The 53,713-nt window shown below is 66.3% G+C and carries 61 protein-coding genes and 2 tRNA genes (1 of these 63 only partly in view); 30 read left to right on the top strand and 33 right to left on the bottom strand.

Annotated features, from left to right (window positions below; genetic code table 11):
* The first annotated feature begins 12 nt into the window (after positions 1-12).
* A tRNA-Ile gene (locus B0I00_RS01380) sits at positions 13-89 on the top strand.
* Between the two features lie 20 nt (positions 90-109).
* Positions 110-186: transfer RNA gene (locus B0I00_RS01375), tRNA-Pro, on the top strand.
* A gap of 10 nt (positions 187-196) precedes the next feature.
* On the opposite strand, the gene B0I00_RS01370 is transcribed toward B0I00_RS01375, so the two are convergent.
* Positions 197-1,555, bottom strand: a complete 1,359-nt coding sequence (locus B0I00_RS01370) for a M28 family peptidase (protein WP_100865573.1) — start codon at positions 1,553-1,555, stop codon at positions 197-199.
* Positions 1,556-1,716: 161 nt separating this feature from the next.
* On the opposite strand from B0I00_RS01370, the gene ettA reads away from it, so the two are divergent.
* Together ettA and B0I00_RS01360 are read left to right on the top strand one after the other, a co-directional pair.
* On the top strand, positions 1,717-3,396 hold the full coding sequence (gene ettA / locus B0I00_RS01365; RefSeq protein ID WP_100865572.1) for an energy-dependent translational throttle protein EttA: 1,680 nt from the start codon (positions 1,717-1,719) through the stop codon (positions 3,394-3,396).
* A gap of 145 nt (positions 3,397-3,541) precedes the next feature.
* Positions 3,542-4,567: an RcnB family protein gene (locus tag B0I00_RS01360; RefSeq protein ID WP_100865571.1), complete on the top strand. Its 1,026-nt coding sequence runs from the start codon at positions 3,542-3,544 to the stop codon at positions 4,565-4,567.
* 75 nt (positions 4,568-4,642) lie between these two features.
* Here B0I00_RS01360 and B0I00_RS01355 read toward each other — a convergent pair whose 3' ends face one another.
* Positions 4,643-5,200 carry a cytochrome b gene (locus B0I00_RS01355; protein ID WP_100865570.1) on the bottom strand — a complete coding sequence of 186 codons (558 nt, stop codon included), beginning with the start codon at positions 5,198-5,200 and terminating at the stop codon, positions 4,643-4,645.
* A 101-nt stretch (positions 5,201-5,301) separates the two neighbouring features.
* Between B0I00_RS01355 and B0I00_RS01350 the strand changes: the two genes are divergently transcribed.
* The 5 genes from B0I00_RS01350 to B0I00_RS01330 all read left to right on the top strand — a co-directional run bounded on the left by B0I00_RS01350 (position 5,302) and on the right by B0I00_RS01330 (position 9,883).
* Positions 5,302-6,009 carry a prolyl hydroxylase family protein gene (locus B0I00_RS01350; protein ID WP_232730067.1) on the top strand — a complete coding sequence of 236 codons (708 nt, stop codon included), beginning with the start codon at positions 5,302-5,304 and terminating at the stop codon, positions 6,007-6,009.
* A gap of 17 nt (positions 6,010-6,026) precedes the next feature.
* Positions 6,027-7,829: a DUF885 domain-containing protein gene (locus B0I00_RS01345; RefSeq protein ID WP_232730066.1), complete on the top strand. Its 1,803-nt coding sequence runs from the start codon at positions 6,027-6,029 to the stop codon at positions 7,827-7,829.
* Between the two features lie 99 nt (positions 7,830-7,928).
* Positions 7,929-8,336: a DUF350 domain-containing protein gene (locus B0I00_RS01340; RefSeq protein ID WP_100865568.1), complete on the top strand. Its 408-nt coding sequence runs from the start codon at positions 7,929-7,931 to the stop codon at positions 8,334-8,336.
* On the top strand, positions 8,333-8,737 hold the full coding sequence (locus tag B0I00_RS01335; RefSeq protein WP_100865567.1) for a hypothetical protein: 405 nt from the start codon (positions 8,333-8,335) through the stop codon (positions 8,735-8,737). Before B0I00_RS01340 ends, B0I00_RS01335 begins: the two co-directional genes overlap by 4 nt.
* Before the next feature lie 3 nt (positions 8,738-8,740).
* Positions 8,741-9,883: a glutathionylspermidine synthase family protein gene (locus B0I00_RS01330; protein WP_100865566.1), complete on the top strand. Its 1,143-nt coding sequence runs from the start codon at positions 8,741-8,743 to the stop codon at positions 9,881-9,883.
* 9 nt (positions 9,884-9,892) lie between these two features.
* Here B0I00_RS01330 and B0I00_RS01325 read toward each other — a convergent pair whose 3' ends face one another.
* The 4 genes from B0I00_RS01325 to B0I00_RS01310 form a co-directional block, all read right to left on the bottom strand.
* Positions 9,893-11,485, bottom strand: coding sequence for a lysine--tRNA ligase (locus B0I00_RS01325; protein WP_100865565.1), 1,593 nt, complete (start codon positions 11,483-11,485; stop codon positions 9,893-9,895).
* A gap of 47 nt (positions 11,486-11,532) precedes the next feature.
* Positions 11,533-12,093 carry a phosphoribosyltransferase gene (locus B0I00_RS01320; protein WP_100865564.1) on the bottom strand — a complete coding sequence of 187 codons (561 nt, stop codon included), beginning with the start codon at positions 12,091-12,093 and terminating at the stop codon, positions 11,533-11,535.
* Positions 12,090-13,103: an adenosine deaminase gene (locus B0I00_RS01315; RefSeq protein ID WP_100865563.1), complete on the bottom strand. Its 1,014-nt coding sequence runs from the start codon at positions 13,101-13,103 to the stop codon at positions 12,090-12,092. The genes B0I00_RS01320 and B0I00_RS01315 overlap by 4 nt, the downstream gene beginning before the upstream one ends.
* A 97-nt stretch (positions 13,104-13,200) precedes the next feature.
* Complete coding sequence (locus tag B0I00_RS01310; RefSeq protein WP_100865562.1) at positions 13,201-13,668, bottom strand: hypothetical protein; 468 nt, start codon at positions 13,666-13,668, stop codon at positions 13,201-13,203.
* Positions 13,669-13,976: 308 nt separating this feature from the next.
* Here B0I00_RS01310 and B0I00_RS16965 point away from each other — a divergent pair, with 308 nt between their 5' ends.
* From B0I00_RS16965 to B0I00_RS01300, 3 genes are read left to right on the top strand one after another with little or no spacing between them, the layout of a single operon-like run.
* On the top strand, positions 13,977-14,126 hold the full coding sequence (locus B0I00_RS16965; protein WP_157812446.1) for a hypothetical protein: 150 nt from the start codon (positions 13,977-13,979) through the stop codon (positions 14,124-14,126).
* A gap of 41 nt (positions 14,127-14,167) precedes the next feature.
* Positions 14,168-16,912: an ATP-dependent DNA helicase gene (locus B0I00_RS01305; protein WP_100865561.1), complete on the top strand. Its 2,745-nt coding sequence runs from the start codon at positions 14,168-14,170 to the stop codon at positions 16,910-16,912.
* A complete protein-coding gene (locus B0I00_RS01300) occupies positions 16,909-17,451 on the top strand; it encodes a SixA phosphatase family protein (protein WP_100865560.1) in 543 nt (180 codons plus the stop codon). The genes B0I00_RS01305 and B0I00_RS01300 overlap by 4 nt, the downstream gene beginning before the upstream one ends.
* A gap of 4 nt (positions 17,452-17,455) precedes the next feature.
* Here B0I00_RS01300 and B0I00_RS01295 read toward each other — a convergent pair whose 3' ends face one another.
* The 6 genes from B0I00_RS01295 to rpmF all read right to left on the bottom strand — a co-directional run bounded on the left by B0I00_RS01295 (position 17,456) and on the right by rpmF (position 21,989).
* A complete protein-coding gene (locus tag B0I00_RS01295; RefSeq protein WP_100865559.1) occupies positions 17,456-18,889 on the bottom strand; it encodes an NAD-dependent succinate-semialdehyde dehydrogenase in 1,434 nt (477 codons plus the stop codon).
* 68 nt (positions 18,890-18,957) lie between these two features.
* The gene (locus B0I00_RS01290; protein WP_100865558.1) at positions 18,958-19,365 is read right to left on the bottom strand and encodes a MerR family transcriptional regulator; all 408 of its coding nucleotides are present in this window, start codon (positions 19,363-19,365) and stop codon (positions 18,958-18,960) included.
* On the bottom strand, positions 19,362-19,649 hold the full coding sequence (locus B0I00_RS01285) for an integration host factor subunit alpha (RefSeq protein WP_198519115.1): 288 nt from the start codon (positions 19,647-19,649) through the stop codon (positions 19,362-19,364). Before B0I00_RS01285 ends, B0I00_RS01290 begins: the two co-directional genes overlap by 4 nt.
* A gap of 114 nt (positions 19,650-19,763) precedes the next feature.
* A complete protein-coding gene (locus B0I00_RS01280) occupies positions 19,764-20,732 on the bottom strand; it encodes a beta-ketoacyl-ACP synthase III (protein WP_100865557.1) in 969 nt (322 codons plus the stop codon).
* Positions 20,729-21,784: a phosphate acyltransferase PlsX gene (plsX, locus tag B0I00_RS01275; protein WP_100865556.1), complete on the bottom strand. Its 1,056-nt coding sequence runs from the start codon at positions 21,782-21,784 to the stop codon at positions 20,729-20,731. Before plsX ends, B0I00_RS01280 begins: the two co-directional genes overlap by 4 nt.
* Positions 21,785-21,809: 25 nt before the next feature.
* Positions 21,810-21,989, bottom strand: a complete 180-nt coding sequence (gene rpmF / locus B0I00_RS01270; protein WP_100865555.1) for a 50S ribosomal protein L32 — start codon at positions 21,987-21,989, stop codon at positions 21,810-21,812.
* Between the two features lie 159 nt (positions 21,990-22,148).
* Between rpmF and B0I00_RS01265 the strand changes: the two genes are divergently transcribed.
* On the top strand, positions 22,149-22,541 hold the full coding sequence (locus B0I00_RS01265; RefSeq protein WP_100865554.1) for an MAPEG family protein: 393 nt from the start codon (positions 22,149-22,151) through the stop codon (positions 22,539-22,541).
* On the opposite strand, the gene B0I00_RS01260 is transcribed toward B0I00_RS01265, so the two are convergent.
* Positions 22,538-23,203: an MBL fold metallo-hydrolase gene (locus tag B0I00_RS01260; protein ID WP_100865553.1), complete on the bottom strand. Its 666-nt coding sequence runs from the start codon at positions 23,201-23,203 to the stop codon at positions 22,538-22,540. The two genes, B0I00_RS01265 and B0I00_RS01260, sit on opposite strands and share 4 nt — an antisense overlap.
* Before the next feature lie 47 nt (positions 23,204-23,250).
* Positions 23,251-23,871, bottom strand: coding sequence for a YdeI/OmpD-associated family protein (locus B0I00_RS01255; protein WP_100865552.1), 621 nt, complete (start codon positions 23,869-23,871; stop codon positions 23,251-23,253).
* An 88-nt stretch (positions 23,872-23,959) separates the two neighbouring features.
* On the opposite strand from B0I00_RS01255, the gene B0I00_RS01250 reads away from it, so the two are divergent.
* The gene (locus tag B0I00_RS01250) at positions 23,960-24,682 is read left to right on the top strand and encodes a hypothetical protein (protein WP_157812445.1); all 723 of its coding nucleotides are present in this window, start codon (positions 23,960-23,962) and stop codon (positions 24,680-24,682) included.
* On the opposite strand, the gene B0I00_RS01245 is transcribed toward B0I00_RS01250, so the two are convergent.
* On the bottom strand, positions 24,679-25,329 hold the full coding sequence (locus B0I00_RS01245) for a S24 family peptidase (RefSeq protein WP_100865550.1): 651 nt from the start codon (positions 25,327-25,329) through the stop codon (positions 24,679-24,681). The two genes, B0I00_RS01250 and B0I00_RS01245, sit on opposite strands and share 4 nt — an antisense overlap.
* Positions 25,330-25,433: 104 nt before the next feature.
* On the opposite strand from B0I00_RS01245, the gene B0I00_RS01240 reads away from it, so the two are divergent.
* Both B0I00_RS01240 and B0I00_RS01235 read left to right on the top strand, forming a co-directional pair.
* The gene (locus B0I00_RS01240; protein ID WP_100865549.1) at positions 25,434-25,622 is read left to right on the top strand and encodes a hypothetical protein; all 189 of its coding nucleotides are present in this window, start codon (positions 25,434-25,436) and stop codon (positions 25,620-25,622) included.
* Positions 25,612-25,983, top strand: coding sequence for a hypothetical protein (locus B0I00_RS01235; protein ID WP_232730065.1), 372 nt, complete (start codon positions 25,612-25,614; stop codon positions 25,981-25,983). Before B0I00_RS01240 ends, B0I00_RS01235 begins: the two co-directional genes overlap by 11 nt.
* Here the strand turns inward: B0I00_RS01235 and B0I00_RS01230 are convergent.
* The 7 genes from B0I00_RS01230 to B0I00_RS01200 form a co-directional block, all read right to left on the bottom strand.
* Positions 25,980-26,918, bottom strand: coding sequence for a D-2-hydroxyacid dehydrogenase (locus B0I00_RS01230; protein ID WP_100865548.1), 939 nt, complete (start codon positions 26,916-26,918; stop codon positions 25,980-25,982). The two genes, B0I00_RS01235 and B0I00_RS01230, sit on opposite strands and share 4 nt — an antisense overlap.
* A complete protein-coding gene (locus B0I00_RS01225) occupies positions 26,915-27,373 on the bottom strand; it encodes an RES family NAD+ phosphorylase (protein WP_100865547.1) in 459 nt (152 codons plus the stop codon). The genes B0I00_RS01230 and B0I00_RS01225 overlap by 4 nt, the downstream gene beginning before the upstream one ends.
* Complete coding sequence (gene cysS, locus B0I00_RS01220; RefSeq protein WP_100865546.1) at positions 27,370-28,845, bottom strand: cysteine--tRNA ligase; 1,476 nt, start codon at positions 28,843-28,845, stop codon at positions 27,370-27,372. Before cysS ends, B0I00_RS01225 begins: the two co-directional genes overlap by 4 nt.
* Before the next feature lie 33 nt (positions 28,846-28,878).
* The gene (locus tag B0I00_RS01215; RefSeq protein WP_100865545.1) at positions 28,879-29,562 is read right to left on the bottom strand and encodes a nitroreductase; all 684 of its coding nucleotides are present in this window, start codon (positions 29,560-29,562) and stop codon (positions 28,879-28,881) included.
* 38 nt (positions 29,563-29,600) lie between these two features.
* Complete coding sequence (gene cobT / locus B0I00_RS01210; protein WP_100865544.1) at positions 29,601-31,415, bottom strand: cobaltochelatase subunit CobT; 1,815 nt, start codon at positions 31,413-31,415, stop codon at positions 29,601-29,603.
* 11 nt (positions 31,416-31,426) lie between these two features.
* Positions 31,427-32,077, bottom strand: a complete 651-nt coding sequence (gene fsa, locus B0I00_RS01205; protein ID WP_100865543.1) for a fructose-6-phosphate aldolase — start codon at positions 32,075-32,077, stop codon at positions 31,427-31,429.
* A gap of 96 nt (positions 32,078-32,173) precedes the next feature.
* On the bottom strand, positions 32,174-32,854 hold the full coding sequence (locus B0I00_RS01200; RefSeq protein WP_232730064.1) for a DUF4197 domain-containing protein: 681 nt from the start codon (positions 32,852-32,854) through the stop codon (positions 32,174-32,176).
* Between the two features lie 85 nt (positions 32,855-32,939).
* On the opposite strand from B0I00_RS01200, the gene B0I00_RS01195 reads away from it, so the two are divergent.
* Genes B0I00_RS01195 through B0I00_RS01185 form a run of 3 tightly spaced genes read left to right on the top strand, consistent with a single transcriptional unit; the run spans position 32,940 to position 36,007 of the window.
* Entirely contained in the window at positions 32,940-35,105 is a 2,166-nt protein-coding gene (locus B0I00_RS01195) for a primosomal protein N' (protein ID WP_100865542.1), read from the top strand.
* A gap of 53 nt (positions 35,106-35,158) precedes the next feature.
* Positions 35,159-35,341, top strand: coding sequence for a hypothetical protein (locus B0I00_RS01190; protein WP_100865541.1), 183 nt, complete (start codon positions 35,159-35,161; stop codon positions 35,339-35,341).
* Positions 35,342-35,374: 33 nt separating this feature from the next.
* Positions 35,375-36,007: a glutathione S-transferase family protein gene (locus tag B0I00_RS01185; protein WP_100865540.1), complete on the top strand. Its 633-nt coding sequence runs from the start codon at positions 35,375-35,377 to the stop codon at positions 36,005-36,007.
* Positions 36,008-36,010: 3 nt separating this feature from the next.
* On the opposite strand, the gene B0I00_RS01180 is transcribed toward B0I00_RS01185, so the two are convergent.
* The 4 genes from B0I00_RS01180 to B0I00_RS01165 all read right to left on the bottom strand — a co-directional run bounded on the left by B0I00_RS01180 (position 36,011) and on the right by B0I00_RS01165 (position 39,030).
* On the bottom strand, positions 36,011-36,775 hold the full coding sequence (locus tag B0I00_RS01180) for an isocitrate lyase/PEP mutase family protein (RefSeq protein WP_100865539.1): 765 nt from the start codon (positions 36,773-36,775) through the stop codon (positions 36,011-36,013).
* On the bottom strand, positions 36,772-37,794 hold the full coding sequence (locus B0I00_RS01175; RefSeq protein ID WP_269800234.1) for a bifunctional transcriptional activator/DNA repair enzyme AdaA: 1,023 nt from the start codon (positions 37,792-37,794) through the stop codon (positions 36,772-36,774). Before B0I00_RS01175 ends, B0I00_RS01180 begins: the two co-directional genes overlap by 4 nt.
* A complete protein-coding gene (locus B0I00_RS01170) occupies positions 37,791-38,267 on the bottom strand; it encodes a DUF1203 domain-containing protein (RefSeq protein ID WP_100865538.1) in 477 nt (158 codons plus the stop codon). The genes B0I00_RS01175 and B0I00_RS01170 overlap by 4 nt, the downstream gene beginning before the upstream one ends.
* Positions 38,268-38,349: 82 nt before the next feature.
* Positions 38,350-39,030: a dienelactone hydrolase family protein gene (locus B0I00_RS01165; RefSeq protein WP_232730063.1), complete on the bottom strand. Its 681-nt coding sequence runs from the start codon at positions 39,028-39,030 to the stop codon at positions 38,350-38,352.
* A gap of 157 nt (positions 39,031-39,187) precedes the next feature.
* Between B0I00_RS01165 and B0I00_RS01160 the strand changes: the two genes are divergently transcribed.
* From B0I00_RS01160 to B0I00_RS01125, 8 genes are all read left to right on the top strand, one after another.
* Positions 39,188-39,742 carry a F0F1 ATP synthase subunit delta gene (locus tag B0I00_RS01160; protein ID WP_100865536.1) on the top strand — a complete coding sequence of 185 codons (555 nt, stop codon included), beginning with the start codon at positions 39,188-39,190 and terminating at the stop codon, positions 39,740-39,742.
* Positions 39,743-39,744: 2 nt separating this feature from the next.
* Positions 39,745-41,274 carry a F0F1 ATP synthase subunit alpha gene (atpA, locus tag B0I00_RS01155; RefSeq protein WP_100865535.1) on the top strand — a complete coding sequence of 510 codons (1,530 nt, stop codon included), beginning with the start codon at positions 39,745-39,747 and terminating at the stop codon, positions 41,272-41,274.
* A 23-nt stretch (positions 41,275-41,297) separates the two neighbouring features.
* Positions 41,298-42,176 (top strand): F0F1 ATP synthase subunit gamma, encoded by an 879-nt coding sequence (locus B0I00_RS01150; RefSeq protein ID WP_100865534.1) that lies wholly within the window; start codon positions 41,298-41,300, stop codon positions 42,174-42,176.
* 157 nt (positions 42,177-42,333) lie between these two features.
* The gene (locus B0I00_RS01145; protein ID WP_100865533.1) at positions 42,334-42,912 is read left to right on the top strand and encodes an LbetaH domain-containing protein; all 579 of its coding nucleotides are present in this window, start codon (positions 42,334-42,336) and stop codon (positions 42,910-42,912) included.
* Positions 42,905-43,666, top strand: a complete 762-nt coding sequence (locus B0I00_RS01140) for a phytanoyl-CoA dioxygenase family protein (protein ID WP_100865532.1) — start codon at positions 42,905-42,907, stop codon at positions 43,664-43,666. The genes B0I00_RS01145 and B0I00_RS01140 overlap by 8 nt, the downstream gene beginning before the upstream one ends.
* Positions 43,653-44,585 carry an aldo/keto reductase gene (locus B0I00_RS01135; protein WP_100865531.1) on the top strand — a complete coding sequence of 311 codons (933 nt, stop codon included), beginning with the start codon at positions 43,653-43,655 and terminating at the stop codon, positions 44,583-44,585. Before B0I00_RS01140 ends, B0I00_RS01135 begins: the two co-directional genes overlap by 14 nt.
* A 161-nt stretch (positions 44,586-44,746) precedes the next feature.
* Positions 44,747-46,237, top strand: a complete 1,491-nt coding sequence (gene atpD / locus B0I00_RS01130; protein WP_198519114.1) for a F0F1 ATP synthase subunit beta — start codon at positions 44,747-44,749, stop codon at positions 46,235-46,237.
* A gap of 4 nt (positions 46,238-46,241) precedes the next feature.
* The gene (locus tag B0I00_RS01125) at positions 46,242-46,496 is read left to right on the top strand and encodes an ATP synthase F1 subunit epsilon (protein ID WP_100865530.1); all 255 of its coding nucleotides are present in this window, start codon (positions 46,242-46,244) and stop codon (positions 46,494-46,496) included.
* A gap of 72 nt (positions 46,497-46,568) precedes the next feature.
* On the opposite strand, the gene B0I00_RS16960 is transcribed toward B0I00_RS01125, so the two are convergent.
* From B0I00_RS16960 to B0I00_RS01110, 4 genes are all read right to left on the bottom strand, one after another.
* A complete protein-coding gene (locus tag B0I00_RS16960; RefSeq protein ID WP_157812444.1) occupies positions 46,569-46,706 on the bottom strand; it encodes a hypothetical protein in 138 nt (45 codons plus the stop codon).
* A gap of 210 nt (positions 46,707-46,916) precedes the next feature.
* Positions 46,917-47,759, bottom strand: coding sequence for a PhzF family phenazine biosynthesis protein (locus B0I00_RS01120; RefSeq protein ID WP_100865529.1), 843 nt, complete (start codon positions 47,757-47,759; stop codon positions 46,917-46,919).
* 23 nt (positions 47,760-47,782) lie between these two features.
* Positions 47,783-48,259 carry a DUF6265 family protein gene (locus B0I00_RS01115; RefSeq protein ID WP_232730062.1) on the bottom strand — a complete coding sequence of 159 codons (477 nt, stop codon included), beginning with the start codon at positions 48,257-48,259 and terminating at the stop codon, positions 47,783-47,785.
* Between the two features lie 73 nt (positions 48,260-48,332).
* Entirely contained in the window at positions 48,333-49,811 is a 1,479-nt protein-coding gene (locus tag B0I00_RS01110) for a glycosyltransferase family 39 protein (RefSeq protein WP_100865528.1), read from the bottom strand.
* A 272-nt stretch (positions 49,812-50,083) separates the two neighbouring features.
* On the opposite strand from B0I00_RS01110, the gene B0I00_RS01105 reads away from it, so the two are divergent.
* A complete protein-coding gene (locus B0I00_RS01105) occupies positions 50,084-51,616 on the top strand; it encodes a CpaF family protein (RefSeq protein WP_100865527.1) in 1,533 nt (510 codons plus the stop codon).
* On the opposite strand, the gene B0I00_RS01100 is transcribed toward B0I00_RS01105, so the two are convergent.
* Entirely contained in the window at positions 51,613-51,849 is a 237-nt protein-coding gene (locus B0I00_RS01100) for a hypothetical protein (RefSeq protein WP_232730061.1), read from the bottom strand. The genes B0I00_RS01105 and B0I00_RS01100 overlap by 4 nt on opposite strands.
* 22 nt (positions 51,850-51,871) lie before the next feature.
* Here B0I00_RS01100 and B0I00_RS01095 point away from each other — a divergent pair, with 22 nt between their 5' ends.
* Together B0I00_RS01095 and B0I00_RS01090 are read left to right on the top strand one after the other, a co-directional pair.
* Positions 51,872-52,777: a DMT family transporter gene (locus B0I00_RS01095; protein ID WP_100865526.1), complete on the top strand. Its 906-nt coding sequence runs from the start codon at positions 51,872-51,874 to the stop codon at positions 52,775-52,777.
* Positions 52,778-52,899: 122 nt separating this feature from the next.
* A complete protein-coding gene (locus B0I00_RS01090; RefSeq protein ID WP_100865525.1) occupies positions 52,900-53,031 on the top strand; it encodes an entericidin A/B family lipoprotein in 132 nt (43 codons plus the stop codon).
* A 4-nt stretch (positions 53,032-53,035) separates the two neighbouring features.
* On the opposite strand, the gene B0I00_RS01085 is transcribed toward B0I00_RS01090, so the two are convergent.
* Together B0I00_RS01085 and gcvPB are read right to left on the bottom strand one after the other, a co-directional pair.
* On the bottom strand, positions 53,036-53,485 hold the full coding sequence (locus B0I00_RS01085) for an ABA4-like family protein (protein ID WP_100865524.1): 450 nt from the start codon (positions 53,483-53,485) through the stop codon (positions 53,036-53,038).
* Positions 53,486-53,501: 16 nt separating this feature from the next.
* Positions 53,502-53,713, bottom strand: the 3' portion of a protein-coding gene (gcvPB, locus tag B0I00_RS01080) for an aminomethyl-transferring glycine dehydrogenase subunit GcvPB (RefSeq protein ID WP_100865523.1). It continues 1,360 nt past the right edge of the window; the window shows 212 of its 1,572 coding nt (coding positions 1,361-1,572); the start codon falls outside the window, past its right edge; it ends in the stop codon at positions 53,502-53,504.

Genomic DNA, 53,713 nt, shown 5'->3' with positions numbered 1-53,713 from the left:
GGCATCCGGCATGGGCCTGTAGCTCAGTTGGTTAGAGCTGGCCGCTCATAACGGCTAGGTCGCGGGTTCGAGTCCTGCCGGGCCCACCACGGACACATCGACTCCCGGTCGGGGAGTAGCGCAGCCTGGTAGCGCATCTGGTTTGGGACCAGAGGGTCGCAGGTTCGAATCCTGTCTCCCCGACCAAGACTCTCGTTCAATCCTGTTTGGCGCCGGCCAGCGGTCGCGCCTCGTTGGCGACGATCTTGAGCGTCGCCGCCCATACCGCCACGTTCTGTTCGAATTGCGCGCGATCGACCTTGTCGAGCGTGTCGTCGGGCGTGTGGTGCAGGTCGAAATAGCGCGTGCCGTCCTGCATCAGATCGATCACCGGCAGCTTCTGCGCTTCCACGATAGCGCCGATGTCAGCTCCGCCTCGCGCGTCGGCGCCGTAGTCGACGACGCCCATCGGGGCGAGCGCGGCAACCAGGCGATCGCGAAGCGCCGGATTGGTCCTCGCGAAGCTGGTGCGCAGGCCATAGACCCGGTCGGCGCCGAAATCGCTTTCCATCGCCAGCGCGTGCGGCTCACCGGCATGGGCCTGGCCATAGGCCGCGCCGCCGAAGACGCCGATTTCCTCCGACCCCGCCCACAGCACGCGGATCGTGCGCAAGGGCTTGCCGCCCTGCTGCGCGCGCAGCGCCGCGGCGGTCACGATTGCGCAGCCGGCGGCATCGTCGAAGGCCCCGGTGCCGAGATCCCAGCTGTCGAGATGGCAGGCGACCAGCACCGGCGGCAGACCGGGATCTCGACCCGGCAGCTCGGCCAGGACGTTGCCCGAGGGCATGTTGTCCTGCGGATAGCCGGTCAGCGTCAAGGCGAGCCGCACGGGTTGCCCTTTGGCCGCGATACGGGCGATCTGCTCCGCGTCAGGGAGCGAAACTGCGCCGGCGGGGATCGGCGTGGCATCGCCGAAAGCGGTGTTGCCCGTGTGAGGGTTTCGGTGGCTGTCGGTCCCGACCGAGCGGATCACCACGGCAAGCGCGCCCTTCTGCGAGGCGATGCGCGGCCCCTGGCGTCTGACCGCGCCCGACGGTCCATAGGCGGAGCCATCCTGGTTGGCCTTCATGGCATGATCGATGAACGCGATCTTGCCTTTGAGCGACCTCTCGGGCGCTGCCTTCAAGGCGTCGAGCGAAGCGAAATAGACCAGTTCGGCCTCGATCCCGCCTGCCGGCGTCGGGACCGAGTAGCCCAGCGCCGTGATCGCCAGCGGCTGTGGGTATGGCGCGAGGATCCGTGCCGTTTCCGCGCCGCGCACAAAGCCGCGCAGGGTAAACGGTTCGATCCGCGGGTTGCTGAAGCCGAGCGCCTTTAGGCGCGCCACCGCCCAGTCGCGCGCTGCCGCCTCGCGATCGGACCCGGCGATGCGCGGGCCGATCTCGGTGGTCAGGTCCTCGAGGATCCGCCAGGCCGTGTCGGCCGGCGGGACCGGGTCGGGCTTGGCCGGCTTGGCCGCCACGGGATTGACGAAAGCAAGGGCGGAAGCGGCCAGGGCCAGGGCAGGAAAACGCATCGCCGCCAGCGCTAGGGCCGCTGCGGCATCATGCCAAGCGGCGTTCGTCGACCTCGCTTTGCCGTCCGCCGATTGCCTGCGCCCTTGCCCGTCTCCACGCGGGCCTGTAGAGGGCGCGGCAACTTGCCCCCTTTGCCGATTTACCAATAGGATTCCCCCGAATGGCCGCCCAATACGCCTTCGTCATGAAGGACATGACCAAGACCTTCCCCGGTGCCCAGAAGCCGGTGCTCGCCAACATCAACCTGCAATTCTACCAGGGCGCCAAGATCGGCATCGTGGGCCCCAACGGCGCCGGCAAGTCGACGCTGATGAAGATCATGGGCGGGATCGACAAGGACTTCACCGGCGAAGCCTGGCCGGGCGAGAACATCACCGTCGGCTACCTTCCGCAGGAGCCGGAGCTCGACAAGACCAAGACGGTGCTTGAGAACGTCAAGGACGGCGCGCGCGAGACGGCCGACCTGGTCGACCGGTTCAACGCGATCAGTGCCGAAATGGGCGATCCCCAGGACGACACCGATTTCGACGCGCTGATGGAGGAAATGGGCGAGCTTCAGGCCAAGATTGACGCGGTCGACGGCTGGACGCTCGACAACCAGCTCGAGGTGGCGATGGAAGCGCTGCGTTGCCCGCCGGGCGACTGGTCGGTCGAAAGCCTTTCTGGCGGTGAAAAGCGCCGCATCGCGCTGACCCGCCTGCTGATCCAGAAGCCGGACATCCTGCTGCTCGACGAACCGACCAACCACCTCGACGCCGAAAGCGTCGAATGGCTGGAAAACCACCTCAAGGAATATGCCGGCGCAGTGCTGATGATCACCCACGACCGCTACTTCCTGGACAACGTGGTCGGCTGGATCCTCGAGCTCGATCGCGGAAAGTACTTCCCCTACGAAGGCAATTACTCGACCTACCTCGAAAAGAAGGCCAAGCGCCTCGACCAGGAAGACCGCGAGGAATCGGGCAAGCAGAAGGCGCTGCAGCGCGAGCTGGAATGGATCAGGCAGACGCCGGCCGCGCGCCAGACCAAGTCCAAGGCCCGCATCCGCAAGTTCGAGGAACTGCAGAATGCGCAGGACAACCGTCCCGTCGGCAAGGCCCAGATCGTCATCCAGGTGCCCGAGCGCCTGGGCGGCAAGGTGATCGAGGTGAAGAACATCTCCAAGGCCTATGGCGACAAGCTGCTGTTCGAAGACCTGTCGTTCATGCTGCCGCCGGGCGGCATCGTCGGCGTGATCGGGCCGAACGGTGCGGGCAAGTCAACCCTGTTCAAGATCATTACCGGCAAGGAAAAGCCCGACACCGGCACTATCGAGATCGGCCAGACGGTGCATCTCGGCTATGTCGACCAGAGCCGCGACCACCTCGACCCCAAGCACAACGTCTGGGAGGAAATCTCCGACGGGCTCGACTACATGAAGGTCAACGGCCAGGACATGAGCACGCGGGCCTATGTCGGCGCGTTCAACTTCAAGGGCGCAGACCAGCAGAAGAACGTCGGCAAGCTGTCGGGCGGTGAACGCAACCGCGTCCACATGGCCAAGATGCTCAAGGAGGGTGGCAACGTCCTCCTGCTCGACGAACCGACCAACGACCTCGACGTCGAGACGCTCGCCGCGCTCGAGGACGCGATCGAGAACTTCGCCGGCTGCGCCGTGGTCATCAGCCACGACCGCTTCTTCCTCGACCGGCTCGCCACGCACATCCTCGCCTTCGAAGGCAACAGCCACGTCGAATGGTTCGAAGGCAACTTCGCGGCCTATGAAGAGGACAAGCGCCGCCGCCTGGGTGATGCGGCCGATCGTCCGACGCGCCTGGCCTACAAGAAGCTTTCGCGCTGAACCGAGCGGGGCCGCCTTGCCGCGGCCCCCTTGATTCTGAACGAAATCCCTAACGCTCCGTTCACGCTGGTGACAGCGCGAATCGGGTAGGCCCTGTCCCATAGGTCGCCGCGACGGCGCGGCGCATTGGGATGGAGACACGGCCATGGCCGTCAAATCGACTACATTGTGGGGCAGCGCGACGCTGGCCCTCGCCGCGGCGGCGCTGGCCCTCCCCGCAACGGCATCGGCTCAGGAGCGCGGCTGGGGTCGCGGCCAGGATCGCGGCCAGCAGACCGAAACCCGCCAGAACGGCGGCGAACAGCGCCAGGAAGGTCGCGCCTGGGGTTCGCGCAGCAACGAAGCCCGCAGCGGCGGTGGCGGTGAACGCCCGGCCTGGGGCGCCCGCAACGAACAGTCGCGCGGCAACGGCGGCGAGGCGCGGGCCTGGGGTCGCAACGGCGGAAATCCGGCCAACCAGGGCCAGGGCGAAGCGCGCGGCTGGGCCAATCGCTCGGCTCCGGTCGCCAATCCTGCGCCCGCACCGCAGGCCAACCCGCGCTGGGGCCGGCAGGCCGCTCCGGAGGTCCGCGACAGCGACCGCCGCGACCAGTCGCGCGTGCGCGAATGGGCCGGCCGCATGGGCGATGCCCGCCGCGACAACCAGACCTACACCGACCGCAACCGCGACGGACGCCGCGATGGCCAGTGGTCTGGTTCCAGCCGCGACAACAACTGGACCGATCGCACCCGCGATGGTCGCCGCGACGGGTCGTGGAACGACCGCACCCGCGACGGCAACTGGACCAACCGCAACGGCACCTGGACCCGCGACGGCGACCGCTATCGCAGCGGCTCGACCTATCGCCATGGCGACTACCGCAACTGGGACCGCCGCTGGCGGGACAACACCCGGTACAATTGGTCCAGCTATCGCCGGACCAACCCGTCGATCTACCGCTGGGGCACCTATTATTCGCCCTACCGGAACTACAGCTACCGGCGCCTGAGCATCGGGTTCTATCTCGACTCGCTGTTCTATGGCTCGCGCTACTGGATCAACGATCCGTGGCAGTACCGCCTGCCCGACGTCTACGGCCCCTATCGCTGGGTGCGCTACTACGACGACGCGCTGCTGGTGAACGTCTACGATGGCGAAGTGGTCGACGTGATCTACGACTTCTTCTGGTAAGCCCAAGGGCTCACCGGAAAGGCGAAGGGCCTCTGCGGCATGCCGCAGAGGCCCTTTCGTTTTGGCCTGGTCCGGTCAGGCTCCGATCGAGATGCGTCGCAGCGTATCGGGGTTGCGGTCCACGATACGGTGCTTGAGCGCGCCGGCGATGTGCAGCACCACCAGCGCCGCCATCGAAAAGGCCCCGACCTCGTGCATCTCCCCGAAGGTTTCGCCCAGGGTCTTGCTCGCGGCAAAGGGAAGGCCCGGCCAGTCGATCAAGCCGAACAGGTTGACCGGTTGCCCGCCCGACCAGGCCGAATGGGTCGCCCAGCCGCCCAGCGGCACGGCCAGCATGAACAGGTAGAGCAGGAAATGCACCACCCGCGACAGTGCCAGCTCCCACGGCTTCAGATCGGCCAGCGGCGCAGGAGGCCGGTGGGTTAGCCGCCAAACGACGCGCAGCACCGTGAACAGCAGGATCAGGATGCCGATCGCCTTGTGGTTGGCCATGATCGCCAGCGCTTCCTCGCGCGGCTTGTCCTCGGCCATGAAGGCGAAGACGAAGTTGAGGACGATCAGCACGGCGATCAGCCAGTGCAGGATGACGGCTCCGCGCGAATAGCGCGCGGACGGTGCGGCTTGCGTGTTCATGTGTACTGTCTGCCGCAAGCCAAGGGCCTGAACAAGTGGAATTGCCAGGTGCCGACCCGCGCGGGGCTTGTGCCGCGCCGCGGCTATGGCATGGGTGCGGCGTGACCAAGGACAGCCCGCCCCTTCCGCTAAGGCACTATCCGCCCTGCCCCAACCCCGACAGGGCGGCGATGAAGTTGGTGGGCGACCGTGTCCGCGCGCGGCTGGAAGCCGATCCGCTGGTCCAACGACTGCCTGCCGAACATGCCGAGGTCTGGGCCGTCGGCGATTTCCTCTCGGGCGAGGAGTGCGACCGCCTGATCGCCCTGATCGACGGCACGGCCGTGCCCTCGCAGATCCTCGACCACGGCTACAACGAAGTCTGGCGCACCTCCTATTCGGGCGACGTCGACCGCAACGACAGTTTCGTGCGCATGGTGGAACGGCGCATCGACGACCTGATCGGCTTGCCCCACGAATGGGGCGAGACCATGCAGGGCCAGCGTTATGCGCCGGGGCAGGAATTCCGTGAACACATGGACTGGTTCTGGACCAAGGCGCCCTATTTCAAGACCGAGGCGAAACGCGGCGGCCAGCGCACCTACACCGCGATGATCTACCTCAACGATGTCGAGGAAGGCGGCGAGACGGCGTTCCTCAACCTTGGCCTGTCGATCCCGCCGCAGCGCGGCGTGTTGCTGGCCTGGAACAATGCGGGCCTTGACGGGTCTTTGAATCAATTCACCCTTCACGCCGGCACGCCCGTCGTTAAGGGGACCAAGTACATCGTCACGAAGTGGTATCGAACGCGCACATGGGGGAATGCTTGAAAAGGGCCGTCTGGGCGATGCTGGGGGCAGCATCGCTGATCGCGGGGGCAGCACCAGGAGCCGCGCAATCGCCGATCGTCAGCGCCGCAGCGATCTCGCGCGGGACCGAGGACGAACGTCTGATGGCCCTGTTCCGCGACGATGCCCGGCGCGAGGACGCGCTCGATCCCATGGCGGTCATCTACCGCGGCGGCACGCCCTCGCCAGAAGCCTTCCGTGACCTCCTGACCGACAACCTGGTCCGCGCCGAGCGCCTGTCGGTAGAGGAGAGCCTGTCCGCCATGCGGCGCATAGATCGCCGCAAGCTGAGCGCGGAGCGGCAGATTTCCTATGACGTGTTCCTCGTCGACAAGCGCCAGGAACGCGACCGGCTGCGGCCCGACATGGTTGCGCTGACCGCAGTCCGGCCCTTCAACCATTTCGGCGGCCTGCATGTCGAGTTTCCCTCGCTCGTCGCGCGCGACGGGGCGCTGCCCTATGACGATATCGACGATTACCGCGCCAACCTTGCCTTGATCCGAAGCTTCCCCCGCGTGCTCGACAACGCCATCGCGCGCTTTCGCGAAGGGCTGTCATCGGGCGTGGTCGAGACGCAGCTGACCACCATCAACATGGTCGGACAGATCGACGCCCTGCTGGCCCAGCCGCTCGACAAGTCGCCCTTTACCTCGCCGGTGCGGAACTTTCCCGCCGGGCTGAGCGCGGCAGAGCGGGCAGAACTTCGCACGGCCTACACCGCCGCGCTGCGCGACGAGGTCTATCCCGCCTACCGCCGCCTGCGCGCCTTCCTCAACGACGAGTATCAGCCCGCCGCGCGCGCCAAGGTCGGGATTTCGGCGATGAAGGGCGGCATGACGCTCTACCGCAGGGCGATCCTGCAGCACACGACGCTGTCGCTCGATCCGCAGAAGGTCCACCAGACCGGGCTTGGCGAGGTGGCCCGCATTCAGCGCGAAATGGACGCGGTGCGGCTCGAACTGGGCTATGGAGGGGACCTGCGGACCTTCTTCAACACGATCCGCACCGATCCTCGTTTCCATCCCAAAACCCGCGAGCAACTGGCCGAAGGCTTTGCGGCAGTGGCGCGCAAGGTCGATGCGCTGGTCCCGCAGTATTTCAACCGCACCCCGCGCACCAAGCTGCTGATCGAACCCTATCCCGCCTACCGCGAGAAATACGAGGCGGGCGGCAGCTACAACCAGGGTTCGCCCGATGGCAGCCGCCCGGGGGTGTTCTACTACAACGCCTACGACGTGGAGAGCCGCTTCCTCAGCGGGATCACCACGCTTTACCTCCACGAAGGCGCGCCAGGGCATCATTTCCAGATCAGCCTTGCCCAGGAAGACCGCACCCTGCCGGACTTCCAGCGCTTCGGCGGCAACAACGCCTATGTCGAAGGCTGGGCTCTCTACGCCGAGACGCTTGGTTATCCGATGGGCTTCTACCAGGACCCGCTGCAGCACTGGGGCACACTCGACGACGAGATGCTGCGGGCGATGCGGCTGGTGGTCGATACCGGCATCCATGCCAAGGGCTGGACCCGCGAACAGGCAATCGCCTACATGCTGGCCAATTCCGGCATGGGCGAAAGCGACGCCACGGCCGAGGTTGAACGCTACATCGCCTGGCCGGGCCAGGCGCTGAGCTACAAGGTCGGGGCCATGACCATCCAGCGCCTGCGCCGCAAGGCCGAAGGCGCGTTGGGCAGCCGGTTCGACGTGCGCGCCTTCCACGACCAGGTGCTGTCGTCGGGCGCCCTGCCGCTGCCTATCCTCGAGGCCAAGATCGATCGCTGGATTGCCCGTTCGCGGCGGTCGTAAACTCGCCGCGCCGCCGACCCGAATTGCCCTGTCGGTCCAGGAGGCAACCTGCTTGCCAGGACCCCGGCCGCGCCATATTGAGGGCCGAGGGAGGATTTCATGTTTGCCTATTTCCTGGCGGCACTGCCGCATTTCCTCGCCTATTTCGCCAGCGCCGCGGCCCTGGCCGCGCTGTTCCTGTTCCTCTATTCGATGGCTACCCCGCACCGCGAGTTTGCGCTGATCCGCGAAGGCAACACGGCGGCGGCCTGCCAGCTGACCGGCACCTTCATCGGCTTCTGCATTCCGGTCGCCATGGTCATCGGCCATTCGGTCAACCTGGCCGACATGCTGTTGTGGGGGCTGGTCGCCGGGCTGGTACAGCTGGCAGTCTTCGTCGTGATTGCCCGCTTCCTGTTCAAGGCGATCTCCGACCGGATCACCGAAGGCTGCGTCGCCTCGGGCGTGTTCGTGGGCGGCATGGGCCTTGGCATGGGTATTCTCCAGGCCGCGTGCATGGTGCCATGAGCCGGCGCCTGCTGCTGACCCCGGCCATGGCGGCGACCCTCGCGTCACTGTCGGGCTGCTCGTCCGGCGGGGACGACTGGGACGACGGTGTCGTCGCCGATCGCAACACCCGCATCTGCGTCAACGAGGCGGGCGAGCGGATCGAGGATTTCCAGTGCGATACCACCTCGGGCCGCTACATCGGCGGCACCAGCAGCCGTTGGTACTATCTCAACCGCCGGTCACGCGTTCCCTACTATGGCGATGCCATCTCCCGCAGCGGCGTCAGCGGTTCGCCCGTAGCGGCCCCCGGCGAAAGCTATGCCGCCGCACCCGAACGTGCCAACGTCACCCGGTCGGCCGCGGTCAAGCGCGGCGGCTTCGGATCGCTTGGGCGCTCCTTCGGCGGCGGCCGGTCCTGAGCGGTGCGGCGGCTGACGCTCCAGCCCCGCAGCAATTGGCAGGCCAGGGTCGAGGAACACGGCCTTGTCTGGCACAGCGACGCCGACGGCCCCTACTGGGACGAAAGCGCCTGCTACGAGTTCACCCTGCCCGAGATCGCGACGATCGAGGACGCGACCGAAGAGGTCCAGCGGCTCTACTGTGACGCGGCGGAGCGCATCGCCTCGAACCCCGAACTGATGGCGCTGTGCGGCATCCCCGGCTCATGGCACGAAGCGGTCAGCACCAGCTGGAAATCGGCTGTTCCCGCGCTCGACTACGGGCGCTTCGATTTCGGCTACAACGGCAGCGGCCCGCCCAAGCTGTTCGAATACAACTGCGACACGCCGACCGCGATGCTGGAAACCGCGATCGTCCAGTGGTTCTGGAAGGAAGAGGTCTTCCCCGAGGCCGACCAGCTCAACAGCCTGCATGAAAAGTTGCTGGCGCGCTGGCAGACGCTGCGGGGCCAGATCTCCGGCGCGCAGGCCTGGTTCACGCACGTAGCGGACGAAGCGCACGAGGACGCGATCACCACCACCTACATGCGCGAACTGGCGATGGAGGCAGGATTCGACACCCTCGCCGTGCTGATCGACCAGATCGGCCTCGACGCCGAGGGGCGGCTGGTCGACCAAGACGACCAGCTGATCACTGCGCTGTTCAAGCTCTATCCCTGGGAGTGGCTGGTGGCCGAGGAATTCGGCGAGGCAGCTCGGGCACGGCTTTCCGACACGGTCTGGCTCGAGCCGGTGTGGAAGATGCTGATGAGCAACAAGGCGATCCTGGCGATCCTGTGGGACATGTTCCCCGGCCACCCCAACCTGTTGCCGGCCAGCCTCGATGCGGGCGCGATCAAGAGCGACTACGTGTCCAAACCGGTCCACGCCCGCGAAGGCGCCAACATCGAGATCGTCCGCCGCGGCCGCCTGGTCCAGCGCAGCGGCGGCGACTACAGCCGCAGCCGCCTGGTGTTCCAGCAGCTTTATCCGCTGCGCGATTTCGGACGCGGCATGCCGGTGCTCGGATCGTGGATCGTGGCGGGCGAAGCGGCCGGCCTCGGCATCCGCGAGGACGGCGCCATCACTGGCAACCGCGCCCGCTTTTTGCCGCACATCATCGCCTGAGCGAAGCGCTCAGGCCAATGCCTCGGCAATCAGTTCGCGCGTGTTCTCGATCCCGTAGAGCGCGATGAAGCTGCCCATGCGGGGACCCGCGCTCGATCCCAGCAGCGTCTCGTAGAGCGCCTTGAACCAGTCGCGCAGCTGTTCGAAGCCGTAGTGCGGATCCTTGCCGATATCGTAGACGATGTTCTGCAATTCCTCTGCCGTGGCATCGTCGCTGGTCGCGGCCAGTTCCTCGTCGAGCGCGGCCAGCGCCAGCGCCTCGGCAGCCTCGGGCTTGCGGCGCTTCAGCGTCGGGGCGATGAAATCGCGGTTGTAGGCCAGCGCCGTGGTCACCAGCTTGTCGAGTTCGGGGTGCTGCGCCGGATCGGCGTCCTCGACATAGTTGCCAAGGTAGGACCACACCTGTTCGCGCGTGGCGCCAGCGCCCAGCACGCCGACGAGGTTGAGCAGCAGGCCATAGGTCACCGGCAGACGCTCACCCTCGCCCTCGGCCACGCCATTGGCGCGCAACAGGTGCCAGACCGGATTGCCGAGCTGCTGCTCGACCGGCTGCGACGGAATCTTCTCGCGGAACTGCCAGTATTCGTCGACCGCCTTCGGCACGATCCCGGCGTGGAGGCTCTTGGCGCTCTTGGGTTCGCGGTAGATGTAGAACCCCAGGCTTTCCTCGCTGCCGTAGGTCAGCCATTCGTCGATCGTCAGGCCGTTGCCCTTGGACTTGGAGATCTTCTCGCCATTGGCATCGAGGAACAGCTCGTAGATCAGGCCTTCGGGCGGGCGTCCCCCCAGCGCACGGGCGATCTTGCCGCTTTCGCGCACAGAGTCGGTAAGGTCCTTGCCGCACATCTCGTAATCGACGCCGAGAGCGACCCAGCGCATCGCCCAGTCGACCTTCCACTGCAGCTTCGACAGGCCGCCAAGGATCGACTGCTCGACCAGCTCGCCCTGGTCCTCGAACCGGATGATCCCGGCATCGGCGTCAATCACCTCGATCGGCACCTGCAGCACATGCCCGGTCTTCTGCGACACCGGCAGCACCGGCGAATAGGTCGCCGCGCGTTCGGCGCGCAGGGTCGGGATCATGATATCCATGATCGGCTGATAGTTGCGCAGCACATTCTTCAGCGCCTCGTCGAACGCGCCCGAATTGTACATGTCGGACGAGGAGACGAACTCGTAATCGAAGCCGAACCGGTCGAGAAACTGACGCAGCATCGCGTTGTTGTGGTGGGCGAAGCTTTCGTGCGTACCGAAGGGATCGGGCACGCGGGTCAGCGGCCGGTGAAGATTGGCTTCCAGCACCGCCTTGTTTTCGATGTTGTCGGGCACCTTGCGCAGACCGTCCATGTCGTCGCTGAAGGCGACGAGGCGTGTCGGCGCGCCGCCTGTCAGCACTTCGTAGGCGCGGCGCACCAGCGTCGTGCGCAGCACTTCCTGGAAGGTGCCGATATGCGGCAGGCCCGAGGGTCCATAGCCGGTCTCGAACAGCACGGGCGCACCGCCGGGTTTACCGTCCGGATACCGCTTCAGCAACTTGCGCGCTTCCTCGAAGGGCCAAGCCTTGGAAACCTGTGCGGCGGAACGGAGTGCATCGTCGGTCATAGCCCGCGCGCCTTCGCGCGAACGCGCCGCTTGCGCAAGTGCGAAGTCTAGCCGCGGCCGCGCAGGATCAGGTCGGCGCCGGGCTTGTGATCGCGGATTTCCTGCACCGTCAGACCGCAGATCTCGTGCGGAAATACCAGCCAGTCCTCGGTCTCGTGGACGTAGAAATCGGGCTGCATCGAGGTTCGGTTGCGGCTGGGCTTGTAATAGACCGTCGCGACCTTGACGGTCTGCGGCATGTTGTGGCGGCAGCGCGCCTTCAGTTCCTTGAGGAAAGCCTCGACCGACCGGCCCGAATCGAACACGTCGTCGATGACCAGCAGCCGGTCGTCGGGGTTCAGCGTGTCGATCAGGTAGCCCAGCGCATAGACGCGGACCTCCTTGTCCTGCTGGTCGATGCCCGAATAGCTAGCGGTGCGGATCGCGATGTGATCGGCCTCGATCCCGCGGTACTGCAGCAGTTCCTGCACCGCGATCCCGACCGGCGCGCCGCCGCGCCAGATGCCGACAATGTGGGTCGGACGAAAGCCCGCATCGAGGATGAGGTTGGCCAGCCGGTAGCTGTCCTCCAGCAGGCGGTCGGCGGTCAACCAGGTCTTGGCGCTCACTCTGCTACCTCGCGCAGGGCCGCGATGTGACGGGCCTTGTCCGCTGGCGCCAGGAACGATCCGGCAAAGCTGTTCTCGGCAAGCGTCACGATCTCCGCGTGGGTGAGGTCGAGCGCGTCGGCGACGGCGCGGAAGTTGTCGTTGACGTAGCCGCCGAAATAGGCCGGATCGTCGGCGTTGACAGTCACCTTGAGGCCGAGGTCGAGCATCCGCTTGACCGGGCTCGCCCCGATCGCGTCGATTACGCAAAGCCGCAGGTTCGACAGCGGGCACACCGTCAACGTCATCCCTTCGTCTGCAAGCCGCGCGATCAGCGCCGGGTCTTCCAGCGCGCGGTTGCCGTGGTCGATCCGTTCGACTTTCAGCAGGTCCAGCGCCTCGTGGACATAGGCGGGCGGGCCTTCCTCGCCGGCGTGAGCGGTAACGTGCAGGCCCAGTTCGCGCGCCTTGGCAAAGACGCGTTCGAACTTGCGGGGCGGATGGCCGACTTCTGATGAATCGAGGCCGACGCCGTGGATCCGCCCGACATGGGGCGCGGCCTCGGACAGGGTCGAAAGCGCCTCGTCCTCGCTCAGGTGGCGCAGGAAGCACATGATCAGGCGGTAGCTGATGCCCAGCTGTGCCTCGCCGTCCTTGAGCGCGCGCTCGATCCCGTCGAGCACGGTTTCGAAGGCCACGCCGCGCTCGGTATGGCCCTGCGGATCGAAGAAGATCTCCACGTGACGGACGTTGTCGGCAGCCGCCCGTTCCAGGTAGGCCCAGGTCAGGTCGTAGAAGTCCTGCTCGGTCTGCAGCACGCCCATCCCCTGGTAATAGATGTCGAGGAAGTCCTGCAGGTTGGAAAAGGCATAGGCGGCGCGCACCTCCTGCGCGGAAGCGAAAGGGATCGCCACGCCGTTGCGTTCGGCCAGCGCGAACAGCATCTCGGGCTCCAGCGAACCTTCGATGTGCAGGTGGAGTTCGGCCTTGGGCAGGCGGGCGATCAGCGCGTCGCGGGCGGGATTCGGCATGGGCCAAGGCTGGCCGAGCGCCGCTTGGCGGTCAACGCCTTATCCGGGTGTTGCGGCGCGCAACCGGGCTGGCAGCGCGCCGCAACCGCAACTCTTGCTAGTTGCCAGCCTTGGCCCAGGTGCCCGTACCCGAACCGTTGCCGCTGCGACCGGCAAAGGTGATGGTTCCGCCCATGCCCGCGTACCTGCCGGTGCGGCCGGTCAGGCCGCCGACGCATCCCGTGCTCTGCAGGTCCTTGGACGTGAACTGGCAGCCGAACACCGCCGAATAGGTGCCCTCGCTGTTCGATCCGTCGCAGATGACATGGCTGTCGAAGATCTTGGCATTGGACGGCTGGGTCGTGCTGACGCAGGTATACTTGTCACTCGCCTTGCGGCCGTCGGCCCAGGTCACTGCGCTCGTGCCCGTCCACGACGCACCCAGCACCGGCTGGCCGCGCATGTCCGGGCCACCAACCGTTGTCGGCGCGTTGGCCGTTGATTCGAATGTGAAATTCTGCGCAAGAACGGACGTCGAACCCATGGCGAGAAGAGCACCCGTCGCAAGGTAGGCAAAGCTTTTCATGGTCTATCCCCTCGGTTTCTATGCATTTTTCGCAAGTACGCACAAAGTACCGCCGGACCTGAGGTCCGCGGCAGGGCATCGTCATTTCGATTTTTATGGATACGAGTCGCAACCCGATTGTGTACATTAGTACCCTTTCATGCGGGTCAGTGAGTCCTATTTGCTTGCACCTGAATTGTAAGCGGATTTTCATGTGCGTGGGCGGGCCGCGCATTTGCCGGGTCCGCAATGGCCGAGTCGCGAGGCGCCCACGGGAACCGTTCGGGGCCGAGAGTGTTCAAGGGGTAGCGCAAACGGAGGAGGCATCGATGATCTCGCACGGCTACGACACCAGCACGGCCCGCACTTGGTCCGCGCCGCGCCCGCCGATGGACCCGTCGCTGCGCCTGCGCACCTATGGCCGGATTCGCCCCCTCGCCGAAGACATGACCTGGTGGGAGCGCATTTTCCGCCGCTGAGGTCGCCGCCGCCCTTCCCATCCGTTTCCTTTTCGTTCTAGATGCGGGCAATGTCCGGCAGCCCGCCATTTCTTCCCTTGCCTGCCATGCACGCCAGCCATGGCGGCTGCTGGCTGCGAGACGGATCGGGCACGACCCGTACCGTGGCCAAGGGCGATGCGATCGTCGCGGCTGCCGATACCCCGCTCATTCTCGTCAACGCCCCGCTGGTCGCGACCCGGCTCGGCTATCCGGACCTGTCCGGGCTCGATCTTCTCGAACTGTTCGCCTTCGTGCATCCCGCCCGCTTCGTGGTGCCGACGCCCAAGGGGCTGGCCCACGCACTCGACCTCCCTGAACCGCTCGGCGACGAGCATGTCCCGGCGCTGCTTCAGCAGGCCGCCGAGGCGCTGCTGGCCCACTGCGCCGCCCCCGATTGGACAGAGGGCGAGGGCGCCTGGACCGCGCTGCAAAGCCTGACGCGGCAGCGATGGCCCTGGGCGACCCTCCTTGCTCCCCGTATCGCGCGACCCGACAAGGCCGAGCGCTGGCTGTTCGCGCGCCTGCCCGAATGGGAGGACGCACCCGAAAGGCCCCAGCCTTCACAGGTTTCCCTCAACGATGCCGACGTAATCGCCCGTTTGGCTGCGCTGACCGGAGTCGGTGCCGAACCGCGTCCGGCGCAGCAAACCTACGCTGTCGAGGCCGCCAGCACCTTTGCCCCGCGCCGGCGCGAAGGCCAGCCGCACCTGCTGCTGGCGCAGGCGGGGACCGGCATCGGCAAGACGCTGGGCTATCTCGCGCCCGCCTCGCTGTGGGCGCAGCAGAGCGGCGGGACCGTCTGGGTATCGACCTACACCAAGGCGCTGCAACGCCAGCTGCGGCGCGAAAGTCGCCGCGCCTGGGGCGAAAGCCGCGCCGATGGGACGCGCCCGGTCGTGGTGCGCAAGGGGCGCGAGAACTACCTGTGCCTCCTCAACCTGGAGGATGCGTTGCAAGGCGGTTTTTCGGGGCGAGCCGCGATCCTTGCGCACCTTGTCGCGCGCTGGGCCGCTTACAGCCAGGACGGCGACATGATTGGCGGCGATCTGCCGGGCTGGCTTGGCACGCTGTTCCGCCAACGAGGCGTTGCGGCGCTGACCGACCGGCGCGGAGAGTGCGTCTATGCCGGGTGCCCGCACTATCGCAAATGCTTCATCGAGCGCGCCGCGCGGGCCAGTGCCCAGGCCGATCTCGTCATCGCCAATCACGCGCTGGTCATGGTCAACGCCGCGCGCAGCCGCGACGCAGGCCAGCGCCCCACCCGCATCGTCTTCGACGAAGGCCACCATGTGTTCGAGGCCGCCGATTCGACCTTTGCCGCCGCGTTGACCGGGGCCGAAACGATCGAACTGCGCCGCTGGGTGATCGGCCCCGAACGCGGATCGAAGGGCCGCCGGCGCGGACTTGCCGCACGGCTCGCGGACCTGGCCAGCTACGACGAGGGCGGCGGCAAGGCAATCGCCGCAGCACGCGAGGCAGCCGAGGCCCTGCCTGGCGACGGCTGGCTGCAGCGGCTCAACGAAGGGGCTCCGTGGGGCCCACTGGAAGAGCTGTTCGCCGGGGTCCGCGCCACGGTCTATGCCCGCGACGAAAGCGGCGGCCAGGAAGCTGGCTATGGCCTCGAGACCGAAGCCGCCCAGCTTGATGGCGACTTCGTCGAGCGGGCCGGCGCGGCGCAGGCGGCACTCGCCGAACTGCGCGGCCCGCTGATCCGGCTAGGGGTCCGGATTGACGCCCTCACAGCCGAGCCGCCTGACTGGCTCGACGGCGCGGGCCGCGCGCGAATCGAGGGCGCCCGCCATTCGCTCGCCTGGCGGATCGACCTGCTTGCCGCGTGGGAAGCGCTGCTCGGGCGGCTAGGCGGACCGGCCGATCCCGAATTCGTCGACTGGCTGGCGGTCGACCGGTCCGACGCGCGTGAATTCGACGTCGGGATCCACCGCCGCTGGCTCAACCCGATGAAGCCCTTTGCACATACCGTGCTCGAACCGGCGCACGGGGTGATGATCACGTCGGCCACGCTGAAGGACGGCAGCAGCGGCGGCGAGCAAGGCTGGGACGAGGCGATCGCCCGCAGCGGCGCGTCCGAACTGGGGCTGGTGCCCGACCTGTCGAGCTTTGCCAGCCCGTTCGACTATGCTGCGCAGGCACAGGTCCTGATCGTCACCGACGTTCCGCGCGGCGATGTCGGCGCGCTGGCCGGCGCCTATGGCCGCCTGATCGAGGCGGCGCAGGGCGGCGCGCTTGGCCTGTTCACCGCGATCCGCCGCCTGCGCGCGGTCCACGGCCGCATTGCCGACCGCCTCGCCCGCGCTGGCCTGCCGCTCTATGCCCAGCACGTCGACCCGATAGACACCGGGACGCTGGTCGATATCTTTCGCGACGATCCGCGTGCCAGCCTGCTCGGTACCGACGCCCTGCGCGACGGGGTTGACGTGCCCGGCCACTCGCTGCGGCTGGTGATAATGGAGCAGGTACCCTGGCCCAAGCCGTCGATCCTGCATCGGGCGCGGCGGCTGGCGGGCGGCGGCAGCGCCTATGACGATGCCATCATCCGCGCCCGGCTGGCCCAAGCCTTTGGCCGGCTGATCCGCAGCCGCGAGGACCACGGACATTTCGTGGTTCTTTCGGCCGCCTTCCCCAGCCGCCTGCTCGATGCCTTTCCGCACGGCACGCCCGTCATGCGCGTGACGCTGGACGAGGCTTTACAACGGGTGGCGACCAGTGCTTTTGGAGCGCCCGCCCTACACGAAAGGTCCCCGTGAAACTCCTCGGCCTGTTCCGTCACGCCAAGTCCGACTGGGCCGACCCGCGCGCGCGCGATTTCGATCGCCCGCTCAACAAGCGCGGCCGCACCGGCGCGGCGATCATGGGCCGTCATATCCGCGATCACGGTGTGGCCTGGGATCACGTGATCTCCAGCCCCGCCGTGCGCTGCACCGAAACCGTCGAGATCGCCGCCGAGGCAGCCGGGCGCCCCCTTGCCGTCAACTGGGACCGGCGCATCTACCTCGCCAGCAGCGCGACCCTGGCCGACCTTCTGCGCGAACAGGACGAGGGTTTTTCCGCAACGCTCATGGTCGGCCACAACCCTGGTCTTGAGGATCTGATCTTCGATCTGGTGCCTGACGACGGATCGAGCCCGTTGCGCGACGTGGTCGAAGTGAAGTTCCCGACCGCGGCTTATGCCGTGCTCGAACTGGACATCGATCGCTGGGCGGATCTGGCGGACAACTGCGCCCGGCTGGTCCACCTCACCCGCCCGCGCGACCTCGATCCCACATTGGGCCCTCAACTGACCTGAATGGTCAGGCTGTGTGGATCGCCTTGGTGGCGAGATAGCTTTCCATCCCCTCGATCCCGCCTTCGCTGCCGAAGCCCGAATCCTTGATCCCGCCGAACGGCGCATCGGCCACGCTGATGGCGAAGGTGTTGATCCCGACCATCCCGCTTTCGACCGCGTCACCCAGCAAGTTCGCCTGGCGCATGTTCTCCGTAAAGGCGAAAGCGGCAAGGCCGTAGGGCAGCCGGTTCGCCTTGGCGATAGCATCGTCCAGCGTGGTGAACGGCGCGGCCACGGCGACAGGGCCAAAGGGCTCGTTGTTCATGATATCGGCGTGGTCGGGCACGTCGGCGAGCAAGGTCGGCTGGAAGAAGAAGCCCTGGTTGCCGCGGTGCCCGCCCGCGAGCACGCGCGCGCCCTTGGCGGCGGCGTCCTCGACCAGCGCGCTGATCGCGTCGGGGCGGCGGACATTGGCCAGCGGGCCCATCCTGGTGTCGGCCTCGAGCCCGTGGCCGGTCTTCACCTGCGCCGTGCGCGCCGCGAAACCTTCGACGAAGCGCTCGTAGATGCCTGCCTGAACGTAGAAGCGGGTCGGACTGACGCAGACCTGCCCGGCGTTGCGGAACTTCTGCGGCACCACCATGTCGAGCGTCTTGTCGAGGTCGCAATCCTCGAACACCAGCACCGGCGCATGGCCGCCCAGCTCCATCGTGATCCGCTTGAGGCCGTCGGCGGCCAGCCGCATCAGATGGCGGCCGACCGGGGTCGATCCGGTGAAGCTGACCTTGCGGATCACCGGGCTGCCGAGAAGGTGCCGGCTGACCTCGTCGGGAACGCCGTGAACCATCTGGGCGACTCCGGCGGGCAAGCCGGCATCGGTCAGGCAGCGCATCAGCGCACCGCAGCTGCCGGGCGTTTCCTCGGGCGGCTTGGCGATGACCGAGCAACCGACCGCCAGCGCCGGGGCCAGCTTCTTGGCCATCAGGTAGACCGGAAAATTCCACGGGCTGAAGGCAGCGACCGGGCCGACCGGCTGCTTGAGCACCATAGCGCGCTGCCCGCTGGGGCGCACCAGCACGCGGCCGTAGATCCGGCTCGCCTCTTCGGCACACCAGTCGAACAGCTGGGCGCTGCCGGCAACTTCGCCCTTGGCCTCGACCAGCGGCTTGCCCTGTTCCTGGGTCAGCAGGCGGGCGATCGCATCGGCGCGTTCGCGGATCAGCGCGGCGGCCTTGTGGAGGATGGCGGCGCGCTGTTCAACCGGGGTCGCGCGCCACAGGACAAAGCCCTTGTCGGCGGCGTCCAGCGCCTCGTCGAGGTCGGCCGGGCTGGCCAGCGGCAGTTCGGCGATCGTCTCGCCCTTGGCGGGATCGACCACCGGAAAAAGGTCGCGCCCCTCGCCCAGTTTCCAGCTACCGTTGATCAGCAGTGCCAGATCGGCGTCGTATCCGGTGGTCATGATGTGTCGCTCCTGTTGGGGAACGGCATCTAGCGACTGATCGGAACGATTTCGAGGGGGACGTCGCCTCAGGCGTCTTTTAGCGCAGTGGCGAGCGTGTTGCGCAGGGCAATGAGGCGGTCGCGCGAGACGCCGCCCTGCGAAGGGGCCGGCGCGCTGCGCGGCGCGGCCGGGGTCACGCCGACTGGGGTGCCGGAAACCGGAGCCGGCGCGCCCTTGCTGCCCAGCGCCATGCGTGCGCCCTTCAGGGTATAGCCTTCGCGGTGGACGAGCCGGTCGATGGTTTCGACCAGCCTGATGTCATCGGGCCGATAATAACGGCGTCCGCCGCCCCGCTTCAGCGGGCGGAGCGTGGGGAACTGTTCTTCCCAATAGCGCAGGACATGCTGGCGAATTCCAAGCGCCTTGGCCACTTCGCCGATCGTGCGAAGCGCCCCGGGATCCTTGCCATCGTCGAACAACGGCGAATCGCTCATCCCTTGGAGATCCGATCCTTCAGCATCTGGCTGGCGCGGAAGGTCATGACGCGGCGCGGCGTGATCGGCACTTCGATCCCGGTCTTGGGGTTGCGGCCCACGCGTTCACCCTTGTCCCGCAGCAGGAACGTCCCGAATCCGGAGATCTTGACGTTTTCGCCGTTAGACAGCGCTTCGCACATATGGCGAAGAATTGCTTCGACCATGTTGAGGGAATCCGACCGCGAAAGGCCAAGCTTGCGGTTCAGGGCTTCGGCCAGATCGGCCCGGGTAAGAGTAGACATGGAGCGCAGCGAGCTCCTTTCCTGTTGGCAGCGCGACCTGCGATTCGCAGTCTGTCCCAAGTGGCGCGAAAAGGCAACGGAACCCCACAAATCCTGTGGGTTAGGCGGCCGTCCTCAAACCCGAATGAGACTTGCCCCCCAAGTGAATCCGCCGCCCATCGCCTCGAGTACGACGAGATCACCAGGTTTGATGCGCCCGTCGCGCACCGCCGTGTCGAGCGCCAAGGGCACCGACGCGGCCGAGGTGTTGGCGTGGCGATCGACCGTGACGACGACCTTTTCAGGCGGCAATCCGAGCTTCCTGGCCGTCGCGTCGAGGATCCGCTGGTTGGCCTGGTGCGGCACCACCCAGTCGACATCACCTGCCGAAAGACCAACATCTTCAAGCACTTCGCCAAGAACCTGGGCCAGATTGACAACGGCATGACGGAACACTTCGCGGCCCTTCATGCGCAGGTGACCGACCGTACCGGTGGTCCCCGCCCCGCCATCGACATAGAGCAATTCGTTGTGCGCGCCGTCGGCATGAAGGCGGCAGGCAAGAATGCCCGGCCCGTCTTCGGCCACATCCCGCGCCTCGAGCACGATCGCCCCGGCACCGTCCCCGAACAGGACACAGGTCGTTCGATCCTCCCAGTCGAGAATCCGGCTGAAGGTTTCCGCGCCGATCACTAGCGCGCGCTGCGCCATGCCGGTCTGCAGCAGCGAATCGGCGACGCTGACCGCGTAAAGAAAGCCGGAACAGACCGCCGCGACGTCGAAGGCGATGCCACCGTTGCAACCCAGCGCGTCCTGCACGATCGTCGCGGTGGCGGGAAAGGTCTGATTCGGCGTGGCCGTGGCCAGCACGATAAGGTCGATACTGCCCGCCTCGATCCCGGCCGCTTCGATCGCGGCCCTGGAGGCGGCTATCGCCAGGCTGCCGGTGTTCTCGTCATCGCCGCAGATGTAGCGGTTGCGGATCCCGGTGCGCTCGACGATCCATTCGTCGCTCGTATCGACCATGGCCGCCATTTCAGCGTTGGCGACAGCGCGGCGCGGCAGGGCTGAGCCCGTGCCGATCAGAACCGACCGGCGGGTCATTCGGCCGCCTTCGCCGTCCGTCGCAGGTGGCTCCCGCCCAGCCGCTCGAGGTCGGCCACGATCCGTTCGGTTATATTGTGTTCGAGCAGCCGCGCGGTGACTGCAACGGCGTTGGCCACGCCCACGGCATTCGCCGAACCGTGGCTCTTCACGACCACGCCATTGAGGCCGAGGAAAACCGCGCCGTTGTGGTTGTTGGGATCGAGATGGTGCTTGAGCAGTTCGGTCGCCGGGCGCGAGACGAGGAAGCCGAACTTCGAACGCAGCGACGAAGCGAAGCTGCGGCGCAGCAGGTCGGCGACGAAGCGCGCCGTACCCTCGACCGCCTTCAGCGCGATGTTGCCCGAAAAACCGTCGGTCACCACGACATCCACTTCGCCGCGGTTGATCTTGTCCGCCTCGACGAAGCCGTCGAACGACATGGCAAGGTCCTTGGCCGCGGCTTTGAGCTGCGCGGCCGCCATCTGCAGTTCATCGGTGCCCTTGGTTTCTTCGGTCCCGATGTTGAGCAGGCGCACGCGTGGTTCGTCGCGCCCGGTCACGATGCGCGAATAGGCCGCGCCCATGATCGCGAACTGCACAAGGTTGCGGGCATCGCATTCGGTGTTGGCGCCAAGGTCGAGCATGACCATGTCATTTTCGCCAAGGGTGGGAAGCAGCGCCGAAAGCGCCGGCCGGTCGATCCCCGGCATGGTGCGCAGCGCCAGCTTGCTCATCGCCATCAGCGCGCCGGTGTTGCCCGCGCTGACGGCAGCGCCGGCTGCGCCGGTCTTCACCGCGTTGATCGCCAGGCCCATCGACGTGGTCTTGGCGCGGCGCAGCGCCTGGGTCGGCTTTTCGTCGCCGCTGACCACGTCGGTTGCGTGGAGGATTTCGGAAGCCCCGCGCAGGTTCGGATGGTTTTCGAGTGCGGTCTTGATCCGCTCCTCATCGCCGACCAGCAGGAACTTGAAACGATCGTGGCGGCGCCGTGCCAGCGCCGCGCCCTCGATCATCACGCGCACGCCTTCATCTCCGCCCATCGCATCGACGGCGATACGCGGCAGGGTCATGTGCGCATTCTCCGGTTAAAAGGGCTTAGAGCCCGACCGAAACGATCTCGCGACCGTTGTAGTGACCGCAGGCCTGGCACAGGTTGTGCGGGCGCTTGAGTTCACCACAGTTGGGGCATTCGTGGAACGCTTCGACCTTCAGCGCGTCATGGCTGCGGCGCATGCCCCGGCGGGAGGGCGAGGTTTTTCTTTTGGGGACAGCCATTGCGGCACCTGTTCCTGAATTGTCTTAAGTCGATTACCAAGACCGCGCTGGACCCGGGGGGACCGGCGGTTGCGAAGGCGCGCCTATAACGATTTTGGCGCGCGTTGCAAGCTCCGCCTGCCCCGGGTTGTCCGGCCTGTTGAGGGGGGAACCGAATCCATGCTGCTGCCTACCACGCTGTCGCTTGCCGCCGCCGCGGCTCTGATCAACTTCTGGCTTGCCCTGCGCTGCGGCCAGGTGCGCTCGAAGTCGGGGGTCAGCATCGGCACCGGCGGACACGACCTGCTCGAACGCCGGATGCGCGCGCAGCTCAACTTCGCCGAAAACACCCCCTGGGTGCTGTTCCTGATCGCCGGGATCGAACTGGCCGGCAAAGGCGGCCAGTGGCTGGCTGTGGTTGGCGCGGTCTTCATGCTTGGCCGGGTCGCCCACGGGCTCGGGATGGACGGCACGGCGCTGGCCAAGGGGCGGATGATCGGAACCATCATCACGATGCTGACCCTGATCGGCCTGTCGATCGCCGCCGTACTGATCGTGCTCGGGAAGATCTAGCTCAACGCATAGTCGCTGACGAAGGCGTTGACCTGCCGTTCGCGGCCGAAGGTGCTGGTCGGCCCGTGTCCGGGAATGAAGGTCACGTCGTCGCCCAGCGGCCACAGCTTCTGGGTGATCGAGGCGATCAGATCGGCGTGGTTGCCGCGCGGAAAGTCCGTGCGCCCGATCGAGCCCGAAAACAGCACGTCGCCGACGATCGCCAGATGGCCTTCGGGCGTGTAGAACACGACGTGCCCCGGGGTGTGCCCTGGGCAATGGATCACCTGCAGGTTCGAATCGCCGACGGTCACCGTATCGCCGTCCTTGAGCCAGCGGTCGGGTTCGAAGGTCTCGGCGTGCATGCCCCAGCGCTTGCCGTCATCGCCCAGCTGCGCGATCCAGAAGCGGTCGTCCTCGTGCGGCCCTTCGATCGGCACCCCCAGCTCCTTCGCCAGGATGCCGGCCTGCCCGCAATGGTCGAGATGGCCGTGGGTTAGCAGCAGCTTCTCGATCGTCACGCCGACCTTGGCCACCGCCGCCTTGAGCTTGTCGAGATCGCCGCCTGGATCGACCAGCGCGCCGCGCATCGTCCGGGTGCACCAGATCAGCGAGCAGTTCTGTTCGAGCGGAGTCACGGGCACGATACCGACGCGCAGCGGGGGTTCGGGTCTTTCTGTCATGGCCCGAATGTGGCGACAGGTGCGGAATTGGGCAAGGCTTGGCGTTGCTATCGCTCGTTCGCGCCCTTCCCGGCCAGGATATGGTCGCGATATTTGGCAATCCGGGCGAGGCGCGTCTTCACCGCCTTGGCTCCGCCGATGGTGATGGCATAGCTGCGCTGGCGGCCCGGGGTCAGCGCAGCAAAGGCCTCGGCCAGTGCCGCATCGCGATCGAGCGCATCGAGCAGTTTCTCGGGCATCTCGATCTCGGCTTCGGTCCTGGGCGGCTTGGTTCCCTTTTCCGCATGGCCCTTCGCTTCGGCCAGGTAGGCAAGGATGGTGTCTTTCAGCGCAGCAGGCTGGGCGTTGTCGGTAAAGCGGATCGAATCGAGGTGCTGGGTGTTCGGCCCCTGCTTTTCGAGAACGCCGTCAGGGTCCTTCAGCAGCGCCGCGTTGAAGAAGTTTAACCGGAAATCGCCGCGCAGCGCGCCGATCAACGCAACATTGCGGCCCGCATGGCGATAGCACGGGTGACCCCACCGCACCGCCTCCTCCAGTCCCGCGGCGCGACAAATGCGGCGCAGGTCCGCCAGGCCTTTGCGCCATTTGCGTGTCGAGCAATCGGGCGTGTCGAACCGCTCGCACCGCCCGCAGCCCCTGGTGAAGTAGTCCTCGATCTCGGTGATCATCGGCGCAGCCTAGCGCCGCCGTCCGCCTTGCCAATCCCCTCGTCGCTGGTAGCGTCCGGGGTGGCGGTCGCGCGCCAAGGGGGGCTGGATGAACGATACGACACCGCGGCAGAGGGGCAGCCGGTTCTTCTCCGTTACCGCCATCGTCATTGCCGTGCTGGTCGTGGCCAGCTTTCCGGTGACCTATTTCATCCCGCTCGCGACCGGCCGAAAGTCTTTCACCCTGTTGCGGCACCTTCATGGCCTCGCCTTCTTCGCCTGGATCGGGCTGCTCGTCGTGCAGACGCAGCTGGTCCGGCGCGGCCGCATCAAGGCCCATCGCGAACTGGGCGTTGCCGGGGTGGCGCTGGCCGGTGCCATGGTGCCGCTGGGCCTGTGGCAGGCGGTGACGGCGATCCTCGACCGCCAGGGCCAAGGCTTCAGGCAGCCGTTCGAGTTTGCGCTCTATAATCTGGTCGATATCGCGGTCTTCGCCGTTCTGTTCTTCTGGGCAATTTACGAAGCAACGCGGCGGATCGAATGGCACCGACGGCTGATGTTCGTCGCCGCCCTCAATCTGTTCGGACCGGCGTTTTCGCGAATCGTCTTCCTGACCGCTGTGCCGTCGCCCTGGCTCGACATGGGGCCCAACCTGGTTGCCGATGCGCTGCTGTTCGCGCTGGCCTGGCACGACCGCAAGGTGCTTGGCCGCGTCCATCCGGTGACGTTGTGGTCGATCCTGCTGTTGATACCGTTCCATACGGTGGAGCCGTTCATTGCCGGAAGCGCCTGGTGGAACGGCATTGCCCCGGCGATCTACGGCTTCGGTTAAAGCCGCCCGCTTTTCCACACCACCCGGCCGATCACCTGGACTTCGTCGGGGGTGAGCTCGATCGGGCGGTAGGCGGGATTGTCACTGACCAGCACGACCTTGCCGGGCTGCGCCGTGTCGAGCCGCTTGACCAGAAGAGCATCGCCCGCGCGGACCACGTGGATGCCATCGCGCACCGGGCGCGGGGTGCGATCGACCAGGATCTCGTCCCCGTCGCGCAGGGTGCCTTCCATCGAATCGCCTTCGACCCGGATGGCCGACAACTGCGCCGGATCTAGGCCCTGCTCGCGCAGCCAGCGGCTGGCGAAGCGGAAGGTGCCGATCGCCGCTTCCTCGCCTGCGAGGGCCCCCGGCCCGGCCGAGGCACCCAGAGCGAGGCGAGGGACATCGACCCAATCGCCGCGCCGCACGCTTCCTGCGGCTTGCACGGATTTTTCCTCTGGCGCGCCGAGTTCCGATTCGGCCACGCCGAAGAAACGCGCCAAGGTGCGGCGATCCGTCTCCTCCAGCTTGCGCGGGCTGCCCTTGCGGATAAACTGCTGCAAATACGTAGAGTTACGCCCGATGAGTTCAGACAGGCTGGACAAGCTCACCCCGCGCAGGGTGGCCAGTTCGAGCAGGCGGGCGCGTGAATCGGCGGTAACCATGAAATGCACATACGTGATGTATTTTTCCTAGACAAGTAGGATTTCACCGCGAACAAAGGGGAAACTTCCTGCGTTGATTCGCAAGCAGAAAAAGGGGCAAGTGCATGCTGATTACCCGGATCGAGCGCTTCCTGCGCGAAACCGGAATGCCGTGGACGAAGTTCGGGCGCCTTGCCGCGCACGATCCGCGTTTCGTCCAGGACCTGCGCAACGGTCGCAGCCCCCGCCCCGCGACCGAACAGCGTGTAGAACATTTCATGAACATTTATCGGGAGACCACCCATGCAGCTTGATCCCCACGCCAGCCAGGCCATGCTGTCCCTGGCCGCACAACCCATGCGGTCAAGGGCGTGGATGCCGCTGCTGTCGGAACTGCTTGCGCTGGGGAACGGCCAGGCCGAGCTGGTCAGTCATGCCGAGCGCCCTTGGGCCAGCGTCACGTTTTCCGGATCGCGTCATACCGTGCGCATGACCTTCACGGGTCGTGACGCCGTCAACACGGGCGAGCGCTTCATCGACGCCCTGCCCGAACACGAGTTCGCGATTCCGCGCCAGCTTGTCGCCGACGCCGCGATCCGGTCGGTGGTGCACACCGCCCTGCCAGAGCCGCGGCTGGAGGTGACGGTCGAGCTTCTGCTGCTCGACGAAGGCTAGTATCCCAGTGCCAGGTTCACTTGCGGCTCGAGCGGCTCGCCGGCCCCGTATCGCGCCAGGTTGGCCAGAAATCGCTCGGCCGAGCGCTGGATCATCTTGTCCTGCGCGCGGCCGGAAAGGTGCATGGTAACGTGCGCGTTGGGCAGGTCCCACAGCGGATGGTCCGCCGGCAGCGGTTCGGGGGTGGTCACATCGAGGAAGGCGGCGTGGATCCGCCCGGCGCGCAGGGTTTCGACCAAAGCGTCCTGATCGACCACGGTGCCGCGGGCGATGTTGATCAGCACGGCATCGCCCTTCATCGCCGCGAGCTCGGCCGCGCCGATCATCCCGTCGGTTTCGGGCGTGGCGGGGACGGCCAGGATCACCCAGTCGAACTCGCCCAGCCGCGCGCGCCATTCGCCCGGCCCAAGCGCATCGGGTGCCGGACTCCGGCGCACCTTGGTCACCGTGACCCCGAACGGCGCCAGCCGCTCGGCGATCAGGGATCCGATCGCGCCGGTACCGAGCAGCAACGCCTTGGACCCGCAAAGCTCTCTCTTGCCCGGCGAATCGAGCAGCCACTCGTGCCGGTCCTGCGCACGGACAACGTCGCGATAGCCCTTGGCCACGGTCAGCATCCCCATAACAACGTATTCGGCGATGGTGATCGCATTGATCCCGGCCCCGTTGGTGACGACGACTCCACGCTGCGCCATCAGATCGAGCGGCATGTGATCGAGCCCGGCATAAAGCGAATTGAACCATTTGAGCCGTTCGCCCCGCCGTGCCGCCTCGGCCATGGCCTCCTTGCTGTAGAGATCGAACCAGCCGATCTCTGCATCCGGGATCATGTCCATCAGCTCCTCGGTTGTCGCGAACCAGCGCGCCTCGACCCAGTCGGGCAGATGCGGTTCGACGAGTGGGCGGGTCATCGCGGACAGAACGGCGACAGTCATTGAAGGCTCCTGAAACGGTCGAGCATCGGCGGGTGGTGCAGGCAGTCGGCGAAGCTGAACGGCCGCGTGACCAGTGGTGCCACCAGCCTTGCATCGCGATGACGAGGGTTCAAGTAGATCACGTCGGCTTCGGGCAGCACGCGCGAGGGAATCGCCGCGGTCAGCGAGCGCGCCTGGCCCAGCCATTCGCCGATGTGCGCCACAACGTCCGCCTCGTCGGCGTGGTCGACGCGCTCGGGCTCGGCCGCAACCTCGGTCCAGCCGAGCACCAGGTCCTCAGGTGCGGCGGACAGGTCGGGCAGATTATAGCGCAGCGCCACCAGCACGGCGAGGCCGGGCTCGCTGGCGAGGCTGACCACAGCGCGGTCCGGCGGGGCATAGCGCGCGCCGCTCAGTTCGGCGCCCTTCCCGTCCAGTGCCACGAAGGGCAAGCGGGTCAGGCGCCAGAGCTTCATTCGGCGAGCTTCCAGTCATAGCCGAGCGGATCGCCGTCCATCACCTCGACACCCCTGGCGGACAGGTCGTTGCGCAGCGTGTCGGACCGCGCGAAGTCCTTGGCCGCGCGGGCTTCTTTCCTCGCGGCGAGAGCGGATTCGATTTCAGATTCGGTGATGGTGGCCGACTTCGGTTGCACGCGCAGGTCGGCGCGCTCGATGCGGCCAAGCCCCAGGCCGAGGATCGCGTCCATGTGGCTGGCGGCGGTGGCGATGCATTCTGGCGCCGTCCCCTTGGTCGCCAGCAGTTCGTCGAGCACGGTCAGCGCCTCGGCCGTGTTGAGGTCGGCCGAGATCGCCGCGTCGAACCGCTCCATCAGCGCCCGCGTGACGCGCTCGTATTCCCAGCTGTCGCCGGGCGTCTGGCGCGGATCGGCCAACCGGTCGGCGTGCTTGCGAAAGGCCATGTGCGTGCGCTTCAGCCGGGTCAGCGCCGCGCCGAGCCCCTCCCACGAAAACTCCAGTTCGCTGCGGTAATGCGCCTGAAGGCAAAGCATCCGGTAGGCGAGCGGGTGATAGCCCCGGTCGATCAGCAGCTGCAGCCGCAGGAACTCGCCCGACGACTTGCTCATCTTGCCGCTGCGTTCCACCAGGAAGTTGTTGTGCATCCACACGTTGGCGCCGGAATTGGCGGCGACGTCGAGGCCATTTGTGCAGCAATGCGCCTGATTTTGGGCGATCTCATTGGGGTGGTGGATCTCGCGGTGGTCGATCCCGCCGGTGTGGATATCGAATGGAAAGCCAAGGACCGCCCCGCTCATCACCGAACATTCGAGATGCCAACCCGGCGCGCCGCGCCCCCACGGGCTGTCCCATTCCATCTGCCGCGTCTCACCCGGCGGGGTCCTGCGCCAGATCGCGAAGTCGGCGGCGTTGCGCTTGCCCTCGACCGCCTCGATCCGGCCCTCTCCCTCGTCGGTCTGGGCGCGCGCCAGGCGACCGTAGTCGGCAACGGTGGAGACATCGAAGTAGAGCCCGCTGTCCAGTTCGTAGCAGTGCTTGGCGGCGATACCCTTCGCGAACCCGACCATCTGGTCGATAAAGTCCGTCGCCACGGTCCACTGCGCCGGCTGGCGGATGTTGAGCGCCTTGATGTCGGCCCAGTAAGCCTCGGTGTAGTGCCTGGCGATGTCCCAGATCGACTGGGCCTTGGCCGCCGCCATCTTCTCCATCTTGTCCTCGCCAGCGTCGGCGTCGTCGGTCAAGTGGCCGACGTCGGTGATGTTGATGACGTGGGTCAGCTTGTAGCCCTTGAAGCTCAGCGTGCGGCCCAGGACGTCGGCAAAGACGTAAGCCCGCATGTTGCCGATGTGCGGGTAATTGTAGACCGTCGGCCCGCAGGTATAGACTCGTGCTTCGCCCGGATGGACGGGGCTAAACGTTTCAAGCTGGCGGGTCAGGCTGTTGAACAGCTTGAGCGGGGTGTCGGTCATGGCCGGGGCCATAAGTGGTCGGGCAGGGTTTGACTAGAACCCTTCCCAGCGCACCGCCTCGTCCAGCGGAGCGCGCGGCACCAGGAAGGAGTTGACCGCAGCGTCCGGATCACGCCAGCCCACGCCGAGGCCGCAGAAGAAGATATGGTCGTCAGGAATATCCACCGCTCCGCGGATCTGTTCCTGATAGATTGCCCAGGCTTCCTGCGGGCACGAATCGAGCCCCTCTTCGCGCAGCAGCAGCATGACTGTCTGCAGCCACATGCCGATATCAGACCACTGCGGCGGCCCCATGTAGCGCGGGGTGTGGATCAGCATCAGCACCGGCGCCCCGAAGGCCCTGAAATTGTTGGCGAACCACATGAGCCGGCCCGCCTTGTTGTCGCGCGGGATTTCGAGCGCGGCATACATCGCCTCGCCCACGCCGCGGCGTCGGTCGGCATAGGCGCCGTCCAGTTCGGGTGGGTAGATGTTGTATTCCGGCTTGTGCCGTGCCGATCCTTCAGGAAGCACGGCGGCCACGTCGGCCAGCAGGCGCTCCAGCGGCGCTCCGGTCAGGACCGTGGCGTGCCACGGCTGGGTGTTGCCCCCGGACGGCGCGTTCTGGGCCTTGTCGAGCACGCGCCGCAGCACAGCCTGGTCCACCGGCTGGTCAAGAAAGGCGCGCACGGTGCGGCGGGTGGCGACAGCTTCGGAAACGGTCTTCGCTTGGCTCATGCGCGGGTTAATCGTTCGATTAAACCGGTCGGTCAAGCTCAATCGTCCTCGAACAATCCGACCAACTGCTCGATCATCGTGCCCGCGAGCTGTTCGACGTCCATGATCGTCACTGCGCGGCGATAATAGCGGGTGACGTCGTGGCCGATGCCGATCGCGACAAGCTGGACCGGCGACTGCTTCTCGATCCAGTCGATGACGCGGCGCAGGTGCAGTTCGAGGTAGCCGGCGTTGTTCACGCTCAGGGTCGAATCGTCGACCGGCGCACCATCCGAAATGACCATCAGGATGCGGCGATTCTCTGGCCGGGCGAGCATCCGGGCGTGGGCCCAGAGCAGCGCCTCGCCGTCGATGTTTTCCTTGAGGAGGCCTTCGCGCATCATCAGGCCGAGGCTCTTACGGGCATGGCGATAGGGCTCGTCCGCCTTCTTGTAGACGATGTGCCGCAAATCGTTGAGTCGTCCGGGCTGCGGCGGCTTGCCGCCGGCCAGCCAGGCCTCGCGGCTTTGCCCGCCCTTCCACGCCCGGGTGGTGAAGCCGAGGATCTCGGTCTTGACCCCGCAGCGTTCGAGCGTGCGGGCCATGACGTCGGCGCTGATTGCCGCGATCGAGATCGGCCGCCCGCGCATCGACCCCGAATTGTCGATCAGCAGGGTGACGACGGTGTCCTTGAACTCGACGTCGCGTTCGACCTTGTAGGACAGCGACTGGCCGGGGCTGATCACCACGCGGGCCAGCCGCGCGGCGTCGAGCAGGCCCTCCTCCTGGTCGAAATCCCACGACCGGTTCTGCTGCGCCATCAGCCGCCGCTGCAACCGGTTGGCGAGCTTGGTCACCACTCCCTGCAGGCCCTTCAGCTGCGCGTCGAGGTAGGCGCGCAGTCGGGTCAGCTCCTCTTCGTCGCACAGTTCGGACGCGGCCACGACCTCGTCGAAGGCCTGGGTGAAGGCCTTGTAATCGAAGTTGGCAGGGACTTCGGTCCAGGGACGGTTGGGCCGGACCGGCAACATGCCCTCCTCGCCCTCGTCGCCCTCTTCGGCCTCGGCGCTGTCGTCCTCGGCCTGGCGTTCGCTTTCGCTGTCGCCGTCGTCGTCACCCTCGGTCGGTTCGGCGGCGGCTTCGGCGGGGCTCTGATCGTCCGCCCCCTCGCTATCGTCGGGCTTTTCCTCGCCGTCGTCCTCGGCCTCGTCGTCCTCGCCCTCCTCGCTGTCGGGATCGAGCTGGTCGGCCCGCGTCAGTTCGAGGTGCTGCAGCATGTCGAGCGAGAGTTTCTGGAACGCTTCCTGATCGTCCAGCTTGCCGGCCAGGGCCTCGAAATCGGCGCCCGCCTTGTCCTCGATCCACTTGCGGACGAGGGCAACGCCGCCCTGCGCGGCCTCGGGTACGGCCTGCCCGGTCAGGCGTTCGCGCAGCATCAGCGCGAGGGCAGCGGGCAAGGGTACTTCGTCGGAGCAGCTGGCCCGGACGATCGGATCGCCGGCGGTGCGCACCAGTTGCGCCGCATCGAGGTTGCCGCGCATCCCGGCATAGGCGTTGGCGCCCAGCGCCTCGTACCGAACCAGTTCGACCGCGTCGAAGGCGGCGCGCGCGGTCGGCTCGGACGGGGCGTTGCGGCCGTGCAGCCCTTCGTCGTGGTGGCGCAGCTTGAGCGCGAAGCTGTCGGCAAAGCCTCGCGCCTCCATCGCCTGGTCGCGCGGCAGGTTGCGCCCTGGCATCGGCACGCGCAGGTTCTTGCCGTTCGACACCGGATTATCCGCGGTCCACGCGATCTCGACCTCGGGTTCGTGCGCCACCGCCCGGGCGGTGCCCGCCAGCACGGTCTTGAAGCGGTCGAGAGGCGATTCGTCGGACATCGGCGGCTAGGTCAGATCGTTTGCCCGGTCTTGGCCCAATCGGCCAGGAAGCCTTCGATGCCCTTGTCGGTCAGGACGTGCTTGACCAGTCCGCGGATCACGGCGGGCGGCGCGGTCATCACGTCGGCGCCGATCTTGGCGGCTTGGAGCACGTGGATCCCGTGACGGACCGAGGCTACGAGGATCTCGGTGCCGAAATCGTAGTTGTCGAAGATCAGGCGGATGTCGCTGATCAGTTCCATCCCGTCGAAGCCGTTGTCGTCGTGGCGGCCGACGAAGGGCGAGACGAAGGTCGCCCCGGCCTTGGCCGCCAGCAGCGCCTGGTTGGCCGAGAAGCACAGCGTGACGTTGACCATCGTGCCGTCGCTGGTCAGCGCCTTGCAGGTCTTGAGCCCGTCGATCGTCAACGGCACCTTGATGCAGACGTTGTCGGCGATCTTGCGCAGCTTTTCGGCCTCTTTCATCATCCCATCGTGGTCCAGCGCGACCACTTCGGCGCTGACCGGGCCATCGACGATCCCGCAGATTTCCTTGGTCACCTCGATGAAATCGCGGCCCGACTTCATGATCAGGCTGGGATTGGTGGTAACGCCGTCAAGCAGGCCGGTGGCGGCCAGTTCCTTGATGTCGGCGATTTCGGCGGTGTCGGCGAAGAATTTCACGGCAAGGCGCTCCTGATAGCGAGTCTGGGTCGCTATAGACAGCAAACGGGCGCGGGACAAAGCCCCGCGCCCGTCGTTTTTTGCCCCTGCCGCGGATCAGAGAATCTTGAGCGCGGCGATCAGCAAAGCATCGTTGGTGCTTTGCGGGTTGGAACGGATGGCGCTCTCCTCGACCCCGATCTGGGACCAGATCGAATTGTCGGCGCGGCTGGCGACCGCCTGCGCGACCGAGCCGATGTCGATCCCCGACAGGGCGGTGATCGCGCGATTGAGCGTCTGGTCGCCGCTGAGGCGCACCGCGTCCGAAAGGCCTGGAACCATCGCGTTGATCAGCGCCGTTCCCATTTGCCCTCGCAGCCAGCTTGTCGCCGCGGTCGGACCGCCGCGGAGCAGGCCGACGGCATCGGGAATCGAGATGTTGCGGACCGTATCCAGCACCAGCGGCGCAGCGCGTTCGGCGCCTTTTTCGGCAACGATGTTGAGCTGGCGCTGCAACTGATTGCGGAACAGGGTCGAGGTCAGCAGGCTTTGCAGCGTGCTCCCACCGCGGAACAGTTCGGGAAGGTCGAAGCGGGCGACCTCGCTGTCCCAGAACCCGCCCGGCGCGGTCAGCCGGGAAAAGGCGTTCTGCGCCGAAAGGGTCAAGAGCCGCTTGATCGCCTCGGTCATGGAAAATCCGCCGAACGTGGTGCAGCCGCTCAGCGCCGCAACGCCGGTAGCCCCCGCGCCGACCAGAAAGCCGCGCCGACCGATCGATGTCCGTGTTGTCGTCTGCATGATCCTCACCATTCCCTTTTCACCGAAAGATACCCGCCTGCGGGGGTGACGCCGCCACGCCACCTCCGGCATAGAGGCGCGAGCCATGACCCGCGTCAGACTCCTTGTCTTCAATCCCGTGCTCAACGTCCTTGACTATCGGCTGCCCGATGGTGTCGCGGCCGAAGCCGGCTCGGTCGTGATCGCGCCGCTCGGTCCGCGCCAGGTGCTCGGAATTGTCTGGGAACCGGAACGCCTTGCCGGAGCCGAGGTTCCCGAAGCCAGGCTGCGGCCGATCCTCGAGGTCCTGCCGGTGCCGCCCTTTCCTGCGGCCCTGCGCCGGCTGATCGAATGGACGGCCGACTATTACTGCGCGCCGATGAACGCGGTGGCACGCATGGCGCTGGGATCGATGGCGGCGCTGCGCGGCGGCGGAACGGCAACCGAATACCGGCTGACCGGCCTTGAGCCCAAACGCCTGACCCCGCAGCGCGCCGCCGCCCTCGATGCGCTCCACGGCGAACAGGCGAGCATTCGCGAACTGGCAGACCTTGCCAGCGTATCGGAGGGCGTGCTGCGCGGCATGGTCGCGGCGGGACTGCTCGAACCGGTGACGGTCGACCTCGACCGGCCCTATGCGCGCGCCAACCCGCTCCACGCTGCTCCCGACCTCTCCCCCGACCAGCAGGCCGCGGCCGACCGTTTCGTCGCTGCCGTCGCGGACCAGGCGTTCGCACCCTTCTTGCTCGACGGGGTGACCGGGTCGGGCAAGACCGAGTGCTATTTCGAGGCCGTCGCCGAAGCGATCCGGCTGGGTCGGCAGGTGCTGGTCCTGCTGCCCGAAATCGCGCTGACCCAGAACTTCCTGCGCCGCTTCGAAGCGCGTTTCGGCGTCCCGCCTGTGCTATGGCATTCGAGCCTCAAGCAAAGCGAGCGCCGCCGTGCCTGGCGGGCCATCGTCCACGGTGACGCCCAGGTGGTGGTCGGGGCGCGATCGGCGCTGTTCATGCCCTTTGCCAGGCTCGGCCTGATCGTGGTCGACGAGGCGCACGAGGTGTCGTTCAAACAGGATGACGGGGTGCGTTACAACGCCCGCGACGTCGCCGTGATCCGCGCCAAGTTCGAGCGCATTCCGGTGATCCTCGCCAGCGCCACCCCCGCGCTCGAATCGCTGCAACTGGCCGAAGCGGGCGTCTATGAGAAGGTCGACCTGCCTGCGCGCTTCGGCGGGGCGGAACTTCCCGCGATCGAAGTGGTGGACCTGCGGGTCGAGGCGCCCGAGCGCGGGCACTGGCTGGCCCCGCGGCTGGTTGCCGAACTGAAGGATCGACTGGCCCGGGGCGAACAGTCGTTGCTGTTCCTCAACCGCCGCGGCTATGCCCCGCTCACGCTGTGCCGACACTGCGGCTATCGCTTCCAGTGCCCCAATTGCAGCGCCTGGCTGGTCGAGCACCGCCTGTCGCGGCGGCTCGCTTGCCACCATTGCGGGCACGAGGTGCCGGTGCCGGCCGAATGTCCCGAATGTCACACCCCCGATTGTCTTGTTGCCTGCGGCCCCGGCGTGGAGCGGATCGCCGACGAAGTGGCCGAGGTGCTGCCCGGCGCGCGGATCGCGGTGGTCACCTCCGATACTCTCAACAGCCCGGACAAGATCGGCGCTTTCGTCGCGGCGGCCGAAGGCAAGGCAATCGACGTGATCGTCGGCACGCAACTGGTCACCAAGGGCTATCACTTTCCCGAACTGACGCTGGTCGGCGTAGTCGACGCCGACCTTGGCCTCGAAGGCGGAGACCTGCGCGCGGGCGAACGCACCTACCAGCAGATCGCCCAGGTCGCGGGCCGCGCCGGCCGCGGCGAAAAGCCCGGCGAGGTGCTGATCCAGACCCGCCACCCCGAAGCCGCGGTGATCGCCGCGTTGGCCGCCGGCGACCGCGACGCCTTTTACGAAGCCGAGGCCGAGGCCCGGCGCGAAGCAGGCGCTCCGCCCTTCGGCCGCTGGGCTGCGATCATCGTGTCGAGCGAGGACGAGGCCGAGGCACGCGAGGCGGCGCGCGCCATCGGCGGCGCACGCCCCGATCTGCCCGACGTCATGGTGCTTGGCCCTGCGCCGGCGCCGATGGCCCTGCTGCGCGGCCGATACCGCTACCGTCTGCTGATCAACGCGCGGCGCAGCGCGCAGGTCCAGGACGTCATCCGCGATTGGCTGGGCGCGCTGACCTTCCCCCCCGGCGTGCGCGTCGCGATCGACATCGATCCCTATAGCTTCGTCTGAAACGCCAAGGCGCGTTGCTAAAGATAGCCTGGTCTTCGACAGTTGCGGTTCGGGTGTTCGACCTCGCCCGGCTGGGGCAATACGACGCTGCGATCCGCCTGGTAGAGGTGCTGGCCAACGACCCGCATCGCGGCGAATCGGGCAAGGCCATGCTGATGCAGATCAAGACCATGCGCGATGCAGCGGGCGCAAGTGCAGTTGACACGGGCAAACCGGCGGGCGATGCCACCCGCTGAGCCGGCCCGTCGTCGGCCGCTGGGAGACACGCCATGCTGACTGTTCATCACCTGCGCATTTCGCAATCCGAACGGATCGTCTGGCTGTGTGAGGAACTGGGCCTCGACTACGACCTCAGGCTGTACAACCGGCGCGAGGACAATCGCATGGCGCCCGACGATTACAAGGCGCTGCATCCGATGGGGATCGCCCCGGTGATCGAGGACGAAGACCTTGTCCTGGGCGAAAGCGGCGCGATCTGCGAATATATTGCTCGCAAGTATGGCGGCAACCGTCTGTCGCCTGGGCCGGATGACGCGGACTTTGCCGGCCACCTGTTCTGGTTCCACTTCTCCAACGCCACCTTCATGACCAACGGCATGATGGCCCTGGCCGCGCAGTCCGCCGGTGCGACCGAGCTGCCGGCCTTCGTCGCGGATCGCGGCGCCAAGGGCTGGCAACTGGCCGAAGCACGCTTGGCCGAAAGTCCGTTCTTTGGCGGACGCAACCTGACGCTGGCCGACATCATGATGGGCTTCAACCTGACCACGTCGCGCGCGTTCGGCGGCGCGTCGCTGGCCACCTTCCCCAATATCGCGGCCTATCTCCAGCGCATTGGCGAGCGTCCGGCCTATCAGACCGCCATGGCCAAGGCCGAGCCCGGCATGGCGCCGATGCTTGCCTGATCCCTACCGCGCGTAGGGAGCCACTTCCCCGCCGAAAACCGCGCCCGCCTGGTCCTTGAGCCAGGCCATCGCTGCCGCCCAGGGGCCATGGCCATAGCTGATCCGCGCCACGCCCAGCGCCGCGAGTTCGTCTCGCGTACCGCGCCCCGGGCCCCACAAGACGTTGACCGGCAAAGGCGAGCCTGCGCAGATCTTCGTAATCGCGCCGTGATCGCCGAGGAACGGCACGAACAGCCCGCCTGCTCCCGCATCGGCATAGGCACGGGCCCGTTCGAGCACGGCGTCGACCAGGTGCGGACCGTAATCATCGGGCTTCACCCCGCGATAGACGTCGCACCGCGCGTTGACGAATATTCCGGTATCGGCTGCCGCCCTGAGCCGGGCCGCCTGCTCTGCCACGGGCACCAACGCGCTCTGTCCGGGGAGGTGGTCCTCGATGTTGATGCCCGCTGCGCCTGCCTTGAGGGCCCGCGCAACCGATAGGCCGACCGCCACTGCGGTGTCCCCATAACCCGACTCCATGTCAAAGGTGACCGGCAGGTCGGTGACCCGCAGGATGCCGGCGACGACGTCGAGCGCGCGGTCGAGCGGGAATTCCTCCCCGTCCTTGAAGCCCTGCGCCTCGGCCACGCCGTAGCTGCCGGTGGCGATCGCCTTGGCTCCCGCCTCGGCCACGGCCCGGGCGCTGCCGGCGTCCCAGATGTTGAACAGGATCAGCGGATCGCCCGGCACGTGAAGCGCGCGAAACTTGTCGACCTTGGTGTTCATTTGGCTTCCTTTTCCAGCAGCTTTCGCTTGATATCGAGGCCGTATGCATAGCCGCCGAGGCCGCCGCCGCTGTTGATGACGCGGTGGCAGGGGATCAGCACGGCGACGTTGTTGGCGCCGTTGGCGCTCCCCGCAGCGCGCACCGCCCTGGGCCGACCGACCGCAGCGGCAAGCTGGGCATAGCTGCGCGTTTCGCCGGGCGGAATGCGCTGCAATTCACGCCACACCGCTTCCTGGAACGCGGTCCCTTTCACGTCGAGAGGGATGTGTGAGAAGTCGCCCGGAGCTTCGACCGCGGCGATGACATCGGCCAGCAGCCCTTCGAGCGATGCGCCGCCTTCGACCAGTTCTGCCTTGGGAAAGCGCTGCTCGAGCGCTTCGCGGCCCTCGCCAAACGACAGCCGGCACACCCCCCGGTCGGTCGCGGCGACCAGCATCCGCCCCAGCGAGGTATCGACCACGGCCCAGTGGATCGTCGCGCCCTTGCCGCCGCCTGCCCAGACCGATGGCGTCATTCCCAGTCTCCCACGTGTTCCTTCGTAAAATCGCGACGGCGCCGAATAGCCTGCCGCATAGATCGCACCGGTCACCTGCCCCTCGTCAGTCAGGGCATCGGCGGCGCGCTCGGCCATCAGTGCCCGGGCATAGGCCGCCGGCGACAGCCCGGTATGGCGGGTGAACATCCGCTGGAAGTGCGTCGGGGAATAGCCCGCCTCGTCCGCAAGCGCGGTCAGGGCCAGCGGCTGGCCTGCCGCCTTGATCGCGGCGATGGCGGACAACACCGCCCGCTCGTCGCGGCTGACATCGTCGGGAAGGCAGCGCCGGCACGGCCGCAAGCCGGCCTCGCGCGCCTCGGCGCCCGCGGCGTAGAAGCGGACGTTCTCCCGCCTTGGATGCCGCGCGGCGCAGGATGGGCGGCAATAGATCCCGGTGGTCAGCACGCCGGTCACGAAGCGGCCGTCAAAGGCGCGGTCGCGGGCCATAACTGCAGTCCAGCACTCGTCGAGGTCGAGGGTCACAGCCGGTCTCCGTGGCGATCGATCCGCGCGGCAAAGCAGCCGTGCGCGGCGTTGTGGGCATGGATATAGGCAATCGCCGGGTTGTCGAGAAGGTCGCGGATCCGCGCGTCGGCCTCGCCCGGCAAGGCAAGGCGTGCGTCCTGCAGGGTTCCGTCCGCAGCAAACCCGCGCAGTCCGAGCGGCCGACCCTCGAACACCGGCGGAACCGCGTCGATCGTCTCGGCCGCAACTGCGCCGCGACGGACATAGATGGCATAGGCGCTGCGGTAAGGCGTCGCGACATCGTGGCTGACATGGTGCAGCAGGATGAGCTCCTCGCCCTCGTCTGCGTCCTGGAGCGAGACGCGGCAGGGATAGCCGCGCGAGGCGGCTGCCGTCACGCGGCGGGCGTTGCGCGCCGCCAGCTTGTCATCTGACATGGCGAACAGCGGTGCGAATTGCGCCGGATCGAGGCCGGCAATGCGATAGGTCATGGGATGGCTCCTGTCGGTGTGCCACCCTGTTAGGACATGGCCAGTGCCGGGCGCGTCCCGCAACTTGCGTTCAAAGTCGGGCCTAACCTCCCAGGGCGCGGAACAGCATCAGCGTGCGCTCCTTGGCGAGGTCCGCGCTTTCGGGATGCCAGTCCTTGCGCCGGTCCGAATTGAAGCCGTGACCCGCCTCGTAGATGAAATGCTGCGCCGTCGGTTGCTGCTTCGCGATCAGGGCTTCGACCGGTTCGATCGGCACCATCGAATCGTAGCGCCCGAAGTGGGTGATCGTCGCGCACCGGGGCGCCTCGTCGGCAAAGCGCGTGGCGATGTATCCGCCGTAATAGCAGCTCGCCGCGTCGAGATCGTCGGAGAGCTGCGCCATCCGCCAGGACACCGATCCGCCAAAGCAATAGCCGACGATGAAAACCGGCCCACCACGCGCCTTCATCCAGGCGATGCAGCGGGCCGTATCGTCGAGCCCCTGGTCCCAGTCGTGTTCTTTTCGCGCGATCTGGACCGCCCGTTCCCAATCTGCTCCGCTATAGCCGAGGTCGCAGCCAGGTTGCTGCCGATCGAACAGTTGCGGGGCGATAACCTCGTAGCCGTCATCGGCGTATTCGTCGCACAGGTCGCGGATATGCTCGGTCACGCCGAAGATTTCATGGACCAGGATCAATCCGCCCCGGCGCTCGCCCTCCTGCGCTGCATGGTAACAGGGCATGGCGTGGCCATCGCCCATTGTCAGCGTGATCCAGTCGCCCACTGTCCACTCCCTCATATTGCACTTGAGTCCGTTTGCACGCCCTCGTTCTTGCATCGCTGCAAGATCGTCGCTATGCGCGCCCCCGTCCAAGGGGCATTTGGCACGACAAGTGCTGGTTCTGCCCTGCCAACGCACCCGATGCAAGGAACCTGAGCGCGTGGAGAATTCCGGCGGCATTACGGCCAGTCTGCAAGGGCGATACGCCTCTGCCCTTTACGATCTGGCGAGTGAGCAGGCCTCTGTCACCGTGGTCGAATCCGACCTCGAGAAACTGGATCAGGCGATTCTCGGCTCCGCCGATCTCGCCGCGCTGATTCGCAATCCGCAGATCGGCCGCGACGCTGGCGGCAAGGCTATCGACGGTGTCGCCGACGTGCTCGGCCTGTCAGCGCTGACCAAGAACTTCCTCGGCGTGCTTGCCGCCAACCGTCGGCTGGGCACCCTGCCCCAGGTGGTCAGCGCGTTCCACACGATCGCCGCCGCCGCCCGCGGCGAAGCGAGCGCCGAAGTCACCAGCGCCCACCCGCTGTCCGCCTCGCAGATCGCCAGCCTCGCCGAAAAGTTGAAGGCGCGTCAGGGCAAGGACGTCAAGATTACCGCAAAGGTCGATCCCGAACTGCTCGGCGGCCTCGTCGTGCGGATCGGCTCGACCCAGATCGATTCCTCGATCCGCACCCGTTTGAACACCCTCGCGAACGCGATGAAAGGCTGAACATGGATATCCGCGCCGCTGAAATCTCGAAGGTCATCAAGGACCAGATCGCCAGCTTCGGCACCGCCGCCCAGGTTTCTGAGGTCGGTTCGGTGCTCTCCGTCGGTGACGGCATCGCCCGCATTCATGGTCTGGACCAGGTCCAGGCCGGCGAAATGGTCGAATTCGCCAACGGCGTTCAGGGCATGGCGCTGAACCTCGAAGCCGACAATGTCGGCGTCGTGATCTTCGGCTCGGACGCCGAGATCAAGGAAGGTGACGTCGTCAAGCGCACCGGCACCATCGTCGACGTCCCCGTCGGCAAGGGCCTGCTCGGCCGCGTGGTCGACGCGCTCGGCAACCCGATCGACGGCAAGGGCCCGATCGTTTCGGACAGCCGCCAGCGCGTCGAAGTCAAGGCGCCGGGCATCATTCCGCGCCAGTCGGTCAACGAACCGGTGCAAACCGGCCTCAAGGCGATCGACGCCCTCGTTCCCGTCGGCCGCGGCCAGCGCGAACTGATCATCGGTGACCGCCAGACCGGCAAGACCGCCGTCGCGATCGACACCTTCATCAACCAGAAGGAAGTCAACGCCGGCACGGACGAATCGAAGAAGCTGTACTGCATCTACGTCGCCGTCGGTCAGAAGCGCTCGACCGTGGCGCAGATCGTCCGCCAGCTCGAAGAAAACGGCGCGATGGAATATTCGATCGTGGTCGCCGCGACCGCATCGGAGCCCGCCCCGCTGCAGTACCTGGCACCCTACACCGGCGCGACGATGGGCGAATTCTTCCGCGATAACGGCATGCACGCCGTGATCGTGTACGACGACCTTTCCAAGCAGGCCGTAGCCTATCGCCAGATGTCGCTGCTGCTGCGCCGCCCGCCGGGCCGCGAAGCCTATCCGGGCGACGTGTTCTATCTCCACAGCCGCCTGCTCGAACGCGCGGCCAAGATGAACGACAGCCAGGGCGGCGGATCGCTGACCGCGCTCCCGATCATCGAAACCCAGGCGGGCGACGTGTCGGCCTACATTCCGACCAACGTCATTTCGATCACCGACGGCCAGATCTTCCTTGAAACCGGCCTGTTCTACCAGGGCATCCGTCCGGCCATCAACGTCGGCCTTTCGGTCAGCCGCGTAGGCGGCGCCGCCCAGACCAAGGCGATGAAGAAGGTCGCCGGCTCGATCAAGCTGGAGCTGGCGCAGTACCGCGAAATGGCGGCCTTCGCCCAGTTCGGTTCGGACCTCGACGCCTCGACCCAGAAGCTGCTCAACCGCGGTTCGCGCCTGACCGAACTGCTCAAGCAGGCCCAGTTCAGCCCGCTGTCGTTCGAGGAGCAGACCGTGTCGATCTTCGCCGGCACCAACGGCTACCTCGACTCGATCCCGGTCAACAAGGTCACGCAATACGAAGCCGAAATGCTCAGCTTCATGCGCGACAGCCATGCCGACACGCTCAAGCTGATCCGCGACACCCGCGATTTCGGCGACGATGCGAAGAAGCAGACCGTTGCCGCGCTCGACGCTTTCGCGAAGCAGTTCGCCTGATCCGACTGAAAGGGTAAGGCTTCATGGCCTCGCTTAAGGAACTCAAAGGGCGGATCAACTCGGTCAAGTCGACCCAGAAGATCACCAAGGCCAAGCAGATGGTCGCCGCCGCCAAACTGCGCAAGGCGCAGGCCGCGGCGGAAGCCGCGCGTCCCTATGCCGCGCGGCTGGCCACGGTCATGGGCTCGATCGCCAGCAAGATCACGGTCAGCGAAAACAGCCCCAGGCTGCTCGCCGGTACTGGCAAGGATCAGGTTCACCTGCTGGTCGTCGCCAATTCGGACAAGGGTCTTGCCGGCGCGTTCAACTCGAACATCGTCAAGGCTGCCCTCGGCACTGCCCGCCGCCTCAAGGCCGAAGGCAAGACCGTGCTGTTCTACCTCGTCGGCCGCAAGGGCCGCGCGGTGATCCGGCGCGAGTTTCCGAACGACATTCTTGCCATGTTCGACACCACCGACGTGCGCGAACCGGGCTACGGTGAAGCGGAAAAGATCGCCGCCGAACTGGTCGCGCTCTACGAAGCGGGCAAGTTCGACGTTGCCCACCTGTTCTATTCGAAGTTCCGCTCTGCGCTGGTGCAGGAACCGACCGAACAGCAGATCATCCCCGTCCCCGCCCCCAAGGCGGCCGAAGGCGGGGCGGCTGGCGCCGCAGTGGAATACGAGCCGGACGAGGAGGAAATCCTCGCCGCGCTGCTGCCGCGCTACCTCAAGACCCAGCTTTTCGGCGCCCTGCTTGAAAACATGGCGTCGGAACAGGGTGCGTCGATGACCGCGATGGACAATGCCACGCGCAACGCCGGCGACCTGATCGGCAAGCTGACGATCCAGTACAACCGCAGCCGCCAGGCCGCGATCACCACCGAACTGATCGAAATCATCGCCGGCGCGGAAGCTCTCTAGCAGCCATGCCGGCCTCTGGCGCCACGGCGCCGGATGATCGAACGACACGCGGGCGCCTTTGGCAATCTTGCCATTGGCGCCCGCTGCGTCCTACTAACGGGCGGTTGCATCGCCTGCCCTCGCCGGCGGATGCCATTCGGTCGCGGAGCATCCCAGTTTGAGCGAACCCCTTGTGTCCGCGCAGTCCGGAAACCGTGAAGGCGGCCCGGCCTTCAGCCTCGGCAGCCGGGCCTATCGCGCGGTGTGGCAGGTTGCCTGGACCCTGCTCGCCGCCTGGACCCCGCCCCCGCTGCACGCCTGGCGCGCAGCCGTGCTGCGCGCATTCGGTGCGCGGATTGGCGCGAATTGCCGGATCTACGCCAGCGTCCGGATCTGGGATCCGCGCAATCTGCTGGTCGGTTCCAACGTCATGGTCGGGCCCGGCGCGCACCTTTACAACCAGGGCGCGATCCGCATTGGCAACGATGTCGTGATTTCGCAGCGCGCCCACCTCTGCGCCAGCACCCACGCGATCGACGACTGGCATTTCCAGCTGCGATTGCGCCCCATCGCGATCGGCGATCAATGCTGGATTGCAGCCGAAGCCTTCGTCGGGCCTGGCGTGACGATGGGGCGCGGCGCCGTGCTGGCCGCGCGCGGCGTTTTGTTCGGCGATGCCGAGGCTTGGGGCGTCTATCGCGGCAATCCCGCTTCCCTCGTCAAGACACGCCCCGTGCTGAGCGAAACCGATGCCTGAGGCCGCGAATATCCCCGCCATTCCGGTCGATGCCGATGCCACGGCGGCGCAGCTGCAACGCGACGGCTTCGTCCGCCTTGAACAGGCTGTGCCCGGCGAATGGCTCGAACGCGCGAGGGGCCACGTCCGCGCGCACCTCGAGCGGCATGGCGAGAAGTTCTTCTCGCTTGTCGATCCCGCTGCCGATGCCAGTTCCCCCTTGGCCGAAATCGCCCACGCCCCCGGCGTGGTCGCGCTGCTGGAACAGGTCGGGCGCCGACTGAAGCCCAATGCCACGTTCGATCTGTCGGTCTACAACGTGCTGCGCGTTATCGCCGGCCCCCGCGGCGGGGACGGTTCCTGCCAGTTCCATTACGACGCCAGCGTCGTGACCATGCTGGTGCCGCTGTTCATCCCCGAAGGCGAGCCGGGCGCGGCGGGCGAGTTGCTGACCTTTCCAGCGCACCGTCCCTATCGCCGCAGCGTCCTCGGCAACCTTGCGGAAAAGGCCCTGACGCAGAACCGCTGGGCCTGGCGGCGCACCGAAGCGAAGGCGCGGGCCAACCTCACCGCACACATGCAGGTCTTGAAGCCGGGCGATCTGTACCTGTTCGAAGGCTATCGCACCTTGCACGGCAACCTGCCCTGCGCGCCCGGATCGCTGCGTGCGACCCTGCTGCTGCATCACGGCGATCCGCATGGCGACAGCGCCCTCTTGCGCGCGGTCCGTGCCGGGCGAAGGCTGATCGAGGCGCGGCGTCGTGGCCAGGGCTGAAACCGGACCTGCACCGCGCGGCTGGATACGGCATCTGCCCTGCGGCAAGCCGATTTCGGCGCTCGGCTTCGGTTGCTCCTCGCTCTGGGCCAAGCCCGGATTCGAGGAAGCCCTCGCCGCCGAAATCCTCGACGTTCTTGCCGCGGAGGGGGTCAACCACTTCGACACCGGGCCAAGCTACGGCGCAGGGCTCGGCGAATCCCGGCTCGGCCGCTGGCTTTCCGGCCGCGACGCGGCCGACTTCGTCATCACGACCAAGGTCGGCACCAACCTGATCGACGGACGCATCGTGCGCGGGTTCGATCCGGTGCTGCTCGAAAGCAGCTTCGCCGCCAGCCTCGCGCGGCTCGGGCTCGACCGGGTCGATGTCCTCTACCTTCACGGGCCCGCGCGGATCGATCTCAATCCCGGTGTCTTTGCCTGGTTCGAACGACAGAAGGCGGCCGGGCGGATCGGGCTGTCCGGGATCAACTCGTTCGACAACGCCGTGCTCGCCGCCGCCGCCGATACGCCGGTCGATGTGATCATGCTGCAGCACAACGTGGCCGACTTCCGCAACGCCGCGGCAATGGAACGGCTGGTCGCTGCGGGCAAGACAGTGATGAGCGGCACGGCCCTGGCGCGGGGCCGTTTCGACACCTCATCCTTTCGACCGACAAGCCGTTCAGGCCTGTGGTACCTGCTTCGCGCGCTGCGCGACGATCCCTGGTTCGCGTTCAAGGCGAAGGCCCTCGCAAAGCGTCTCGAATCGACCGGAAAACCGGCGCCAGAGGCCGCTCTGCAATACCTCACCGGACACCCCCTGGTGCTTTCCAGCCTGTTCGGAACGAGCCGGCCCGACCATGCCCGCGCCAATGCTCGCGCCGGCCACGGACAATTGTCGAATCCAAGGTGGACTGCGCTGGCCGGTTGTGCTTAAGGGCCACCGACTCAGCGTCCGCTTCGGAACAGATTTGTCGGCCACCTTCGTGGTCCGAGCAGGGAAAGACAGGAAATTGACGGCTGGCCCGGGCCAGCGTCATCAACACCGCAGGGACAGCCCGAAAGGCGCGCTCCCGCTTTGATGCAAGGAAAGTGACGATGGCTACTGCCGCCAAGACAACCACCCGCAAGAAGGCCACCCCGGTCGCTGCCGCGAACACCGCCGGCGGCAAGATCAGCCAGGTCATCGGCGCCGTCGTCGACGTGCAGTTCGACGGCGAACTGCCGGCCATTCTCTCGGCGCTCGAAACCGACAACAACGGCAACCGCCTGGTTCTCGAAGTGGCGCAGCACCTCGGTGAAAACACCGTGCGCACCATCGCCATGGACTCGACCGACGGTCTGACCCGCGGCCAGCCGGTGACCAACACCGGCGCGCAGATCTCGGTGCCGGTCGGCCCGCAGACCCTGGGACGCATTCTCAATGTCGTCGGCGATCCGATCGACGAACGCGGCCCGGTTGGCACCGACATGCGCGCGCCGATCCACGCCAAGGCTCCGGAATTCGTCGACCAGTCGACCGAAGCGGCGATCCTCGTCACCGGCATCAAGGTCATCGACCTTCTCGCCCCCTACGCCAAGGGCGGCAAGATCGGCCTGTTCGGCGGTGCCGGCGTCGGCAAGACCGTGCTGATCCAGGAACTGATCAACAACATCGCCAAGGGCCACGGCGGCGTGTCGGTCTTCGCGGGCGTCGGCGAACGCACCCGCGAAGGTAACGACCTCTACCACGAATTCCTCGACGCCGGCGTCATCGCCAAGGACGCCGAGGGCAACCCGACCCCCGATGGTTCGAAGGTCGCCCTCGTGTTCGGCCAGATGAACGAACCCCCGGGCGCGCGCGCCCGCGTTGCCCTGTCGGGCCTGACCATGGCCGAATACTTCCGCGATCAGGAAGGCCAGGACGTTCTGTTCTTCGTCGACAACATCTTCCGCTTCACCCAGGCCGGGTCGGAAGTGTCGGCGCTGCTTGGCCGTATTCCTTCGGCCGTGGGCTACCAGCCGACCCTCGCGACCGACATGGGCGCGCTGCAGGAACGCATCACCTCGACCACCAAGGGCTCGATCACCTCGGTGCAGGCGATCTACGTTCCCGCGGACGACCTTACCGACCCTGCACCGGCCACTTCGTTCGCGCACCTTGACGCCACGACCACGCTGTCGCGCGCGATCTCGGAACTGGGCATCTATCCGGCGGTCGACCCGCTCGATTCGACCAGCCGCGTGCTGTCCCCGGCGGTCGTCGGCCAGGAACACTACGACGTTGCCCGCCGCGTCCAGGAAACCCTGCAGAAGTACAAGTCGCTGCAGGACATCATCGCCATTCTCGGCATGGACGAGCTGAGCGAAGAAGATAAGCTGACCGTCGCCCGTGCGCGCAAGATCCAGCGCTTCCTGTCGCAGCCGTTCCACGTCGCCGAAGTCTTCACCAACATCCCGGGCAAGTTCGTCCAGGTCGAAGACACCGTGAAGTCGTTCAAGGCGGTGGTCGACGGCGAATACGATCACCTCCCCGAAGCCGCGTTCTACATGGTCGGCGGGATCGACGAAGCGGTCGCCAAGGCCAAGAAGATGGCGGACGAGGCCTAAGGCCATGGCGCTTCACTTCGAACTCGTCACGCCCGCGCGCCTGGTCCGTTCGGACGACGTCTACATGGTCGTCGTCCCCGGCACCGAGGGTGAGTTCGGCGTGCTCGAAGGCCACGCGCCCTTCATGTCGACGGTGCGCGACGGCACGCTCAAGGTCTACAAGACCGAAGGCGCCACGCCCGAAGAGATTCAGGTCCAGGGCGGCTTTGCAGAAGTCGGCGAGAACGGCCTGACGGTTCTGGCCGAACACGTCGACTGAGCGGCTTTGAGATCACAAAACAAGAAGGGCGGTCCGATTGGGCCGCCCTTCTTGTTTGCGCTGGGTCACCGGTCATCCGAACGGGTGGGCCAGGATCAGGCGCGCCTGTTCGTTGGTGATCAGCATGCCGACGAGAAACACCGTCAGGCTGATGAGGATCAGCGAGTAGAGCGGGTCGAACTGCGGAGCATTTGTTGGCAGCCTGGGCAAAGCAACGTCCTTCCGAGTGAGACTTCAACACGGCGACCGTTTTGCGGCTTATTGTTTGTTAAGGATAATGCTGCGCCCGCACAAAAACTTGTATATTTGCGACAAGAGCAGGTAGTGAGCGGCAAAGTGCCATGCCGCTTCAACTATCCCTTGCCATCAATACTTTAACCAGGCCGGAATAGAGCCCGCGTTGACTGAACAACGATTGCATCAAAGCAGCACGGTACCTTCGATGCAGGTGACGCAGGCCCCGCCGACGTGGATGGAATCGCCCTCGATCCGCACCGAAATGCTGCCGTCGCGGCCGATCTGGCGGCCTTGGCTTGCTATGTAGCGGCTGCCCGCGCCGATCTGTCCCTGTCCCAGGCGATAGGCCGCCACCGCCGCATTGCCGCTCCCGCAGACGGGATCTTCGGGGATGCCATCGCCCGGCGCGAAGCTGCGCACCATGATGCCGTCGCCGTCGCGCGCGAAGATCGTCGCCCCGGTCATGCCGGTCGCCTGGTAAAACCGTGTCAGCCTCGCGGGATCGTGCGCCAGATTTTCGAGCGCGGATCGTTCGGCCAGTTCGGCGATCAGCCAGACCGGCCCGACATCGACCGCTTGCGGCGTGCCCGCCACGCGGACGCCCTCCCCCAGCCAGGCCACCGCCTCGGGATCCTTGACCGGTGTCTGCGCGTAGCGCGGCAGGCGGAACGCGATTCCCGCTTCATCGACGGCGAGGTCGACCAGGCCAACCGCGCATTGCTGCACCAGCCGACCGGCCTTGGGCTTGGCCAACCCTGCGTGGACCACGGCGTGGGCACTGCCCAGGGTGGGGTGTCCGGCGAAGGGCAATTCGTCCTTCGGCGTGAAAATGCGCAGGGCATAGTCCGCGGCCGGATCCGTCGGAGGCAGGACGAAAGTCGTCTCCGACAGGTTGGTCCAGTTGGCGAAGGCCTGCATCTCGGCATCGGTGAGGCCCGATCCGTCGAGCACCACGGCCACCGGATTGCCCTTGAACGGAACGGCGGTGAACACGTCGACCTGTGTGAAGGCGCGTAGGCGCGGCATCGGCAATCCCCTGTGGCTTTTGTTCAGCGATCGTCGCGCGGCGGGATCACCGGGCGATAGTTCCAGCGCATCACCTGGCTACCGTCCAGCTTCGAAATCTCGGCCATCAGCAACTGGCCCTGCCGCCAATAGCGGATGCGCTGCGGATAGTCGTTGGCCGGGTTGGCGAATTCGACCGAATCCGCGCTGCGCAGCACCTGCTTGAACTCGGTCGGCGGCGCCCCCTTGGGCTGGGCGTGGAAGCTGATCGAACCGTCGACCTTTCTCTCTATCCGCGCCAGCTCCCAGGTCTTGAGTTCGGTCCCGAATCCGGTGCGGGCAACGCCGAGCATGAGCCCGCCCTTGGCATCGCTCCACAACTCGTCGCTCCATTCAGCGCCCTGCTCCATCATCCAGGTGCCGGCCATGAACTCCGGCAGCGGCGCGTCGACCGCCCGGGCGCCACCCGCAACGACAAGCTGGCACCCGGCAACAACGGCAAGAAGCAGATATCTGGACACGCGAAAACCTCAGTTGCGGGCATCAGGCCCTGTTTCCGCACGATAGGCCAAGGGCATAGCCTCGGCCAGCCCCTCAGCGCGCAGCCCTAGGCCGATAGCAACCCATCACGCCGAACTGTGGGCGTCCCGAAATGCGGCAACGCCAGCCGAGCGTGGTCAGCGCGCCTTCGTCGAGCGGCCCGACAGCGCCAGGGACATCGACGTCGGTCATCCAGATGATTGCATCGAGGTTCTTGTCTGCAATCGTGCGGCGCATGGTTTCGGCCGGTGATTGGCCCGGGTGGAGCGTGAACAGCACGATTTCGGGTTCGATGCCTTGCCGGCGCAGGAAATAACCGACCACCTCTGCGGTCTTGACCGGATGGCTGATCTTCGCGGCGGGGTTGTCCCACAGGAACCCCAGCCGCTGCGGCCGCGCCGGAGCGATGAACTCCGACGGGGACTGCAGGTTGAACACCGCCCGGAAATTGCGCGCTGGATTGATCCAGTTCATCGCGGCAAAGACCCCTGCATTTGCGGTAAACAGGCCGATCACGGCCAGTGGGACCAGACGCCACAGGCGGCTGGCCGCCTCTATCGCGATGGCCGTGCCGAACAGCAGCGCCGGTGCGCTGACTGCGGCGTAGCGCCAGGTGAACGACGATCGCACCATTCCCAGCGCCAGCATCAGCGCCAAGGAGGCGACACCAGCCGCGATCAGGGCGATATCCGACGTGGACAGGCGTCGCTCTGCCCTGCGTATCCTGGCAAGGGCGATGACAACCACGACTGCGATCACGGCTGCGGCGCTCGTCGCCGACCAGAAGAAATGCACCGGCGCGGCGAGAAGATCATCCCCGGTCACCAGCGGGTACCATGTCCCGCCCGATGCGAAGTTCTGCAGCGATTGCCATTGCAGGGCGAACCAGCCGACCACCGGAACAAGCGCCACGAGGCCGATCCACCATAGGCGGAGCGCCCTTGCCCGGTGGATTGCGAAGAACAGGATCGCCTGCGGGGCCAGCAGGAAGGCGCTGTACACGTGCGTCAGCAAGGCCAGCGCGCTGAGCCCTGCCCACCAAGCGACATCCCGACGCGAACAGGTGTCAATAGCGGCGCGAAAGGCGATCGCCTGTCCGGTCAGGACCAGCACCAGCAGGGCATAGCAACGCGCGCTGCTGGCCATTTCGAAGCCGGGCAGCCAGAGCAGCAGCATCGCCGCCCACCAGGCCCTGATACGGGGATCGGGATGCCCCCTGAACCAGGCCAGCGCCGGCGCCCCGAGCGACGCCGCCAGGCTGAGCAGGCGCAACGCCGTCGGGTCGAGGCCGAAAATCCGGGCCCAGACCCAGGCGAGCAGGTAATAAAGCGGCCCGCCGATTTCGGTGCGGCACCAATCGAACCATTGGCCGAATGTCTGTTGCGAGGCGATCGTCGCGGTGAAAGTCTCGTCAAACCACAGCGGGGACGTCCATCCCACGGCCAGGCGTCCCGCCAGCCCGACCAGACAGACCACCACTGCCGCAACCAGGAAGCCGGCCCCCCTGCCGCTCGCCAGCGTGTCAGCGCCCATTTCTGCACTGTCCCCATGCATGGCGCCGTTATGCCACCGCAGGCTGCAGGAAGCATTAATTCCGGTGCGATAATCCCCAATTCGGCCAGAGGCCATTTCCGGCGTCGCAGAGCGCGGCCGGCACGGCGAAGTGCCTGATTGTCGGTGCGGTTTCGGACGATGGGGCAGCGATGCAGGCTTGCGGCATTAGTAAAGTCTCAACCCTAATGCGCGTAGGGAAAGGCCGGATACAGGGCCACCGGCCCGCTTCACGCTATCGGGGATTGGGCAAGATGAGTGCATTCGGCCGCCGCAACGGGTCAAGTGGCATGGGAGCGCCCGCACGTCCGCAATTCGGCGTGGCTCGGCCGATGCGCGGCGGCGCCGAGGCGGCGAAGGCCGCTACGCCCACAGCCTTCGGCGGCGACCAGTTCCCGCCGCTGCCGGGCGAAGAAGCCGCCCTGCCCGCCGCCGACTCCTCGAACAACAAGCAGGCAGACGCGATGACCCGCCTGGCGGACCGCGTCAACGGGGTCCACGAGGGCAATTACCAGGCCGAGGGGTTCGAAGCCTCGGTCCACAAGATCAAGGAACAGGTGCTGCCGCGCCTGCTTGAACGCGTCGATCCCGAGGCTGCAGCCACCCTGTCCAAGGACGAGCTGTCGGAAGAATTCCGCCCGATCATCCTCGAAGTGCTGGCCGAGCTGAAGGTCACCCTCAACCGCCGCGAACAGTTCGCGCTGGAAAAGGTGCTGATCGACGAACTGCTTGGATTCGGCCCGCTGGAAGAACTGCTCAACGACCCCGACGTGTCCGACATCATGGTCAACGGGCCGGACCAGACCTACATCGAAAAGAAGGGCAAGCTGCAGCTCGCCCCGATCCGCTTCCGCGATGAAAGCCACCTGTTCCAGATCGCCCAGCGCATCGTCAACCAGGTCGGCCGCCGTGTCGACCAGACGACCCCGCTGGCCGACGCCCGCCTCAAGGACGGCAGCCGCGTCAACGTGATCGTGCCACCGCTATCGCTGCGCGGCACCGCGATCTCGATTCGTAAGTTTTCCGAAAAGCCGATCACCATCGATATGCTCAAGGACTTCGGTTCGATGAGCGAGAAGATGGCGACTGCCCTGAAGATTGCCGGCGCCTGCCGCATGAACATCGTCATCTCGGGTGGTACGGGTTCGGGCAAGACCACCATGCTGAACGCCCTGTCGAAGATGATCGACCCGGGCGAACGCGTTCTGACCATCGAAGACGCAGCCGAACTTCGCCTGCAGCAGCCGCACTGGCTGCCGCTCGAAACGCGTCCGCCGAACCTCGAAGGCCAAGGCGCGATCACCATCGGCGACCTCGTCAAGAACGCCCTGCGCATGCGCCCCGACCGGATCATCCTGGGCGAAATCCGCGGCGCGGAATGCTTCGACCTGCTCGCCGCGATGAACACCGGCCATGACGGCTCAATGTGCACGCTGCACGCCAACAGCCCGCGCGAGTGCCTGGGCCGTATGGAAAACATGATCCTGATGGGCGACATCAAGATTCCGAAGGAAGCCATTTCGCGCCAGATCGCCGAATCGGTCGACATCATCGTCCAGGTCAAGCGCCTGCGCGATGGCTCGCGCCGTACGACCAACATCACCGAGGTAATCGGGATGGAAGGCGACGTCATCGTCACCCAGGAACTGTTCAAGTTCGAATACCTGGACGAAACCGACGACGGCAAGATCATCGGCGAGTTCCGCCCCTCGGGCCTGCGCCCCTACACGCTGGAAAAGGCGCGCCAGTTCGGCTTCGACCAGGCTTACCTCGAGGCCTGCCTCTAGATCGGATCGCCCGACAGGTAGCCGCGCAGCGCGGCGCCGAGCAGCAGCAGGGCGGCCAGCGTCGCCCAGAAGGCGATGTCGCGCCACGGCAACCAGCCCACCGCGTCGGGATTGCTGCGACCTATCCGCCTGCGATCAGCACGCCAGGCGGCCAGGGCGAGAATTGCCGCCGCAATCCCCGGCATCAGGAAATACCAGACCCAGTCTTCGTCCATGAGCGCTTGCCAGTCCATCGCCGCCCGCTAGAGCATCGCCATGCCCGTCGTCCAGCGTCCGTACCTGGCCCTGCTGCTGCGTCTCGCGGCAGCCTTCTGCCTCGCGACGCTGATCATGCTGGTGAAGGTCGCGGCGGAAAGCGGCATCGCCTTTCCTGAAATCCTGTTCTGGCGCACGATCATCACCCTGCCGATCCTGGCCGGCTGGCTCGCCGCCAGAGGGCAGATCCACCGCCTGCGCACACGGCGCATGCCGGTGCACCTGCGCCGGGCGGCAATGGGCCTTGTCGGCATGATGATGACCTTCAGCGCTCCGATCCTGCTGCCGCTGGCCGAGGCGACTACGCTCGGCTTCACCACCCCCATATTTGCCGTTCTGTTGTCCACCATGCTCCTTCGCGAGCGGATAGGACCGTGGCGCTGGGGGGCGGTGCTGGCCGGTTTTGCCGGAATCCTGGTCATCGCCCAGCCAGGCCATGCGCACATGCCGCTGGCGGGCACCGCCGTCGGCCTCGGCGGCGCACTGATGGTCGCCCTGATCTCGATCCAGATCCGCGACCTTGCCCGCACGGAAGAGCCGATCGCCATCGTCTTCTGGTTCTCGTTCTGGGCCTCGGTGATCTACACGCTGGCGCTGCCGTTCTTCGTCAGCGGGCACACTGCCGGACAATGGACGCTGCTGGTCACGATCGGCGTGCTGGGCTGTGCGGCCCAGCTTCTGCTGACGGCGTCGCTACAACTCGGCCAGGTCGCCAGCGTCATCGTGATGGACTATTCATCGCTGGTCTGGGCAACGCTATATGGCTGGCTGGTGTGGGATCGGCTGCCACCGTCGACGACCTGGATGGGTGCTCCGTTGATCATTGGCGCCGGTGCGCTTATCGCCTGGCGCGAGCACCGCCTGGCAAAGAGAGTCTCGCCGGTGTCGATGGTCGCAGCCGACTAGCGGCCCGTCGCAAGCGGGAACAATCGTCGGACCTGCAACGTTTTTGGACCGCACCCGCAACGCTTTGGCAACGTAGCACCAGTTACTGCCACGAAGTACCCTAGCCCTGGAAGGAAACCGACATGATCCGCAAGCTCATCATCCTGACCGCCGCCGCCACCGTCGCGTTGACGGCCACGGCCTGCAACACCGTGAAGGGCCTCGGCCGCGACGTCGAATCGGTCGGCGAGGCCGGCGACCAGGCGATCAACTAAATCGTTACCGCGTACCCGACGCCCGCGCCAAGGCGCGGGCGCGGCGTTCGCGAATGGCCAGCCAGACAAGCAGACCCACCGGGCCGACCAGGAAGGTCAGCACCAGTACCGGGGCCAGCACAAGACGCGGGAACGCCTTGTTGGCCGCGTCCGATGCGATCCAGATGCCGACGAACAGATCGAAGGCTAGATAGTGCGTCCAGCCCAGCACGATCCCGCCATCTGCCGCAAAAAGGGACCGGATTCCCGCGATGTCATAAGAGGGCATTGCCGCCGGTGATCCCTCGACGCCCCCCAATAGACCCACCAGCATCGCTGCATAGGCGAGGCACAGCAGGCCCGTCGCCCCGTACATGACCACCGACCGGGCCCGCGTCGAATAGGGCAAAGCAAGAAGCGTGGCCCAGCCCATGACCGCGACCAGGTTGGTCAGTGAGAATAGCGCTGGCCACATGGCCGGATCTCCCCGTTCAGCCGCCCTTCCAGTTCAGTACCGGCTTGCGGGCCGCCTGCGTCTCATCAAGCCGGCGGCGCGGCGCGAAGTGCGGCGCGGTCTTGAGGCTTTCGTCGCTGGCCTTGGCCCGCGCGGTCAGGCTGCGCATAGCCGCGACAAAGCGGTCGAGGCCGGCCTTGCTCTCCGTCTCGGTCGGTTCGATCAGCATCGCGCCGTGAACGACCAGCG

This window comes from Novosphingobium kunmingense (genome assembly GCF_002813245.1).
GTDB lineage: Bacteria > Pseudomonadota > Alphaproteobacteria > Sphingomonadales > Sphingomonadaceae > Novosphingobium > Novosphingobium kunmingense.
Note: the sequence above shows the minus strand (reverse complement) of the source record. Positions and strands in the feature narration are given on the sequence as shown.

What these genes read in the sequence shown, in the direction of transcription:
- B0I00_RS01370 (WP_100865573.1), bottom strand. Translation starts at nt 1,555, where the DNA reads ATGCGTTTTCCTGCCCTGGCCCTGGCCGCTTCCGCCCTTGCTTTCGTC.
- ettA (WP_100865572.1), top strand. Translation starts at nt 1,717, where the DNA reads ATGGCCGCCCAATACGCCTTCGTCATGAAGGACATGACCAAGACCTTC.
- B0I00_RS01360 (WP_100865571.1), top strand. Translation starts at nt 3,542, where the DNA reads ATGGCCGTCAAATCGACTACATTGTGGGGCAGCGCGACGCTGGCCCTC.
- B0I00_RS01355 (WP_100865570.1), bottom strand. Translation starts at nt 5,200, where the DNA reads ATGAACACGCAAGCCGCACCGTCCGCGCGCTATTCGCGCGGAGCCGTC.
- B0I00_RS01345 (WP_232730066.1), top strand. Translation starts at nt 6,027, where the DNA reads ATGCTGGGGGCAGCATCGCTGATCGCGGGGGCAGCACCAGGAGCCGCG.
- B0I00_RS01340 (WP_100865568.1), top strand. Translation starts at nt 7,929, where the DNA reads ATGTTTGCCTATTTCCTGGCGGCACTGCCGCATTTCCTCGCCTATTTC.
- B0I00_RS01335 (WP_100865567.1), top strand. Translation starts at nt 8,333, where the DNA reads ATGAGCCGGCGCCTGCTGCTGACCCCGGCCATGGCGGCGACCCTCGCG.
- B0I00_RS01325 (WP_100865565.1), bottom strand. Translation starts at nt 11,485, where the DNA reads ATGACCGACGATGCACTCCGTTCCGCCGCACAGGTTTCCAAGGCTTGG.
- B0I00_RS01315 (WP_100865563.1), bottom strand. Translation starts at nt 13,103, where the DNA reads ATGCCGAATCCCGCCCGCGACGCGCTGATCGCCCGCCTGCCCAAGGCC.
- B0I00_RS01310 (WP_100865562.1), bottom strand. Translation starts at nt 13,668, where the DNA reads ATGAAAAGCTTTGCCTACCTTGCGACGGGTGCTCTTCTCGCCATGGGT.
- B0I00_RS16965 (WP_157812446.1), top strand. Translation starts at nt 13,977, where the DNA reads ATGATCTCGCACGGCTACGACACCAGCACGGCCCGCACTTGGTCCGCG.
- B0I00_RS01305 (WP_100865561.1), top strand. Translation starts at nt 14,168, where the DNA reads ATGCGGGCAATGTCCGGCAGCCCGCCATTTCTTCCCTTGCCTGCCATG.
- B0I00_RS01295 (WP_100865559.1), bottom strand. Translation starts at nt 18,889, where the DNA reads ATGACCACCGGATACGACGCCGATCTGGCACTGCTGATCAACGGTAGC.
- B0I00_RS01290 (WP_100865558.1), bottom strand. Translation starts at nt 19,365, where the DNA reads ATGAGCGATTCGCCGTTGTTCGACGATGGCAAGGATCCCGGGGCGCTT.
- B0I00_RS01285 (WP_198519115.1), bottom strand. Translation starts at nt 19,649, where the DNA reads ATGTCTACTCTTACCCGGGCCGATCTGGCCGAAGCCCTGAACCGCAAG.
- B0I00_RS01280 (WP_100865557.1), bottom strand. Translation starts at nt 20,732, where the DNA reads ATGACCCGCCGGTCGGTTCTGATCGGCACGGGCTCAGCCCTGCCGCGC.
- plsX (WP_100865556.1), bottom strand. Translation starts at nt 21,784, where the DNA reads ATGACCCTGCCGCGTATCGCCGTCGATGCGATGGGCGGAGATGAAGGC.
- rpmF (WP_100865555.1), bottom strand. Translation starts at nt 21,989, where the DNA reads ATGGCTGTCCCCAAAAGAAAAACCTCGCCCTCCCGCCGGGGCATGCGC.
- B0I00_RS01265 (WP_100865554.1), top strand. Translation starts at nt 22,149, where the DNA reads ATGCTGCTGCCTACCACGCTGTCGCTTGCCGCCGCCGCGGCTCTGATC.
- B0I00_RS01260 (WP_100865553.1), bottom strand. Translation starts at nt 23,203, where the DNA reads ATGACAGAAAGACCCGAACCCCCGCTGCGCGTCGGTATCGTGCCCGTG.
- B0I00_RS01255 (WP_100865552.1), bottom strand. Translation starts at nt 23,871, where the DNA reads ATGATCACCGAGATCGAGGACTACTTCACCAGGGGCTGCGGGCGGTGC.
- B0I00_RS01250 (WP_157812445.1), top strand. Translation starts at nt 23,960, where the DNA reads ATGAACGATACGACACCGCGGCAGAGGGGCAGCCGGTTCTTCTCCGTT.
- B0I00_RS01245 (WP_100865550.1), bottom strand. Translation starts at nt 25,329, where the DNA reads ATGGTTACCGCCGATTCACGCGCCCGCCTGCTCGAACTGGCCACCCTG.
- B0I00_RS01240 (WP_100865549.1), top strand. Translation starts at nt 25,434, where the DNA reads ATGCTGATTACCCGGATCGAGCGCTTCCTGCGCGAAACCGGAATGCCG.
- B0I00_RS01235 (WP_232730065.1), top strand. Translation starts at nt 25,612, where the DNA reads ATGCAGCTTGATCCCCACGCCAGCCAGGCCATGCTGTCCCTGGCCGCA.
- B0I00_RS01230 (WP_100865548.1), bottom strand. Translation starts at nt 26,918, where the DNA reads ATGACTGTCGCCGTTCTGTCCGCGATGACCCGCCCACTCGTCGAACCG.
- B0I00_RS01225 (WP_100865547.1), bottom strand. Translation starts at nt 27,373, where the DNA reads ATGAAGCTCTGGCGCCTGACCCGCTTGCCCTTCGTGGCACTGGACGGG.
- cysS (WP_100865546.1), bottom strand. Translation starts at nt 28,845, where the DNA reads ATGACCGACACCCCGCTCAAGCTGTTCAACAGCCTGACCCGCCAGCTT.
- B0I00_RS01215 (WP_100865545.1), bottom strand. Translation starts at nt 29,562, where the DNA reads ATGAGCCAAGCGAAGACCGTTTCCGAAGCTGTCGCCACCCGCCGCACC.
- cobT (WP_100865544.1), bottom strand. Translation starts at nt 31,415, where the DNA reads ATGTCCGACGAATCGCCTCTCGACCGCTTCAAGACCGTGCTGGCGGGC.
- B0I00_RS01200 (WP_232730064.1), bottom strand. Translation starts at nt 32,854, where the DNA reads ATGCAGACGACAACACGGACATCGATCGGTCGGCGCGGCTTTCTGGTC.
- B0I00_RS01195 (WP_100865542.1), top strand. Translation starts at nt 32,940, where the DNA reads ATGACCCGCGTCAGACTCCTTGTCTTCAATCCCGTGCTCAACGTCCTT.
- B0I00_RS01185 (WP_100865540.1), top strand. Translation starts at nt 35,375, where the DNA reads ATGCTGACTGTTCATCACCTGCGCATTTCGCAATCCGAACGGATCGTC.
- B0I00_RS01180 (WP_100865539.1), bottom strand. Translation starts at nt 36,775, where the DNA reads ATGAACACCAAGGTCGACAAGTTTCGCGCGCTTCACGTGCCGGGCGAT.
- B0I00_RS01170 (WP_100865538.1), bottom strand. Translation starts at nt 38,267, where the DNA reads ATGACCTATCGCATTGCCGGCCTCGATCCGGCGCAATTCGCACCGCTG.
- atpA (WP_100865535.1), top strand. Translation starts at nt 39,745, where the DNA reads ATGGATATCCGCGCCGCTGAAATCTCGAAGGTCATCAAGGACCAGATC.
- B0I00_RS01150 (WP_100865534.1), top strand. Translation starts at nt 41,298, where the DNA reads ATGGCCTCGCTTAAGGAACTCAAAGGGCGGATCAACTCGGTCAAGTCG.
- B0I00_RS01140 (WP_100865532.1), top strand. Translation starts at nt 42,905, where the DNA reads ATGCCTGAGGCCGCGAATATCCCCGCCATTCCGGTCGATGCCGATGCC.
- atpD (WP_198519114.1), top strand. Translation starts at nt 44,747, where the DNA reads ATGGCTACTGCCGCCAAGACAACCACCCGCAAGAAGGCCACCCCGGTC.
- B0I00_RS01125 (WP_100865530.1), top strand. Translation starts at nt 46,242, where the DNA reads ATGGCGCTTCACTTCGAACTCGTCACGCCCGCGCGCCTGGTCCGTTCG.
- B0I00_RS01120 (WP_100865529.1), bottom strand. Translation starts at nt 47,759, where the DNA reads ATGCCGCGCCTACGCGCCTTCACACAGGTCGACGTGTTCACCGCCGTT.
- B0I00_RS01110 (WP_100865528.1), bottom strand. Translation starts at nt 49,811, where the DNA reads ATGGGCGCTGACACGCTGGCGAGCGGCAGGGGGGCCGGCTTCCTGGTT.
- B0I00_RS01105 (WP_100865527.1), top strand. Translation starts at nt 50,084, where the DNA reads ATGAGTGCATTCGGCCGCCGCAACGGGTCAAGTGGCATGGGAGCGCCC.
- B0I00_RS01100 (WP_232730061.1), bottom strand. Translation starts at nt 51,849, where the DNA reads ATGGACTGGCAAGCGCTCATGGACGAAGACTGGGTCTGGTATTTCCTG.
- B0I00_RS01095 (WP_100865526.1), top strand. Translation starts at nt 51,872, where the DNA reads ATGCCCGTCGTCCAGCGTCCGTACCTGGCCCTGCTGCTGCGTCTCGCG.
- B0I00_RS01090 (WP_100865525.1), top strand. Translation starts at nt 52,900, where the DNA reads ATGATCCGCAAGCTCATCATCCTGACCGCCGCCGCCACCGTCGCGTTG.
- B0I00_RS01085 (WP_100865524.1), bottom strand. Translation starts at nt 53,485, where the DNA reads ATGTGGCCAGCGCTATTCTCACTGACCAACCTGGTCGCGGTCATGGGC.